Genomic DNA, 57,671 nt, shown 5'->3' on the forward strand with positions numbered 1-57,671 from the left:
TTCACAATAGGCTTCTTTTAATTCATGTGCGCTTTTTAAAAGAGGCGATAATGAGCGATAACGATTTAATTCCCATAATTGTTTTTCATTTAATTGAGCTTCTCTTTTATAAAATACATAACGCATTCTTTTTAATCGTTTGCGATCATAGGCATGCCATTCACCTTGAACAGAACGGCGCACCTTATCCAAAGCCCAATAGATATAACGACAATAATGAAATCGATCCGCAATTATGACAGGTCGATTCAAGGCTTCTTTAACAGCTGCTTTGAAACTTTGATTCATATCCATTACAACGATTTCTACTTGATCACCATGTTTTTGTAGGTATTGTTTAATCGTATCTTTTCTACGATTGGGCAGTATATCGATTGGTTCATGTGTTTCCGCATTGGCAATAACTAATTGGAATTTCCCAGCGTTTGTATCTCCTTTATATTCATCAAGTGCGATTATTTTTGGTAGCTTGACACCTGAAGTTAATTGTTTTTCCGCGACCTTATCAAAACGGCGGATGACAGTAGATATGGATGTCCCCATTTTCTCCGCAACTGATTTGAATGTAGGTGATTTTACCCCTAATATTTGAATAACCTGATTCCATTCTTTCGAAAAGCGTTGGTATCGATCAATGAAAGAGGACTTTTCTGAAAAACGTTTTCCGCAAGAACAAGAATAGCGACGGCGTTTATAGTAAAGCACCGTTAATCTTTCAAACCATTTTAAATGGCTAATTCTTTGGATTCGATAATCATGTACTTTCGAAGTAGTGGAACGGCAAGATGGGCAAGTATGAGGAACTTTAGGCAGCTCAATATAAAGGGCATACTTTCCCTCAATTTCTTCAATTTTTGTGATTAAAACATCTTTTAATCCTGGTATATTCATGATAGACTTCATATAGCACAGCTCACCCTTCTTTCGCTTATTATTCAGCATTTTAAGTATAAAGGAATTGGTGAAACTGTGCTTTTTTTTTTGCCTTTTTCACATAGATCAACATTGAAAGAAATAACGAGGACTCCTGCCGAAAAACAAGTGTGAAGCAATCCTTTCTTTCCACCTAAAGTGGAAAGAAATAGTGCGGCACTTGTCGGCGGAAAGCATTCGTTATTTCTGAAAGTTACAACGTGAATTGTTTTAAGACCCCAACATATATAATAGAACCCAAAAAGTATACTTCGTAAAGAAATGAATGCAAAAAAGGAAGAATCCAATAATCCGGATTCTTCCTTTTCTATTTGGAGATTATACCCAACCACGGAAGCGTGAAGCCTCAGCAGTTTTACGTACACCTACCATGTAAGCAGCTAAACGCATATCAATATTGCGAGAAGTAGCTACATTATATACATTATCAAATGCATCAACCATTTTCTTCAATAGACGTTCGTTCACTTCTTCTTCAGTCCAGTAGTAACCTTGGTTATTTTGAACCCACTCGAAGTAAGAAACTGTAACCCCACCAGCACTCGCTAAAACATCCGGTACTAATAGAATACCGCGATCATTTAAGATCTTCGTTGCTTCAGAAGTTGTCGGGCCATTCGCGGCTTCAACAACAATGCTTGCTTGAATTTTATGTGCATTTTCAGCTGTAATTTGATTTTCAATTGCTGCCGGAACAAGAATATCACATTCAAGTTCTAACAATTCTTTATTCGAAATTGTATTTTCAAATAGTGTAGTTACTGTACCGAAACTATCTCTACGATCTAATAAATAATCGATGTCTAAACCTTCTGGGTCATATAGAGCGCCGTATGCATCAGAGATACCTACTACTTTCGCGCCTAAGTCACTCATAAATTTAGCTAAGAAGCTACCTGCATTACCGAATCCTTGAATTACGATTCTTGCGTCTTTAATTGCGATGTTTCGACGTTTCGCTGCTTCTTCGATAACAATTGTTACACCTTGAGCAGTTGCTTTATCACGTCCTACTGATCCACCTAATACAATCGGTTTACCAGTAATGAATCCTGGTGAGTTGAATTCATCCATACGGCTGTATTCATCCATCATCCAAGCCATGATTTGAGCATTTGTAAATACGTCTGGCGCTGGAATATCTTTCGTAGGTCCAACAATTTGACTTGTTGCACGAACATATCCACGACTTAATCTCTCAAGTTCGCCCATCGACATTTGACGTGGGTCACAAATTACGCCGCCTTTACCGCCACCATATGGTAGGTCTACAATCCCTGCTTTTAAAGTCATCCACATTGATAGAGCTTTCACTTCTTCTTCCGATACATTCGGGTGGAAACGTACGCCACCTTTAGTAGGTCCAACTGCATCATTGTGCTGTGCACGATAACCAGTAAATACTCTTACTTGTCCATTGTCCATTTTGATTGGAATACGTACTTCTAACATACGAAGTGGTTCTTTTAACAACTCATACATACCTTCGTCATAGCCTAGTTTTTGAAGTGCCTTTTGGATAATAGCTTGCGTAGATGTGAACAGGTTTAGATTTTCTGCCATTTGATTTTTTCGCCTCTTTACTATTTTATAGTTTAAAATCCCTTGATAGAAGGTTCTATCATATTGAATCGCATATATTTTAACATAATTTCGTTAAAGAATCTCTTAATTGAAGTCTTATTTTGTAAATACTTGTTTAATACGCTCTAATGCCCAGTCTAGTTCTTCTTTTGAAATTACTAGTGGTGGAGCAAAACGGATTACTGTATCGTGCGTTTCTTTACATAGAAGACCTAATTCCATTAATTCTTCACAGTACGGACGTGCCTCAACATCTAATTCTAAACCGATGAATAATCCACGGCCACGAACTTCTTTAATATGTGGGTTGTTGATTGTACGTAATTCGCCCATGAAGTATTCGCCTAGTTCTTGAGAACGCTCAGCTAATTTTTCGTCTTTTAATACGTTGATTGAAGCTAGAGAAACTGCACATGCAAGTGGGTTACCACCGAAAGTAGAACCGTGTGAACCTGGGTTGAATACACCTAGAACATCGCGATCAGCTACTACACATGAGATTGGGAATACGCCGCCACCAAGTGCTTTACCTAAAATGTACATGTCAGGGTTTACATCTTCCCACTCACAAGCGAACATTTTACCAGTACGAGCTAAACCTGCTTGAATTTCATCAGCAATGAATAGAACGTTGTTTTCGCGACATAATTCACGAGCAGCTTTTAGGAAACCAGCTGGAGGTAATACGATTCCTGCTTCACCTTGGATTGGTTCGATCATGAATGCAGCAGTGTTTGGAGTGATTGCTGCTTTAAGTTGCTCAAGGTTACCGTAGTCTACTAATTTGATTCCTGGAAGTAATGGACCGAAACCTCTGCGGTATTCAGCATCTGATGTAAGAGAAACTGCTAACATCGTACGACCGTGGAAGTTACCATTACAAGCAATTACTTCTGCTTGACCATCAGCAACACCTTTTACATCATAAGCCCAACGACGAGCTGCTTTGAATGCAGTCTCAACTGCTTCTGCACCAGTATTCATTGGAAGAACCATTTCTTTACCTGTTAATTCACTTACTGCTTCATACCAAGGACCTAATTGGTCAGAGTGGAAAGCACGAGAAGTTAAAGTTACGCGGTCTGCTTGATCTTTAAGAGCTTGGATGATTTTCGGGTGACGGTGACCTTGGTTTACTGCAGAATAAGCTGAAAGCATATCCATGTATTTGTTACCTTCTGGATCTTTTACCCATACGCCCTCTGCTTCTGAGATTACGATTGGTAGTGGTAGGTAGTTTTGAGCACCGATTGAGTTTGTTTGTTCGATAATTGTAGTTGATTTAGTCATTGTTGTTGCCTCCTTAAGTTTTATGTAAACGCTTTATTTTCTTTAAAAAGAAATAACTGTCCCCAATGTTAGAGGTATTGAGGACAGTTAGAATGTTTACTTAGAAAGTTTCTGAAACTGTTTTTGGTTGCATGTGTAATGTTAAGAAGTCTGGGCCACCAGCTTTAGAGCAAGTACCTGACATATTGTATCCACCGAATGGTTGGTAACCAACGATTGCACCAGTACAAGTACGGTTGATGTATAAGTTACCTACGAAGAAATCTTCGCGAGCGCGTTCGATGTGTTCACGGTTAGTAGAGATGATTGCACCTGTTAAACCGTATACTGTGTTATTTGCGATTTCTAAAGCTTCGTCGAAATCTTTCGCTTTAGCGATTGCTACGATTGGACCGAAGATTTCTTCTTGCATTAAGCGATCTTTTGGCGCTACGTCTACAACTACTGTTGGGTTAACGAAGTAACCAACTGAATCGTCTGCAGTACCACCAGCTACGATGCGGCCTTCTTCTTTAGCAACTTCGAAGTAAGAAGTAACTTTTTTGAATGCTGCTTCGTCGATCACTGTTGCCATGAAGTTATCTGGATCAGTAGGATCACCGATTGTTAATGCTTTTGTAAGTTCTGTAACACGTTCAACAACTTGATCGTAAACATCTTCTACGATGACAGCGCGTGAACATGCTGAACATTTTTGTCCTGAGAAACCAAATGCTGATTTCACGATTGATTGAGCAGCTAATTCTAAATCTGCTTCTTTATCAACTAGGATTGTATCTTTACCGCCCATTTCAGCGATTACACGTTTGATCCAAATTTGTCCTTCATTTAAAACTGAAGCACGTTCGTTAATACGAAGACCTACATCACGTGAACCTGTGAATGATACGAAGCGAGTACGTGGGTGGTCTACTAAGTAGTCCCCAACCTCTGCACCAGAACCTGGAATGTAGTTAACTACGCCAGCTGGTAATCCTGCTTCTTCAAGAATCTCCATGAATTTGTATGCGATTACAGGAGTTGTTGAAGCTGGTTTTAATAGAACTGTGTTACCCGTTACAACTGCTGCTACTGTAGTACCAGCCATGATTGCGAATGGGAAGTTCCATGGTGAGATTACAACACCTACCCCTAGTGCGCGGTAATCAAATTTATTATATTCGCCTGGACGTGATTCCACTGGCTTGCCATCTTTAAGTGATAACATTTGGCGAGCGTAATACTCGAAGAAGTCAATTGCTTCAGCTGTATCTGCATCTGCCTCAACCCATGGTTTACCAGCTTCGATTGTCATCATTGCTGACATCTCGTGGCGGCGACGTTTTGTAATTTCTGCTACTTTGAATAAAATGTCTGCACGAACTTTTGCATCTACTTTACTCCAAGTTTTGAAAGTTTCATCAGCTACTTGCATCGCTTTCTCAGCTAATTCTTGAGAAGCTTTTGATACAGTACCGACTACTTCAGTTTTTTTCGCTGGATTATAAGAAGTAATTTTTTCTTCTGTGAAGATTTTTTCTCCACCAATTACTAATGGATAGTCTTTACCAAGTTCGCCTTGGACCTTTTTAAGAGCCTCTCTGTATGCTTGACGATTTTCCTCATTTGAAAAATCTGCTAATGGTTCAGTTTTGTACGGAATCATTTCATATCCTCCTTATAATTGCAGAAGTGCAAAAAATATTTGCGTTTCTGTCTCGTTTACACTTATAATAATGCAAGAGAATGTTGCGTTTTTCAAGTAAAAAGTTGCATTTCATACAAATTTTTTTCACGGAGTGAGTACTATGACAAACGAAAACCTTGATTTGACGGTGTTTTACGAGTTTTTAACAGAAAACACTGCAATTGGAATTCATGCGATTAATGCACAAGGAGAGACAATCATCTATAACGAAAAGATGAAAAAAATCGAAGGTCTTAATTTAGATGATGTGTCGGATCGCTCAATTTTAGATATTTTCCGTTTTAACAATGCTGATGAATCAACATTGCTGCAAGTTCTACAATCTGGCCAATCCGTAATTAATGTGAAACAGACTTACTGGAATCAAAATGGTCAAGAAATCACAACAATTAATGATACATACCCCGTCATGAAAGATGGACAGATTTTAGGGGCTATCGAATTTTCGCGTGATATAACTACATTAGAAAAACTTGTTAATCAACCGCTACAACGTTACGGTGAGCCTATTACATTTGAAGTGATTACTGCTGTCTCAAATGAGATGAAAAGAGTTATTCAAATCGCTAAAAAAGCTGCGATTGCTAAATTACCTGTTCTTCTAATAGGAGAATCTGGTACTGGGAAGGATTTAGTTGCGGAAGGAATTCATAATGCAACAGACCCTATTTCTGAACAATTCATTACTGTTTACTGCAACCGTTCTGATGGCAATGTCATCGATAAACTTGCGGAACAATTAATCGACTTACCAGCTAGTACCGTTTTTTGTGAACGAATCGAATATCTTTCATTAGAACAACAAGAAAAACTTTTAGAAATACTCGAACAATATGGTACGGAACATCTATTCATTGCGAGTGTTGGGAATGATCCAATCGATTTAATCGCTGAGAATTTAGTGTTGAAGGATCTTTACTATTACTTTGCCGCAATGTCGATTACAATTCCGCCATTGAAAGAGCGATTGAGCGACCTACTTCCATTTGTACAAGATTACTTAAGTCGCTACCGTAGATTTTTCGGTAGTCAGATTAAAGGGATTACGAATGAAGTAGAACAATTATTCATGCATTATGATTGGCCTGGTAATTTGAAAGAACTAGAAGTGCTTTTAGATGAGATGGGGACGATGATGACGAACGAAGAATATATTACGTATGATATTCTACCGCATCATTTCAAGTTGAAGGTTCAGGAATACCGAGATACAACGCCTTTACATGCTGAAGATTTCGTCATCCAAGCTGAACAAGAGTTAATGCCTCTCGATACGTATTTAAGAGAAGCAGAAACATATTATTTGAATAAAGTACTGGATAAATACGGGCAAAATATTACGAAAGCAGCTGAGGCACTTGGGATGAGTAGACAAAACCTTCAGTATCGAATTCGTAAAATGAAAAGCACAAAAAAGACTACAGTTGATTAAACTGTAGTCTTTTTATTTGAAAATTATTTAATGCCGGACTCTTCAATCCATTGATTTAACTTTTCTTTTAAAGAATTAAAACCTACTGCATCCTGTTCATTCACACGATTTTGAAGTGATTTTCTAGGCGATAATTCTTTTTTGCGCTGTGGTTTTTCGCGAAGTGCGCGAATAGAAAGACTGATTTTTTTGTTTGGGTCTTCTACTTCTAGCACCTGAACAGTTACTGTATCACCAACACTTATGAATTCGGAAATACTCTTTACGAAACCATACGTAATTTCTGATATATGGACTAACCCCTGTGTTTGTTCATCGAGAGAAACAAATGCACCGTATGGTTGAATCCCCGTAACTTTTCCAGTTACCACATCTCCTACTTTGTATTTGTTTGACATCTCGCCATCCCACTTTCTTACTATTCAATTTTATATTTCGTATATTTTCACTTTGAATTATAGCATAGCGACAAATAGTGGGCAAAGAATCACATATTGGAAATCTTACGTAAAACGACTTAAATAATATTACTATTTATAATATTAGCATGATTTTTTCAGAATATTGTTGTAAAATTAAGCAATCGCATTTTTAAAGGAGGATATAAAAAGTGTCAAATAGGGATCAGTTTGCTTCTAAAATTGGATTCATCCTTGCCGCTGCTGGAAGTGCAATCGGTTTAGGCGCAATTTGGAAGTTCCCATATATGGCTGGTACTAACGGTGGTAGTGTATTTATCTTATTATTTATATTATGTACTTTAGTTATCGGATTACCTATATTGGTAGCAGAATTCATGATCGGACGTCGTGGTAAAAGCGATGCCGTTACTTCATTTAAAAAACAAGCTCCAGGTAAGCCCTGGTTTTTAACTGGGTGGATGGGCTTTATCTTCTCCGCAATTATTCTTTCTTTCTATAGTGTTGTCGGTGGATGGATTTTAAGTTATTTAATCCGCTCGGTATCATTTAGACTCTCAAGTAATGAGAAAGACTTTTTCGCAAATCTATTCACAGACTTAACAATGAACACTTGGGAAGTCATCATCGCTCAAGGCGCTTTCCTTTTAATCATTATTTTAATCATTTCAAGCGGGATTCAAAATGGTGTTGAAAAAGCGAGTAAATGGATGATGCCTTTACTATTCATCTTCTTCGTCATTCTAGCGATTCGTTCATTAACATTAGATGGCGCTATGGACGGCGTAAAATTCATGTTTGTACCTGATTGGTCTTACTTAACAGGGAAAACATTCTTGCTGGCACTTGGTCAAGCATTCTTCTCACTGAGTGTTGGTGTAGCAGCAATGTTAACTTATGCCTCTTATTTGAAAAAAGAAGTAAATCTTGGTTCTTCCGCACTGAATGTTGCTTGGATGAATATCGGAATTTCAATCTTAGCTGGTTTGGTCATCTTCCCAGCAGTATTCGCTTTAGGGTTCACACCTAATCAAGGGCCTGGACTAGTGTTCATCATTATCCCAGCAGTGTTCCAACAAATTCCGTTCGGCTCTATTTTCGTCATCTTCTTCTTCATTCTATTGCTGTTTGCTACAATCACTTCAGCAATTGCGATGTTAGAAATTGTTGTTGCTACGGCAATGGGCGATAAATACAACCAACGTAAGAAATTCGCATGGATTTGTGGTATCGGTATTTTCATCATTGGTATTCCAAGTGCATTATCATTCGGTATTCTATCGGATGTTAAAATCTTCGGTCGATCAATTTTCGATTTCGCTGATTTCGTTACAAGTTCAATCGGTATGCCAATCGGTGCGTTACTTGTAGCAATCTTCGCAGGGTATCAATTAAAACGCGCAGAGCAAATGGAGGAACTTCCGGTTAAACCTTGGATTTTCAATATTTGGCGTATATTAGTTCGTTACGTTGCGCCAATCGCAATCATCATCGTCTTTATTCAAGGCTTCCGAAACTAAACTTCGAAAACTGTCACATTTATTGTTTTTTTGATACAAATCCGTATGTTATAATATGGAAAACAATTCAAGTGATGAAGGAGTGATTCGATATGATGCAAGAAAAACTATCCACTCAATTGAAATTTATTCGAGCAGAAAAGGGTTTATCGTTAGAAGAACTTTCCCTTAAAACAAGAATTGGTGCTGAGCGATTAGCACGTTTTGAAAATGGGACTGAGCTTCCAAACGAAGAACAAATGCTGCGACTATCAAATGCATTAGAAATACCTGTTTCCAACTTAGTTGATGGTATTCAGGCATAAAAAAAGAGTCATTCTGAATGAACACTTCTTACTTAGAGAAGTTGCTAACTCAGAGTGGCTCTTTTATGTTGCTATTTGCTACCAAATTCACTCGAAAAATGCTACACTGTATTTAGTTCGACACACGAAAGAAATAAGTTAAATGACACTTTTTGCAGTGAACTTTAATGCGAGCAGCTTGTATGAAATCTCGACGCATTTTTCAAAAGGAACCCACTGATTAAATGATTTTTCATAAATCACTTGGATTTGCTTCCCTAGTTCTGACGGATCATCAATATTCTGTAGAATCGCTTCTACTTCCGCAGATTCTTTTATGTAAGTATGGGCCTTCGATTCCAGTGGATTCCACTGTACTAAAATGTATTGAACTCTTTTTACAAGCTCTGATTGACTCATTAATTGCATATCATTCACCTATTGTTATTCTATTTGATAAAAAACATCATATCATATGCTAGGTGAAAAGCAAAAGTTACGTATCTAAACTCATTTTTTTCTCGAAAGATTATTAATTTTATACATACATTTGAAAAGAGGGATTATTATGAATAACTTTGATCAACAGCTTTCTCGTAAAAACACTGGTTCTATTAAATGGGATTTCATGGAGAAAATCTACAACATTCCAAACGCAGAAAATATCATTCCAATGTGGATTGCTGATATGGATTTTGCTGCACCTCAAATCATTACAGAAGCCATTTCAAAAAGACTCGAAAAACCAATTTTCGGATATTCTTACGAAGTAGATCCTTGTGCAGATTCAATCGTCAACTGGCTTGAACGCCGCCATAACTGGACGATTACAAGTGACCAAATTATTTATCATCAAGGTGTTGTTCCAGCAATCGCTACTGCTGTTGAAGCATTAACTGCTCCGAGCGATTCTATTTTAGTGAACTCACCTGTCTATCCCCCATTCTTCATGATTCCTGCTAAACTTGGTAGAGAAGTCGTTTACTCACCACTTCTTGAAGATCGTGGACGCTATTCATTTGATTTTAATAACTTTGAGGAACAAGTGAAAAAACCTGAAGTGACAATGTTTATCCTTTGTCACCCACATAATCCTGCTGGTGTCGCTTGGGATGAAGATACTTTACGTAAAATAGATGAACTATGCTTCGCCAATAATGTAATCGTTGTTTCAGATGAAATTCATAGCGACTTAATGTTAAATGGCAGCAAACATATTCCTCTTGCCAAAGTTTCAGCTCACCCTGAAAATATCGTTACTTGCTTTGCGCCAACGAAAACATTCAACATTGCAGGAATTCAAGCAGCGATGGTGATTAGTTGTGATTCGCATAAACGTTTAGAAATGCAAAATGCCATTGCAAGCCATGGTCAAATGGGCTTAAATGTCTTTGCAATTGCAGCTGTTGAAGCAGCATTCTCTGAAGAAGCTGAAAAATGGCTCCATGATTTAATTCAATATTTAAATAAAAATATCGACTATACAATCGACACGATTTCGAAAGCAGTACCTTCAGTGAAAATCAACCGCCCAGATGCCACTTATCTATTATGGGTTGATATTCGAGAAACTGGCTTTTCTGAAAAAGAAATCATGCAAAAACTATTAGATGCTGGGGTTGCACTTGACCCAGGGACGAAATATGGACAAGCTTTTGAAGGATTCCTTCGAATGAATATCGCTTGCACATCTGACACTTTAAAAGAAGCTGTATCTCGCTTCATTAAAGCTTTCGCTTAAGCATATGTAGTCATACAAAAAGAGGCATTCGCCTAAGCGACAACACAACTAAATGTGTCGAGCTTTTCGAATGCCTTTTTGTATAGAGTTTGAATTAATGTCTAAGTTGATCTTGCTTGTTCGCTTCTAATATTTGCTTTTCAAGTTCTAACGCTTTTGCTTGTTGGTTTCGAGCAGAGCGACGGAACAGCTTAAATACTAAAGTACACAGTGCAATTGCTATGATTAACTCGATCACAGCTGGAATATATTCTAGCTTGTTCTCGGGAAAATATAAAAATAGATTGAGCACCCACAGATTCACTGACATTCCCTCCCTCTATATTATTTTTCTACTACTGTAATGTTTGTAATTGAAATTTCTTCTAATGGTTTATCTTGACCGTTTTTAGCAACGTCAGCCATAGCATCAATTACGTCCATACCATTAACTACTTGACCGAATACAGTGTGTTTTCCGTCTAACCATGGAGTACCACCTTGTTCAGCGTAAGCATTAACAACTTGCTCTGGGTAATCGTAATCTTTCATTTGTTTTAACATGTTTGCAGGCACGTTTGAAGCTTGAACGATGAAGAATTGAGAACCGTTAGTTCCTGGACCAGCGTTTGCCATTGATAAAGCACCGCGTAAGTTCATTAATTCTGGGTTGAATTCATCTTCGAAAGTAGCACCGTAGATTGATTCGCCGCCCATACCAGTACCAGTTGGATCTCCACCTTGGATCATGAAATCTTTGATGATACGGTGGAAGATGATGCCATCGTAATAACCGTTTTTAGAATGTGTTAAGAAGTTCTCAACAGTTTTTGGAGCTAGTTCTGGGAATAATTTAATAGAGATTGTACCCATAGTAGTGTTCATTTCTACTAATACTTCATTTGCTTGTACTTCTGAATTTAATTGTGGAAACATAATAGTCTCTCCTTCTTTTCTATAAGTTTATGCTTGAATCAACAGGGAATTTTAATAGTAATAATTCCGTATTATACCGTCATAGTTTATCACAAATAGAGCGAAGAAACATTGATAAGCGCTACATTTTAGAAAGAACCTTTACTAACAACAGAAAGAACGTGATTTTATGCAACGGCAAAAACAAAATTTTATCATCATATGGATCTGTAATTTACTAGTCGCTGGTACAATGACGATGATTATGCCCTTCCTCTCATTATATATTGAAACGATGGGCGATTTTTCTGAAAGCTATGTACAAAAATGGGCTGGAATCATTTTTGGTGCAACTTTTATTACGGCATTCCTTATGTCACCAATCTGGGGAAGAATAGCCGATAAATATGGCTATAAGCCGATCCTTGTCATCAACGCAACTGGATTAGCACTTAGTATTTTATTAATGGGCTATGTAGAAAACGTTTGGCAATTCTTCTTTTTACGCCTGTTGATGGGTGTCGTTACTGGATTCATCCCAACTTCACTTGCATTCATTAGCGCGCAAACCGATAAAAAAGAAGCAGGTAAAACACTTGGTACATTGCAAATGGGTAGTGTATCAGGTACTTTATTCGGACCGATTGTCGGTGGTCTTCTTGCCGATTCATTCGGTTTCCAATATACATTCATCATTACAGCTGTCACTGTATTCATCTCCGGTCTGATTATTTTAATCGGCGTGACTGAAGTGAAAACCGTGAAGAAAAAAGCTGCACAAATTTACTCAAGAAAAGATGTCTTAGTCGGCATTATCAAACACCCGCTTCTATTTAATGTCATGCTTATTACTTCCCTTATTCAAATCGGGAACTTCTCCATTCAACCACTACTTTCCTTATATGTATCGGACTTAATTAGTGATCCCATGCAAGTAACATTTTTAGCAGGATTAACATTTAGTGCCGCAGGTCTTGGGAATATTCTATTTTCTAGATTCTGGGGGCGTCTCGGTGACCATATCGGTTATGAAAAAGTACTCTTCATATTACTTGGATTTGCCGTAATCTTTATGATTCCTCAAGCTTGGGTAACATCGCTTTGGCAATTAATTCTTTTAAGATTAATCTACGGAACCGTTCTAGGCGGACTTATCCCAACGACAACTGCACTCATTCGTCGTGAAGCACCTATTTCAATACAAGGTGAAGTGATGGGCTATAATACGAGTTTCCGCTTCTTCGGTAATATTTTCGGTCCATTGCTCGGTGGTTTCGTGAGTGGTCTATTCTCGATTTCAGCTGTTTTCTATTCAACTGCAGCACTCTTCTTAATCGCTTTTATTATTTTATACTTTATAAAAAAGAAACCTTCTGTCGATTTGGACGATATAATAAAAGGTCGTTCGTAATAGACAAATTTATGCTAACATAGTAAAAAAGAAATGATTAGGAGGACAGAAAGTGAGAAAGGCTTTTGGGATATTATTGATCATTAGTAGTCTTCCTCTCCTTGTATTTTTATTTAATAAAATTGGCGTTGAATTGAGTTCGGCACAAACATTTAGTAAACAATTTTCTGAATCAGTCCAATTAACTGAACATCAATCAGTGAATCCTACGATTTTAAAAGATGAAGAAGGGAAAACCTTCTCAGAAGAATATACTGAATGGCGCGAACCACAAAAGTTAGGAAATATTCCTACATTCGTTCAACAAGTATTTATTAACTCCGAGGATGCTGGTTTTTATGACCATATTGGCTTTGACTTGTCTGCAATTGCGCGAGCATTTATGGCAAATAGAGCTGAAGGGAGTTCGGCACAAGGTGGTAGTACAATCACACAGCAATTAGTGCGTATGAGGTATTTATCACAGGAAAAAACCTATGAAAGAAAAATGTTAGAAATCTTCTATTCATATGAACTTGAACAAACAGAAACAAAAGATGAAATATTAAATGATTATTTAAATGAAATGTATTTTGCAAATGGTGTATATGGAATTGGAGGAGCAGCAACGTATTACTTTGATCGCCCTCTTCAAAACCTTTCGAAAGCAGAAATGACCTTCATCGCTGGTATTCCAAATAACCCAAGCCTTTACGATCCGCTTCGTCATTTTGATTCTACAAAAAAAAGACAAGAAAGACTACTTGATAAAATGGTCGAAAAAGGCGATTTGACTGAAGTTGCTGCCTCTAAAATGAAAAAAGAGCCTATTTCTATAAGCATTAAAAAGAAAAAGCAAAGTTTCCCTGCTTATAGCACGTATGTCATGAGTGAACTAAGAAGCTTAATTTCAGAAGTAGATGGCTATCATGCTCAATTTGCACAAGCAAAAACAGGTACTGAATTTGCGAAAGTGAATAAAGCTCTTACAAAACGAGTAAATGAAGTCATTAATAAAGGCGTAATTATTCAAACTGCCTTGGATCGCAGTAAGCAAGATCAAGTAAGGAAAGATGCAAACCGCATTCTAAATGGTCGTGGTAAATTACAAGCAGGTGCGACAGTTATTAATAACCAGTCGCGAGAAATTATCGCTGTATATGCAGGCGAAGATTATCGGAAATTTGATTTTAACCGTTCTTATCAAGCGAAACGTCAACCTGGTTCTGCAATCAAACCATTGCTTGATTATGCTCCTTATTTAGAAATATTCCGTGCAAATCCAGATTCACCAATTGATGCTTCCGAATTTTGTAAAGGTGATTACTGCCCAAGAAACTACGGCAATCAACAAGTTGGTACTGTTACTTTAGAAAATGCATTCAAAAATTCTTACAACACTGCAGCGCTCAGAATGTTTGATCATGTAGGGATGAAGAAAGCTTTCGACTACTTGAAACCATTCACTTTTGACCGAGAAACTATGAAAGATCATTATTATACTGCTGCACTTGGTGGTTTTAAAGATGGTGTTTCAACCGTTCAAATGGCAGATGCTTATACTTCTTTTATTAACGGGAATTATGAACGTTCTCATGCCATTCGTTCTGTCAAAATGCGCAATGGCCAAACATTGTATGAATGGCCAGATGATTCTAAACAAGTTTGGTCTCCTTCAACAGTTTCTGCAATTCGTCAGATGATGGCTGAAACTGTAGATTCAGGCACAGCAAGTGGTGTTACTGCTTCAAGTGAATATGTTGGTGCGAAAACTGGTACGACCAATGACTTTAAAGATTATTGGATGACAGGGCTAACTTCGGAATACACGAGTGCTGTATGGCTCGGTTACGATCGCCCCGTTGCGATGGAATCACTTGAAAAAGAAAAAATCCATCACCGATTATTTAATTTAATGGTAAAAAGGGAATAAGAAAAGGCATCATAGTTTCGTAAGCTATGATGCCTTTCTTCATATTTAATTGAACGGTAAACTTGAAACAATGCCATTATACAATTTAAAGAAAGCGTAGATGATCAATGTGAAGATGATTGCCCACATGACAATTTCGAAAAGCATAACGCCTACTGATGCGCCAAATGATACATGTACACTTATTTTGTAAATTATATAGACAAAATAAATGAAGATCGTCGTGACAAAAACGGCTAGCAGTATATAAATATTTGAAATGCCGATTGCTGAGATTAAAGCACCGAAGAAGAAAATAACATTCCCGCCACGTAATGCTAGCATCCCTTTGCCATCCACATCTTTTGAAAAGAACAGCATCCCCATTTCGTGGATTGTCTCCCCAATCAGTTTTAATGCTGAGAAAATCATAAAGTAAACTGTGGCAATTATGATTAATAGTAGAATTCTCAGTTGGATTTCAGACATAAATTCTCTTACGCCACCATATACACCAATCTTTTTAAAGAGAATGACACATTCCGTTACGGAGTATAATCCGAAAGTTAAACTAAAGAGGATTATTGTGATTAATGGCAAATAACCATATATGTACGGATTTTTCATAAATTTTTTTACCTCGATTTTATGATTTTTTTACTCTGTTTCTTCATATATATAATATCGGAAAAACCTCTACACATTCAAGGCTTTATCTATTTTGTCGACCATGCAAAGATAATCGATTTCATATATACTGACATTATTCAACAAAATTCTTGTTAAGAAAGGGGGATTATTTTGACACAAGTACTACTTATTTTTTTACCAATACTATTCGCATTGCTTCTACCAATGCTCCATAAAAAAATATCTCGAGTACATACAGGCTGGTTCGTCTTATTAGTTCCATTCGCACTAGTCTTATACTACGCTTCATTCGTACCGAAAATTGGCGATGGTCCATTTACTTCTACTTTTTATTGGGTAAAATCATTGGATCTCTCGATTACTTCACATCTTGATGGTTTGAGCTTACTGTTCTCACTTCTTATTACTGGCATCGGTACATTAGTTGTTCTCTACTCAATCTTCTATTTAGATAAGAAAAAAGAACAACTTCATAATTTTTACTTCTATTTATTAATGTTTATGACTGCAATGCTAGGTGTTGTTCAATCCGACCACTTAATCAGTCTTTATTTATTCTGGGAGTTAACGTCAATTTCATCATTCCTTTTAATCGCGTATTGGTATAAGCGTGACAAATCACGTTTCGGCGCATTGAAATCAATGATGATCACCGTATTTGGCGGATTGATGATGCTTGGAGGTTTCCTTCTATTAGCAAACGCAGGTGGCACTTATTCCATCCGTGAATTAATCGCCAATAGTTCAACAATCGCAGAATCTCCTTATTTCGTCTGGATGATTGTCTTAATCCTTCTTGGCGCATTTACTAAATCTGCACAGTTCCCATTCTATATTTGGTTACCAGATGCGATGGAAGCACCTACACCAGTAAGTGCTTACTTACACTCTGCCACTATGGTAAAAGCCGGAATCTATTTAGTCGCTCGATTAACACCTCTATTTGCCATTAGTGAATATTGGATTTGGTTCGTTGTTGCGAGTGGTATTATTACGCTATTCTGGGGTTCTTTCTTTGCGGTCAAACAGACAGACTTGAAAGGCATTCTTGCATTCTCAACAGTTAGTCAACTTGGTATGATCATGGCGATGTTAGGTGCTGCTGGTATTGCGCTACATGTTGATTCACCACAGCAAACGATCTTTGCATTTGCCGCATATGCTGCGATTTTCCACTTAATCAACCACGCGACATTTAAAGGGAGTCTCTTTATGATTGCCGGAATTGTCGATCATGAAACCGGTACGCGAGATATTCGCAAACTTGGTGGATTGATGAGTTTAATGCCGATCAGTTTTACAATCGCTGCAATCGGTAGTTTATCAATGGCGGGCTTACCTCCATTTAACGGTTTCTTAAGTAAGGAGTTATTCCTAACTTCTATGCTATCTCTTAAAGAGTTCGAGTTATTTAATTTCTCAACATGGGGACCAATTATCCCTTGGGTTGCTTGGATTGCGAGTATTTTCACTTTTGTCTACTGCTTATACTTTGCTTATTACACATTTATGGGCAAAGGAAAAGTCGACAAATTACCGAAGAAACCACATGAAGCACCGATTGGCATGTTAATTTCTCCAATTATTTTAGCGACGCTTGTCGTTGTTATTTTCTTCATTCCAAATGTTATTGGAAAATACTTTATTAAACCAGCTGTGCTAGCTATTCAACCGCAGCTATACAATGCTTCAAGTGATGTCGCAATTCATGTTCAAGCTTTCCATGGCTTCACACCTGAATTAAAAATGACAATCGGTGTTGTACTAATAGGATTCATTCTATTCTTAACACTTAAAAAATGGCAACCATTGTATCAACTACAACCCGATAAATTATCTTTAAATAATTTATACGACCGTATGATGCGTCTTGCTGATGTCGATAGTAAGAAAATTTCAGAACTTTATATGACAGGCGCAATTAGACATTACTTAATGTATATGTTCTCGTTCATTGTGGTCATTGTCATCGCTACATTGTTCTGGAAAGATGGATTCAACTTTAGTTTCGAAAACACAGCGAAAATTGGACTATTTGAAATTATTGTCGTCTTCGTCCTTGTCGCAAGTACTGTAACAGTGTTCGCCGCAAGAACTCGACTTACTGCGATCATAGCACTTGGCGCAGTTGGTTATTCAGTTGCATTATTCTTCGTAATTTTCAACGCACCTGATTTAGCCTTAACACAATTAGTAATTGAAACGGTGTCGGTCGCTTTATTCTTATTAGCTTTCTACCATTTACCGAAGCTTTCTCGTCATGAAGAAGCGATGCCATTTAAAATGCGCAATTTCTTAATCGCATTAGGCGTTGGTATTATGGTGACATTGCTAGCATTGTCTGCCCAATCTCAAAAATTAATTCCTTCTATTAGTCAGTATTATAAAGATACTGTGTATACAGAAGCGGGTGGCGGAAATATCGTCAACGTCATTTTAGTCGATTATCGTGGCTTTGATACATTGTTTGAAATTACGGTGTTATCAATCGCTGGTATGGCTATTCTCGGCATGATCAAATTAAGACTTTCAAAAAAGGAGAAGAAATCAAATGAAAATGAATAATGTCATTTTAAAAACGACAGTACAAGTATCATTCTTCATCATCTTTCTCTTCTCCATCCACATCTTTTTAGCGGGGCATTTCGCTCCTGGTGGAGGTTTCGTAGGAGGTCTACTAACAGCAAGTGCGCTTGTACTACTGTTACTAACTTATGATATTAAAACAGTACAAAAATTATTACCTATCAATTATATGATGATGACGGCAGTTGGTTTAGCGCTTGCGCTTGGGACTGCTTCCATCTCCGTATTTTTCGGGGATGCATTTTTCAAACATTATTTTAGTCATTTTGAAATTCCACTACTAGGCAATACAGAATTGCATACAGCGATGTTATTTGATTCTGGTGTTTATCTTGTTGTAGTCGGTGTGACGATGATTATTATTCAATCGATTGGAGGGGATGAATAATGGAAGTCGTGATGGCCTTTGTCATTGGATTCTTATTCATGGCTGCTGTTTATTTAATTCTTTCTAAAAGTATTTTACGTATTATTATCGGAACATCTTTACTAAGTCATGGTGCGCATCTACTTATTTTAACGATGGGTGGATTAGATGGTGAAGCACCTCCTGTACTTGCGGACGGCGTGACGAACATGGCGGATCCATTGCCACAAGCATTAATTTTAACGGCGATCGTTATTAGCTTTGGCGTAACTGCTTTCTTCTTAGTTCTTGCCTACCGTGCTTATCAAGAGTTAGGTACGGATAATATGGATGAGATTAGGGGGAAATTATCAGATGATTAACTTTTTACTATTACCAATTCTGATTCCTTTCGCAACTGCAATCATCTTAATGTTTGCACCGAAAAAAATCACATTCCAAAGAACCGTTAGTATGATTGGATTAATTGCAGCGACCGTCGCTTCATTCACATTAATCCAACGCGTTCATACACTTGGCATTCAAGTTGTCACTTTCGGAAATTGGCCTGAACCATTCGGTATTACAATCGTAGCGGATATGATGGCGACAATACTTGTTACAACGAGTATCGTCATCGCATTATTCACCGTTTGGTATAGCTTCCGTTCAATCGGTATTGAGCGCGAGCAGTTCTTCTACTATCCTGGTGTGTTATTGATGATTACCGGTGTGAACGGCGCATTTTTAACTGGTGATATTTTCAACTTATTCGTATTCTTCGAAGTTCTATTAATGGCTTCATACTTGCTAAGTGTTATTGGTGGCGAGAAGAAACAATTAAAAGAATCGATCAAATATATTCTTGTGAACGTTGTTTCTTCTGCATTATTCGTCATCACTGTCGCACTTCTTTATTCTGTAGTCGGCACGTTGAATATGGCCGATATCTCGGTGAAAATTGCGGAAATCGGTCAGCCAGGGATTATTACGACAATCGGTGTTCTTTTCTTAATCGTATTTGGCTTGAAGGCAGCGATTTTCCCACTGTTCTTCTGGTTACCGAGTTCATACGCCGCTCCACCTATTCCAGTCATCGCATTATTCGGAGCGTTATTAACAAAAGTCGGTGTTTACGCAATTACTCGTACATACACTTTATTCTTTGTACATGACATTGCTTTCACGCATACTTTATTACTCGTACTTAGTTGCTTAACTATTTTAGCTGGTTGTATCGGCGCTCTTTCAACATTCAATGTGAAAAACATCATTATTTATAATGTTGTCATCGCAGTAGGTGTCATTCTATTCGGTGTCGCTCAAATGAATGAAGAAGGTTTAATGGGCGCGATGTTCTACATTACACATGATATGTTAATTAAGGCAGCTCTGTTCTTCCTCGTTGGCATCATTGTTGTCATTACTGGGACTGCGAATCTGAAAAAAATGGGTGGGCTGATCAAAACCTTCCCTGTTCTCGGATGGACTTACTTAATCGCTGCATTTGGTTTAGCAGGTATTCCACCACTTAGTGGATTTATCGGCAAAATGCTCATCGTTAAAGGTGGGCTTGAAGCAGGTAATATTTGGTCAAGTTTATGGATTTTACTGTCGAGTTTAGTCGTACTACTATCAGTCATCCGTATTTTCATCTACGCGTTCTGGGGCGAAGAAAAAACAATCGTTCCTCTTGCGGAGCGAAAATCTTACAAGGCGTTACTCATCCCGTCTGTTCTATTAGTCGCAATCACTGTTTTTTATGGTGTTGGCGCAGAATGGATTACTCCATATATGCAGGATGCTGTAGACGTACTAATTGATCCGTCTGTTTACACAGATGCGGTATTGAAGGAGTGATGAAATAATGGCTGTACAAATATTATTAAACTTCTTCCTCGCGTTTATTTGGATGTTTTTATCCATCAACTTTACGGGCCAAGGATTTGCGATTGGCTACTTACTTGGTTTAGTGATGTTATATATTATGCGAAATATGTTCGAGTCTAAATTTTATCTTCACCGTGTTTGGGCGGTTATCAAATTAACCTTCCTTTTCCTAAAAGAACTTTGGTTAGCAAATATTGCGGTTGTCAAAATCGCACTTGCGCCAAAAAACACTATGGAACCAGCATTTTTCGAATACCCAACTGTTTTAGAGAAAGATTGGGAGATTACTTTACTCTCAAGTTTAATTACATTAACACCCGGTACAATCGTCGTTCACGTATCAGATGATTCTAAAAAGCTATACATTCATGCGATTGATATTGATGATGTTGATGAAACGATTGATTCCATCAAACAATCATTTGAAAAAGCTATTATGGAGGTGAGTCGATCATGATGAACAATTTCATTCTTTTCCTAATCATTTTGATTGCGCTTGCACTCGTCGCTTTAATCTACCGACTTATTAAAGGTCCTACTGTTCCAGACCGCGTCATCGCACTCGATTCAATCGGTGTTTCGATCATCGCGCTCGTCGGGCTGTTCTCAATCTATGTGAAGACAAGTTTTTATATGGAAGTCGCGTTATTATTAGCGATTCTGTCATTCATTGGGACGATCGCCTTTTCTAAATTTATAGAGAAGGGAGAGATCATTGACCGTGGAGATTCTGATTAATGTGTTAATTGCCGTTTGCTTAGCTTTAGGGACGTTTTTCATCATTGTCACTGCAATCGGTCTAATACGGTTCCCGGACGCGTATACGAGAGCGCACGCAGCTTCTAAGAGTGCTACACTCGGCGTGATGTTCATCCTGATCGGTGTGTTCATTCATTTCTGGTATATCGAAGGAAATTATAACCCTAGAATTCTTTTAGGGATTCTCTTCTTATTCATTACAGGTCCAATCGGAGGGCATATCATGGCTAGAGCTGCGTACTTCTCTGGTGTGAAACCTTGGTCAGGAACTGTAAAAGATGATTTAAAACCCGAATACGAACGTAAGAAAAAAGAATTTGAAGAACAACAAAAATAATCTATGACACTTCCGTTTTCTATTGCGGGAGTGTCTTTTTGCATAAGAAAAGGACTGGCTCAATGTCCAGTCCCTTTAAATTAATCTTCTAAATTAGATGCTTTTCGCTCAATATATGTTGCTAAAGAACGCACCATTACACCCGTTCCGCCTTTTGGTCCTAAATCATGTGCTGACATCGCATCTGAAGTGCCTGCAATATCTAAATGAATCCAAGGTGTGTCGCCAACGAATTCACCAACAAATCCGCCGCCGAAAATCATATGGCCGTCGCCACCTGGTGAGTTGTTCAGATCTGCTACATCCGATTTACGAATACGTTTTTTATCATTTTTAGTCAATGGCATTAACCAAGTGAATTCGCCTGTTTCTTCCGTTGCTTTGTGGAATTCATTGTAGAAATCTACATCATTCGTCAATGCGCCAGTTTTGTCGAAACCAAGTGCCGTAATCACGCCGCCTGTTAGTGTTGCAAGGTCAATAATTGAAGTTGCTCCTTGTTGTTTCGCATAGGATACTGCGTCCGCTAATACTAAACGACCTTCAGCATCCGTATTTAAAATTTCTACTGTTTTGCCGCTATACGTTGTGATGACATCATCTGGTTTGAATGCGTCACCTGAAATCATATTGTCAGTAGAGCCGATCACAGCCATAACGTTTTGATCTGGGCGTAATTCACCGATGATTTGCATCGCGCCTAAAACTGCTGCTGCACCACCCATATCGCCTTTCATACCAACGATGCCTGTTTTCGTTTTGATTGAATAACCACCCGTATCGAATGTTACCCCTTTCCCAACGAATGCTACGACATCTTCCCAGTTTTCTTTTGGATTGTATTTCATTGTAATTAAGCGTGGTTCTTCTTTCGAGCCTTTATTTACCGCTAGAATTGCACCCATGCCTAGTTCTTCGAGTTGAGATTTACCTAGAATTTCAATTTCAAAACCATATTGATCCGCTAACTTCTGCGCATATTCACCAATTGCAGTAGCTGTTAACACATTGCCTGGCTCATTGATTAAGTTTCTTGCTGCATTTACAGCATTCGCATAAATTTCGCCCACTTCAAGTGCAGCGATCATTTCTGCTTCTTCAACTTCAGAAATGAACGTTAGTTTTTCAAGTGATACATCTGGTAAATTATTTGTTGTTTTATAATTCGCTACTTGGAAAGTCCCCATGCCCATTCCTTCAGTAGCAATGATTGCTGCATCTGTCGCTTGAATATCTTCCGTCGCAAATGAATCAAGCCAGATTGTTGCGGATTGCACACGATCTTTCGCAAGTTGTTTTCCAACTAAACCGAATGTTTCACGCAATTCATCTGGTGATAATTCTTTACGATTTCCAAGGCCTACATACAGAATTCTTTTGACTGAAGTGGATGTAGTCGGAACTTTTGTTAAGCCTTTTAATTTCACTTGGATATCTTCGTCTTTCATCCATTGATTCACTTGATCTCCGTATACAGCCGTAAAATTAGACCAATCTGTTACGTTCTCTTGATGTTGTGAAACACCTACGATTAGTAACTCTGTTGAAACGGATTGTAAGTTCTCTTCTTTAATAAAATGCATTTTTTCTCCCCCAATGTTGTTAAATGAATTCTTGCCCATACTGTGATATATTGGCACAAAGACTAATGAATCAAGGAGTTGACAACCAGTTGGCGATTTTTCAAAATACCCCACTTATGTTGGCAATATTCGCAATATTTTTTGCGCAGCTAATTAAAATCCCCATACATTTAATCATCGAAAGGAAATTTAAGCCTGAGCTTTTTCTTTCGACTGGTGGGATGCCGAGTTCTCACTCTGCAGCGGTCACAGCCTTGACGACTGCCATCGCATTTGAATCTGGTTTAAGTTCGCCGTTATTTGCGGTTTCTGCCGTTTTCGCAATGATTGTCATGTTTGATTCAACTGGTATTCGTTACCAAGCAGGACAGCATGCTTTAATTATCAACGAATTGCGCCGAGATTTCCAATATTTCATTCGAGAAGCGAAAGATTGGCCCGAAAAAGATAGCCAAGAAAAAGTAAAAGAACTCAAAACATTACTTGGTCATAAGAAAAGTGAGATGTTTTGTGGAGCAGTTTTAGGTATTTTAATCAGTATAATCGCTTATCAATTCTAATAAAAAAAGCCGTCCGAATCAGTGATTCGAACGGTTTTTTCGTTATTAAAACATTTGGTAGCCATTTCTACGCAAACCTTTAATAACTACCCCTGAGATAATCGCACCTACAAGACCGCTCGTTAAAATAATTAAATCCGCCGTTTGTAAGTTAATTAATCTTTCCCCTAATTGTGAAAATGAGTTCGATGGATCAAAAATATAATCCATGAATTTAATCTTGTCGATAATCAATATGACGATGATTGGATAAATAATCGCCATAAACCACGTCACTCGGAGCAGCATATTTAGTAAAAACCCTATTCCGAAAAACATGACGATAAATATTAATACGGATAATACAAGTTGAATAATACTAATATCTCCACCCATAGATTGCTACCTCCAATATGTATTGACATTAGTTTACATCATTGGAAGTAACCTTTCAATTGAATGGCTTATTTTAGAAAAATAATTTATACGCCGTATAGCCGAAAATATTGTCAGCATCTAATTCTTCAAGTCTTGCAGGCTTTGCTTCAATTGGTATGTCGAGTAATTCCATAATCATAATAGAAGTTCTGTCATCATGACGAAGTAATTCTGGTGACATCCATCTTGCTTCGTATAACTCATCTAATTGAGGCACAATTGTTTGTTCTTGCGAATTGGCTGTCATTAAAAATACGGCTAAATTATCACTTATATCGTATTTAATGACCCCTGTGCGAAAACCGAGAAACCCTTGTAATGAAGGCTTCACATTTGTTTCTTCAGCTAATTCTCTAAAACAAGCTTGATCGACAGTTTCACCAGGTTGGACAAATCCAGCAGGCAATGACCATTTGCCATCTAATCCGCCATATCGCTTCATTACAACTAACCATTCACCATTTTCATTTACGACAAGGCCCGCAACCCCTAGCCATACGCGCGTTCTTTCTTCACTTTTCAAACCAATCGCCTCCTCTACTTCAAATATACCCGAATAAAAAAGGAATGTCGTGATTCACACAACATTCCTTCAGAAAATTATTTTACGGTAATGACTTTTTTTGTTCTTACAGTTTTATCACTATTCAACTGCTTCGTATACATTGTTAATGTATAGTCACCTTTTACTTTAGGTGCTTTAAATGTAGCTTGTTTTGTTTTTGAGAAATCGCTCACAGTCGTTTCCTTTGTAGTAGATTTCACTTTATACGTAAATTTATAACGTAAGTATTCACCTTTAGCACTACCACTCATGACGACTTTTTCGTTAGGTTTATATACTTTTTTCGGAACGCTTACTTTTAATGATTGAGGTGTTGCTTTTTGGAAAATTACAAAACGCTTCATATCATAATGCGTAGCATCTGTTTCATCTCGTTCATGAGTTCGAATATAGTAAATTCCTGGTCGATTTTGTTTGAATTCAAATCTAGCGCGTTCTTTCTTATTAGTAGGATCTACTACAGGTAAATAATACGGGTACATCGATGAGTAGCTATGATCTCCTGGACCACTTAAACTATTTTGACTTTGATATCTATGGGCCGTGGTAACGATCGTTGAAATACCAGTAGGGAAATATTCACCTAGAGAACTATGTAATTTATGTTTGACTCTTGTTCCCATCGCTCCTCCAGTAATCATTGATGATAAAGTAATCCCTTCTTTTGGAATGCCTTTAACTGCTTTAATCTCGAATGTATAACTTTCAATCGGCATTCTCGCAACTACATAATTATCACGAATTTTAGCGTCATATTCAAAGTTTACTTTTTGAATGACTTTGCCTTTTGAGTTTTTGACAGTGACAAGAAATACTGGTTTAAAAGATTCATCTGCTTCGAATCCTTTTGGCAATTTTAAAAATGAAGTCATACGTCCGAAGATTTTCGCATGCTTTACTTCCGTGCGATACGTTACGACCGTTCCTTTTTTAAATGTTTGATCGTCATATTTTACATAAGGCAGATTTTGAATTTTACCTGCTGCCGATACTGAATAGTTCGAATCGGGCTTTTCTTGTCCAATGACTGGTGCAGCGAAAATGGATAGACCCATTATTGCTGATGCAGTCCAAAGCATCTGTTTTTTCATTTGATCTCCTCCAATAAAAAGCGGGCTATTTTTTCTAGAAAAATTCCACTTAATGAAGATTATAACAAAAAACAAAGCTCATTATAATACTTTTCACCCATTTAGATAGAAGTAGAACTAGTTGTATATAACGAAAAAACCTCCCCAATCGACATTGAGGAGGTTCGAATTCATAAAGTTATTAACAACTTTCAGGTGTACCAGCTTTTTTAGCTGTTCTGAATGAAGTACCGCAACCACATGATGCAATCGCATTCGGGTTTTCGATTGTAAAACCGCCGCCCATTAATGATTGTTTGTAGTCAATGACAGTGCCTTGAAGGATTGGTGCATCTTCTTTAGAAACGATAATGTTTAAGCCAAATTCTTGGAACTCAAAATCATTTTCTGACTTCTCTTGATCGAAGCCCATACCATATGTTAATCCGCTACAACCGCCACCTTTTACAGAAACGCGTAGGAATGATCCTTCTTCACCATTGTTCTTCATCATTTCATTAATATGGAAAATTGCAGATTCAGTAATATCAACTATTTGTGTCATCCGCTTCACCTTCTTTCTTTGCTTTATCATATCAATTATTAGGGTAAGAATACAACAACAACGACTTTATTCAACTCTCGCTATTTTTCGACAAAACATGATATAATAGTCATAGATTAAGAATGAGAAATGAGGACTGTTAATATGGAAATAACTCCTTATTATGACAAACAAATTACCTGCATTCATTGTAAAAGCAATTTCAATACGACTAAAATTAGAAAGAGCACTGTGAAAATAGTCACAAGTGATACTGACTTCAAATCAAATTATTATAGCGTCAATCCAACCTTATATAATGTATTTGTTTGTGAGCATTGCGGCCTAGCTTTTACAGAGGATTTCTCTAATTACTTCCCTCCAGGTACACAGGAATCATTGCAAAGAAGAATTTGTGATCACTGGACAAAACATTCATTTAACGGCGAGCGCAGTTTAAATCAAGCAATTCAAGCCTATCAACTTGCGATTATTTGTGGCGAAATCAAAAAAGAAAAGCATGTCGTTCTTGCTGGTTTAGCATTACGAACTGCTTGGCTATACCGTGAACAAGAAAAATTTGATTGGGAGATGCGTTTTTTAGAAAGCGCACGTGATGAATATATCGAATGTTACTTGCATGGCGACTATCGAGGTACGCCTATGACTGAAATACGTGTTTTATATTTAATCGGGGAATTATCAAGAAGAATTAATGATGAGGAAACTGCCATAAAACATTTCTCAAAAGTAATTGAAAAACAAAGAACAACAAATGAAACACGTATTATTCAAATGACAAAAGATATTTGGCAAGAAATGCGTGGCTCTAACAACAAAGAAATTAGTTAATAAAAGGCTCTGTGTTAACAATTTTGGTATATGAAATTAATTTTCCATTGCTTTAAAGTCACAACCTATTTAATAGAACCAAATAAAAAAGTCTAATCCGCAAACGATGCAGATTAGACTTTTTCGCTTATTGAGATCGCTAGAATTTAACGATTAGAATACTTGTTCAACTTCAATTACGCCTGGTACTTCTTCAAGTAACGCACGTTCAATACCTGCTTTTAGCGTGATTGTAGAACTTGGGCAACTACCGCATGCGCCTAGTAAACGTAATTTTACGATACCGTCCTCCACATCTACTAATTCACAGTCACCGCCGTCACGTAAAAGGAACGGACGTAATTTATCTAAAACTTCTTGTACTTGTTCTGTCATTTATATCGACTCCTTTCCCTAAAATCATTATAATGTTTATAGACACAAAAATCTATTAAAGAAATCGCGAGGGGAAGAAAAATGTCAGAAAAAATTCCTACCATTGAAATCTTGGGAGCTAGCGTGCAATGTGCTAGTTGTGTAAATGCGCCAACTTCAATCGATACATATGAATGGTTGGAGGCAGCAATCGGCCGTAAATATCCAAAGCATCCTTTCACTATCACTTACATCGATATTGAAGCACCAATTGAGAATGAACGCCATGCACAATGGGCAGAAAAAATTAACAATGATGAATTATTCTATCCTTTAGTTTTAATTGATGATGAAGTAATCGGCGATGGTTATATTCAATTAAAACCTGTCTTCAACGCATTAGAAAAAATCGGCTTTACAGCTGAATAAATTAAAAAAGAGAGGCCACTATGATTTTTACTTCATAGTGGCCTCATTTTATTTAACCGTTTTGGTTTTTATACATCCAAAGTAAACCGGATTTCATTAATCGAGCAATTCGACCTGTGACAGTACGATCTGCTAAGTATACGAATCCTTGTTTTTTACCTAATGCACCCATGAAGCCTTTTAATTTAATATCAGGCATTTTTTCTGGAAGTGCTTCTTTCGCCCATACTTTTTTCAGTACAGTGACGATTTGTTCACCTTGTTCTTCAGCTAACTGTGCAGATGGGCCAAATTGAGATGCGGCACAATCCCCTACAATATAAACTGAATCATCCGTTGGCACTTGGTGATATTGATTTACTAATACTCGTCCATGATGCATTTCAAGCTCTAAATCACGTACGACTTTTACAGGTTGAATCCCTGCTGTCCAAACAACTAAATCTACATCAATTTTATCTTCATGATTGTATAAAGCTTTTGGCGCGACTTCCGTAATATTTGAGTTTGCGATGACATCTACGTCATGTTTATCGAACCACTTTTTCACATATTTAGAAAGACGTTCAGGGAATGTTTTCAAAATACGAGGACCGCGGTCAAATAATTTAATTTTTAAATCTGCGCGACTTTCACGTAATTCTGAAGCTAATTCGATTCCTGATAATCCCGCTCCGACAACACTTACTGTTGCGCCAGCTGGTAATGCAGAAATTGCGTCATATGCTTTTCTTGATTTAGCCATTGTTTGAATGCTCAAAGAATTTTCTTCTGCACCCGGGACGTTGTGATAATTATCTTCACAACCTAGACCAATCACTAATTCATCATAAGCGATTTCTTTGCCATCTTCTAAAACTACTGTTTTGTTATTGCGGTCAATATTTGTTACTTCACCATATACAATTGAAAGTCGATCATTTTCCGGGAATGTAACACGCATATGTGTTTCAGGAGTAGTTCCTGCTGCTAATGCATAAAACTCGGTTTTTAAACTATGATATGGCGCTCGATCTACTAAAGTGATTTGCACATCTTGTGGTAAATTGTTTGGTAATAAGCGTAATAAAATACGCATATTTCCGTATCCTCCACCCAATAAGACTAGATTTCTCATGAAAACTCTCCTTTTTGATCTTCATATTTAACAAATTCGTAACATTTTCATTATCCATAAATGAGTATAAACGATTGTGATAAGTTTCACAATATCTTTGTGATAAATTTCACAAATAAAATCTGATTGACGAAAACGTGCAAAAATAGTACTATCCTCTTTAGAGGTGACGCGTCATGAATCCATTAGTTGAATTTTGCGTTAGTAACCTGGCGAATGGTGCTCAAGATGCTTTTGAAGCACTAGAAAACGATCCAAATATTGATGTCCTTGAGTATGGTTGCTTAAGCTACTGTACCCGTTGCTCTGACACTTTATATGCCCTTGTTAATGGGGAAATGGTAGAAGCCGAAACGCCAGAAGAACTGACAAAGAAAATTTATCAATTTATCGAAGACAATCCATTATTTTAAATACAAAAACCATGCATTTTTCCATATGCATGGTTTTATTTTTTTGTTCTATTATAGTGCTTCTTCACACAATTCACATTTTTAACTTTCAGAAATTACCTCTAAGCTAAATGAAATAACGTGGATGAATTTGATATTTCACCAAAAGATTACGCATTTGAGATTACGAGTAACTCACATTTTTCGGTAGAGTCATTTCGCCAATAATGTCCTTTTGATGCATCATAAAATAAAGTTTGCCCTTCTTTCAAATAATGGACTTCTCCTTCTAATGTAATAATTACTTCACCTTTTAATACATAAATAAACTCATGCCCAAGATGTTGAATTTCATTGCCACGATCTTCATGCGGCTTCAAAGTAATATGTAGCGGTTTAAAGTTTGCGCCCATTACCCCATCAGACAAATCTTTATAAATAAATGGAAATTCATCTTCAGCATGATCAGCATCTTCTTGGAAAAATGCACTTGGGTGAATTGCTAGCGCATCAGCGATCTTACGCAATGTTTCCAATGTCGTGCTACATTTATCCAGCTCGACTTGAGATAGAAAACTGATCGAAACGCCTGTCTTTTCTGCCAATTCCTTCAAAGTCATTTTTAATTCTTTTCTTTTCATTCGTATTTGCGGTCCTATAGCCATTTCTGGTGTCACCTCATTATTTATTTTCATCTTTTATCATAATTTAATTGACATCGTTTTACCAACTAATTTACACTGAAATTGAAGTAACACTTCAAAACTAGTAATTAGGGGTGACACAAATGGATAAAAAACAAGAAAGAAAAATCTGGATGGCAAGTTTAGTAGGTAGCTCGATTGAATGGTTTGATTACTTCCTCTACGCCACTGTCGCTGGATTAGTCTTTAACCAAGTATTCTTTGTTTCAGAAGATCCAACTGTTGGTTTATTACTATCTTATGCTTCACTTGCTTTAGCATTCTTCATTCGTCCTTTTGGTGGAATTATATTTAGTCATATCGGGGATAAGATCGGACGTAAGAAAACGCTAATCATGACATTAACGCTAATGGGGGCGGCTACATTTTTAATGGGTGTACTACCTACATATCAAGCAATCGGCGTAGCAGCACCAATTCTACTTGTAACACTTCGCTTAATCCAAGGCTTAGGTATTGGTGGCGAATGGGGCGGCGCATTGCTTCTTGCATTTGAATATGCTCCACCTGAAAAAAGAGGTCTATACGGTTCAATCCCACAAATGGGTGTAACAATCGGTATGTTCTTAGGTACTGGTGCATTAACTTTAATCACATCATTAATCTCAATGGAAGCTTTCGTGGCATGGGGATGGCGCGTTCCATTTATTCTTAGTGCTTTACTAGTCGTATTCGGTTTTTGGATTCGTAAAGGCATCGATGAAACACCTGATTTCCAAGAACTTAAAGATTCTGGTGACGTTGTAAAAGTGCCACTATTCGAAACGTTAAAAACGCATTGGCGTGAAGTTTTGATTTCAATTGGCGCAAAAGTTGTTGAAACTGCTCCATTCTATATTTTCGGAACATTCGTAATTTCTTACGCAACGAATCAATTAAGCTTCACATATGTTCAAGCTTTAATCGCTGTCATGATCTCAACAATCGTAACGACGATTCTAATCCCGATCATGGGTAGCCTTTCTGATAAAATCGGTCGTAAAAAAATGTATGTTTACGGGACAATCGCTATGATGCTTTACGCATTCCCTTACTTCTTACTTTTACACCAAGATACTTTTGCTACACTATTAATTTCAACTGTCATTGGACTTGGCGTTATTTGGGCTCCAATTACTGCCGTTCTTGGGACAATGTTCTCTGAAATTTTTGATGCACGCGTTCGCTACACAGGCGTAACACTGGGTTATCAAATCGGTGCGGCATTAGCAGGTGGTACTGCACCACTTGTTGCAACCGCTTTATTATTGAAATTTAATGATTCATGGATTCCAATTGCAATATACATTGTTTTAACAGCTGTAATTTCTCTGTTATCTGTATGGGCAATTCGAGATAAATCGAAGGATGTACAAACTATTCAAACGAAGGAGATTTAATAAAAATGTTATTATTTGATGCAGCACTAATCGAACAACATTATAAAATGGCGGATGCGATCAAGGATGTCAAGAAAACACTTGTAGCAAAAGCTAACGGGAAAATCCAAAGTCCAGAACGTACTGTATTAGATGTTGAAGAACGTTCTGCATCTTCTCTATACATGCCTTGTGCCAATATGGAATCAGAAATAGCTTCGATAAAAATCGTTTCTATTTTCCCTGATAATCCTCAAATCGGCTTGCCGACAACACAAGGAATCATCTTATTGACTAGCTTCAGTGATGGACAGCATTTAGCAGCATTGAATGCTTCTTATTTAACAAGACTGCGCACTGGCGCTATTTCAGCAGTTGCGACTGAACGCTATGCATTGCCGAACGCTTCAACATTAGCTGTCATCGGCACTGGCGCTATGGCTTTTGAACAAGTACTAGGCGTTGCCGAAGTTAGAGATTTAACGGATATTTATTTATACAATCGTTCGATCGAAAAAACAGCAAACTTCAAAGAAAAGCTTGAGCAAGAAGGCATCACTGCGACAATTCATATTTGTGAAAGCGCAGATGAAGCAACTTCACAATCATTGATCATCAACTGTGCTACACGTTCTCAAACAGCTGTTATTCGTAAAGAAGCTATTCAAAAAGGCGCTCATATCAATGGTGTAGGCTCATACTTACCAGAGATGCGTGAAATCGATATCGACCTTATTACGAAAGAACATCAAGTAATTGTCGATGATTTCTCTGGCGTTCAACATGAAGCTGGCGAATTTATGGCTGCTGTTGCAGAAGGTAAATGGAGCTGGGACGATGTTTATGCCACTTTGGAAGATACGGTTGTTAATCCTTTCTTAACACGTCAAAGTGATATTACATTATTCAAATGTGTTGGAGCCGCTTACTATGACCTAGCAGTCGCAGAAGGCGTCTACAATAAATTGAAATCAAAAGCACAAAACATTTCACTAACATAAGAAACAAAAAATCACTAGCTGCCTTTGAACAAGGTAGCTAGTGATTTTTATTTATAATTCCAACATTGATTGAATTGTATAGGTTGGGCGTTGATCTTTTTGAAGAACTTCTTCAGTTGGTGTGACACCTGTATTCACGTGACAAGTATCTATGTCAAAATGAATTCCGGCTAGTATGTCCGTATCGTAATTATCACCAATCATCAGTAAGTCCGATTTTTGCAGATTGAATTTTTCTTGGATTGTGCGCAACATATGCGGCTCTGGCTTCCCAATAAACAATGGCTCTACAGAAGATACTTCAGCTAGTAACTTCACTAGACTGCCATTCCCCGGTACAAAACCACGCTCTTTTGGAATTTTCAAATCACTATTTGTCGCAATTAATTTCGCGCCATTTTGCAATTGATAGCCTGCTTGTTCCAATTTGTCATACGTTACCGCAAAATCAATACCTTGTACAACGAAATCAGCATCATCTTCTACGATCTCAATGCCTACAGATTGAAGTGCTTCACGTAAACCATCTTCACCGATCACATACACTTTACTCGCCGGATAGTTGTCCGCGATATAATGTGCCGTCGCAAGTGCAGATGACATAATATGATCCAATTCTAGTTCAATTCCCATTTTTGAAAGCTTATCGTAAATCTGCTGCTGTGTCATCTTTGCATTGTTCGTTACGAAGAATGGTTTAATGCCCTCTGCACGCAGTTTAGCGATTGCTTCCCGTGCTTCTGGGATGATAGTATTCCCACGGTAAACTGTGCCGTCTAGATCGAAACAGTACGCTTTATAACGCTTCATATTATTCACCTTCAGGGATAAATGCTGTTACGACAATTCCTGCTTCTTTTTCAACAAACGCTTCTACAGTCGGTTTAAATTGTTTTAAAGTTGGAAGGATATTATTCATCGTATGAATAAGTGCATCAATATCAACTTCTAAAATATCTCTTACTAATACACGACGGTGAGAGATTAACTCTTTCAAAGGTGCATCCATCTCTGGAGTAATCGCTTTTTCGTCTACTAAAATGTCGATAATATCTTCATAGCTTCCTGGATCGCGCATAATAAATCCGTCAATTAACGTGTTCCCCACATCAATTACCGCTTCAATTAAAACATTCGCAATACGAGCTACTGCTAATTCATGTATTGTGTCTTGCTTCCAATTAGTTTGAGCTTCATAAGTTTCTAATAGAGAATCCATAAAAACTAAATTTTTTGTGATTTTTTTGCCGTCGATGAAATACAATGTACTTCCTCCATTCAAAGAAATAAGTTTGTTGAATCTTCTCTTATATAGTACCATATCTTTATGTACGGAAGGGGTAATGTTAATGGAACGTTTTTTCTTATATGATGACCAAGAAGACACAAATACTCGATTTGTGAGCTTCATGGGTGAAAATCAGCGCTACGATTTAGCGATTATGCAAAGTGCGCGTTTTTACGGTAAAATCATCGTCATGGATATGCAATATAGTCGCTTTGCTATTATTGGCTCAGATGACTTAGATGAACCAGGTTACTTAGAACATGTTTTTAATCGCCCAGCTGATGAAGCGCAGGAATTACGCGAGTATTTACATGAGTTAGTAAACTAATTCGAATAAAAAAATGCCTACTAAGTAAAGTGTACTTAGTAGGCTTATTTTTATGCTTCTGAAGGTTCTTCGGTTGTTGGCTCAGAAGTAACGACTTCTTCTTCCACAACTTCTGTCACTTGCTCTTCAGCTGGCTTCACTTCTTTTTGTTCATCGCCTCTTTTTAAAATAAAGTAGGCTGCACCGAAATTACAATATTCATAAAGATAGTCTTCTAACGTACCAATCTTCGTATCGAATGTTGCTTTCGTATTTTGATCATCATAAAAACCTTTTAATCTAAGTTGACCATAACCCCAATCACCAACAATATAGTCATACTTCGTTAATATATCGCTGAATCGATTGTTAAAATCCTCAACTTTAAATGCTTCTCTATAATCTTCAATAATGTGATATTCATAAGAGCCTGCAATAATCATATAATCGTCCTCCGATTGTGGAAGATTTTCCGGCTTACTGATTAAGCATTTGGCGTTGTTTTGTCGCTGCACTAACTTGTTCATCAGCATGATAACTACTACGCACTAATGGGCCTGCTTCACAGTGGCTGAAACCTTTGCTCATTGCGATCTTACGTAGTTTGCCGAATTCCAATGGTGAGTAATACTTCTTAACAGCTAAATGCTTTTTCGTAGGTTGTAAATATTGACCGATTGTCATAATATCTACTCCATTTGCACGTAAATCATCCATTACTTCATAGATTTCTTCTTCCGTCTCTCCCAATCCTATCATAAGTGACGACTTAGTAGGAATATCTGGCTGCATTTCTTTTGAACGACGTAAGAATTCTAATGAACGGTCGTATGTTGCACGAGCGCGTACACGTTTTGTAAGGCTACGTACAGTCTCAATATTATGGTTCAAAATATCAGGTTTTGCATCCATTAAAATGCGTAAGTTTTCTTCAACTCCACCCATATCTGAAGGTAATACCTCAACTGAAGTTTGTGGACTTTTACGACGAATCGCACGAACTGTCTCTGCAAGTACGCTTGATCCACCATCTTTTAAGTCATCACGCGCAACTACTGTAATAACAACATGTTTTAAATTCATTAACTGTACTGAATCTGCTACGCGTTCCGGTTCTGCTAAATCAAGTTCATTTGGAAGACCAGTTTTTACTGCACAGAAGCGACAAGCTCTCGTACAAACATCTCCTAAAATCATAAATGTTGCAGTACGGCGCTCGCCCCAACATTCATGAATATTCGGACATCTCGCTTCCTCACATACTGTATGTAAATTTTTCTCGCGCATTAATTTTTTTAATCCACGGTACTCGTCGTTCGTATTTAACTTTATTTTTAGCCAATCCGGCTTGCGAATATGTTCTTGTTTCGTATTAGTTGGTTTACATGATGACACAAATATCCAGCTCCCGTCACAATTTTATGTAGTCTCTTTCTTGTGTCAATGTACCATAAACCCCAGTTTGTGACAACCACATTTCACTTAATTTACGTCCTGTTTTTTCAAAGTAATACAGGTAGATTGTTTTAATGAAAAAGAATACCGTCCCACTCTAATTGATCGTCGAGTTGAACGGCATTGTTTCATATTAATTAATTTTTTTACTCTGTTATAACATAATCAAGTTCTACTTTAATGATTTCTACATTTTCCAATGCTAGATTCAATTCGTATGTAGCTTTCAAAATTTGATCATCTTCTTCAAAAATACGTAAACTAGGTAAACTTGGATTTTCAGAGTTTTGTTTTGCGACTACGCCCCTTCTGCCATCGGACAGTAAAACAATCGTTCCGTTCGTATAAGTTGCAATCGTTTTTTGAAACGCCTCTACTACTTTTTTGTCATACAGTGTACCGCTGCCTTCAAGGATTATATTCATTCCTTGTGAAGGCAGCATCTTCCCTCTGTATATACGGTTGGATGTTACTGCATCAAAAACATCTGCTACTGCGATGATTTTGGCATATGGGTGAATTTCATAATCAACTAAACCTCTAGGATAACCACTACCGTCCAAGCGTTCATGATGTTGGAATGCACAATGGGCTGATAATAGAGAAATCGTATGTAAATTTCGCAATAAATCAAAACCATACTTTGCATGTAATTTCATTTCATCGAATTCTTCGCTTGTAAGTTTTCCTGGTTTATTTAGAATTTCAAAAGGTACGAGCATTTTGCCAACATCATGTAACATAGCTCCGATTCCAATTTGACGAATTTCCTCAGCATTGTAGCCGAGTTTACGCGCGATTGAAATAGAATAAATCGTTACTTGTAGTGAATGTTGGTAAATATACTCATCGTAAATAAAAGCATCACTTAATACCGTTACAATCTCTTTACTTCCAAGTATGAAATTCATCAAATCATCAATGATTGATACGAACTGTTTGGATTTTTCATCTAAACAATATGTAGCGCCTGGCTTACCATTTGGTTGCTTGATTTCTTTAAATGAATTTTCTATTTTTTTTATGGCATGATGTCTTACTTGTGGTGGTATTGTCTCAACGAGTTCAATACCTTGAGAAATTCGATCTTCAATATAGACATAATGTATATTAAGCATTTGCAGACGATTAATGATTCGTTCTGAAACTTTCACACCATCTTGTAGTAAAGGTGTTCCAGAGTCATTCCAAATCGTTCTGCCAATTATCATGCCTTCTCTGAGCGATTTCGTTGAAATTAGCCTCATCCTAAATCCCCATTTTCTGTTTATTCTATTAATGATTATATACTATAAACGCAGAAAAAAATAACAAATTTATAGTTATTTTCCGAAATATTTATACCCATAAATCGCTAAAATATCTCTTAGAAAATGCGGTAATAAATACTTTTTCTTCATGTCTTTTAATTCTGGGAAAAACCATCCAAATGTAAACATATCAAAGGTAACTACTTGTATAGAATCAGTTAGTTCTTTTTTGATTCCTTTAACAAAAAGTTGACCATCAACCAATTGACAATCATATTGCAAGATTTTACCAAGCACACGCCCTCTGAATCCTAAACCCTTCACTTCAATATCCGGCCATTCAGAATGTGTTTGAATTTCTTGTAAACATTGAATCAATTGCTCACTTGTCATCTCGATTAGACAAGCATTAATTGGATGGGGCAACATTTGATGGAGATCATATGCTGTTACAGAGCCTTTTTCTAAAGGAGTCATAAAAACACCCGCATTGAAAAAAGCACAGTCTGCTTGTGCGTAATCTAATAAAGCTTTTGAAAACAACCGCGCCAAATGACTATCGTGCTTCCATTCCTTATTATAATAGCGGCCAGCTTTGAACACTTCGACATCAAGATGTTCCTTCCCCCAAAGTTGAAGTGCTTCAACTTCTCTCGTTTCACCCTCTATATGTGGGAGTTGATCTAATTTGATCAGCTCAGTATCTATTTTTTTATTCGCAGAACTTAAACTTTCAACTTCAATTGTAGAATGCCCGATATATGTACCGAACTTCCCGCCTCCCGTTAAAAGTGCTTGTTCAACTCTTTTGCCATTTTCGAATACATGATGTGTATGTGCGCCAATAATTAGGTCTACCGAATCAATTGTATTCGCTAATTGTTCATCAGCCGTAATACCTAAATGTGACAGACACACTAAAATATCGGTCTTTTTTTCTATTTCTTTAGCAATTTTTTGCATATTTTCAATAGGCTCTATTATTTTCCACCCAAGCGGTTCGTAATATTCATAAAATGGCGCTGTTGCACCGAGAACCCCTATTTTTAGGCCATTTTCAGTTGTGTATATTTTATATGGGTTTGCCCAATATGGTTGTGACCCATCACTATTTTTTAGGTTAGATAAAATGACATCGAAATTCACATCTTTATACAATGCTTCAAGTGCCTCTTTGGAAAGTGTAATTCCTTCATTATTACCAATCGTTACCGCGTCATACCCTGCAGCTTCTAATAAATGCATATTCTCGCGACCTAGAGAAGCTTCTGTATACAAATCAGCACGGTCGATAAAATCACCTAAATCGAAAATGAAGCATGCTTCTCCTCGATCCAAGTGTTCTTGTTTTCTTTGTTGTAAAAAAGTTCTCGCACGAGGCCAACTTTTTAAATGACTATGCACATCATTCGTATGATAAATATGAATTTTTTCCATTTGCCTCACTCCTTCTGATCCAAAGCAATTCAAAAAATCAATCTTCATCAAATAAATCTAATTGCTTTGGTGCCAAGCCTTCATACTCTAATTCTAACATCTCCATCATCTCTTTCGCATTCGGAAAGGCATCATGTTCTGAATTATTATTAAAAACGACGTATAGTTCTGAAACCTGCTTATTTAAAGTCTGAATTGCATCGGCTAACTCCTGCAATTCTTCTTGATTATAATGATATAAAAAACGGACTTTTCTCCATTGATCTGCATTGCCTGGATTGCGCCAGCCATGAATATTTCGTCCATGAAATCGCATGAAACCAATCCGATTTGTTGCTTGTGGAAGCAATGGAATACAGCCTTCCCCTACTTGTGGTTCATCACAAACCGAATGTGTAAAATCCAAATCTCTTAACAATGAAAGTGTACCTTCTACGAATCGCTCGTCATACCAAGTGCGATTTCGAAATTCAATCGCAATAGGATAGTTCGGGAGCTGTTCCTTCACATAGCGTAAATATTGTACATTTTTAACTTGGCAATCAAACCATGGTGGAAACTGTACGAGAACGAGCGCTAATCGATCTGCTTGGAGAAGTACATCTGCTGCTACTCTAAAAGCTTCAAACATCTCGCCCTTTGTCTCATACGGTAAGTTGTCCCTCATATGCCCTGTCATGCCCTGATAAGCTTTAAAAACGAATTTAAAGGTATCTGGAGTGTCTTCAATCCAACGTTTAATAGATTTCACAGCTGGAATCGCATAAAACGATGAGTCGACTTCTACAAGTGGAAAATGACCGCTATAATCAAATAATTTATCCGAGGATTTCGTCGTTTTGCTATATGCTGCAGGATGATCGCCCCAACCCGTCAAACCAATTCGTATCATAGTCATTCTCCTTCCTTAATTCCTTCTTTAATAATAAGCTAAATCCAATAAAAAAAACATCCACTAAAATGCAAGTGGATGATCAAATAGTATTTGGTCTTTCATAATTGACTTTGTTCGAAATGCTATAATATAGCCATCTAAATCACGAATGGCGAATTCCTTCGCTCTCGTGCCATCGTCATATGTATCACGGGGGTTAAATGCAAACAAAGCTCCATTCTCTCTAAAATTCAAATACAGTGTATATAAATCTTCCACCGTATCAACAACTCCATAAACCTCTGGCATTAGTTTTTTAGGATGAATTTTCGTAAGGTCCTCGGCTTGTTTTAAGCTTAATGAAAATCCGAAATCTTCATCGACTATCTTTAAATTTTGCTCTTTTATTCCAAAAATCGTAGAGTAATAGTCCATTGAAAGTTCTAAGTCAGAAACTAGTAGTTCCTTTTCAGATTGGTGAGTTTGAAACATTTAATACAATCCTTCCTCCCATAATTAACATATTTGTATCTATTCTATCAGAATTGAATGAAATTTTAATTTTTTTCACTTTTATTTCACATTTCTTACACAGAATAGATGAGACAATATTAATTTCCCTGTTCCAATAAATATAAACCTACTTTTAAGAAATTATTTTATATTTATTAAATGTTTTACACCATTTGGATCTTCAAAGAACAATACATTCAATTTGAATACTTTATGGATAAATTCAGGCGTCATGACTTCAAATGGCTCGCCTTGCGCAATAATCCTTCCACCATCCATTACAATAATCTCATCACTATATTGTAAAGCTTGATTCAGATCATGTAACACCATGACAATCGTTTGATTTTGCGTTTTATTTTTTTCTTCAACTCTTGCTAATAAATCTAATTGATGGTGAAGGTCAAGATACGTAGTCGGCTCATCTAATAATAGATAATCACTTTGCTGTGCAAACGCCAGCGCCAACCAAGCTCTCTGTCTTTGACCACCAGATAATTGATAAACGAATCGTTCTTCTTCTGCAGTTAGCGAAGCCGCTTCAATCGCTTCATCAATAATTTGTTCATCAACTTCTTCATTTTGGCCAAATTTATTCCGATACGGATAACGACCGATTTTCACAAGTTGTCGCACAGTATAATGTTCAGGTGCTTCATTTTGCTGATGAACAACGGCGATTTTCTTCGCTCGCTCTTTTGCTGAAATTTGATGAATATTCACATCATCTAGTAACACTTCTCCGCTATGCGCTTTTAAATGACCCGCGATCAAACCAAGTAGTGTCGACTTCCCACTACCATTCGGTCCAATAATCGTTGTGATTTTACTATCTTTTATCGTCAATTGATTCAACTCAATAAATGGTTTCTTTTTATCATATGAAAAAGTTAGATTTTTAATGTCCATAAATTTTACCAAACTTTCTAATTAGAATAATTAAGAATGGCCCACCAATTAACGACATAATGATGGAAGCAGTAATTTCAAATGGTGGCACAATCATTCGTCCGATTGTGTCGGCTGCTAATAACATTGTCGCACCTAATAATACGGTGAATGGTAAGAGTACTTTATAATTTGAGCCAACAAGCATTCTTGCAATATGGGGTACTAATAATCCGATGAATGCGATTGAACCAACAATTGCTGTAGATACACTCGCTAAATAAACGGAAATAATAATGACCACCCAACGCGCTTTTCCAACTGGGAATCCAACACTACGAATCGTTTTCTCGCTCAAACCAAGCATATTGCAGACTGGCCCTAATATTAACGCGGCGATAATCCCGAATATGCTGAAGCCCATTAACAGATTGGCATCTTCCCAAGTTTTCATACTTAAGCCTGTGCTTTCAGTAAAATGAATAGCTGTTACGCCTGATACTTTAATAATGGCTGTAAATACAGCATTCAAAGCAATCCCGACTAGTAAGACAAAAACGGGTGACATATCGTATTTCTTCGTAACCGCATATAAAATAACAAATGCGATGACACCACCTGCAAATGCAAAAATTGGTGAATAGAAAAATAAATGTGGTAGGAAGTTAATAACAACTACATTCCCTAACATCGCTGCTGAAGTAATCCCGATAATTCCTGGATCAGCAAGTGGATTTTTAATCGCAGCTTGTAGTAAAGCACCCGCAAGCGCAAGAGATGCACCCGCAAAAATTGCGATTAATACACGCGGAAATCTTAAATCGAATACTACCGCAGTTGCACCCGAGCGATCCCCGAATACCCCTTTAATAATTTCGCCAAAGTTTAATTGTAAACTTCCGAGTACGACTGATTCATAAAGTACTACGAGAAATACAACGACCATGACACTATAGGCAATCAAAATTTTCTTCATTTTATTTCTCCTCATACAATAATTCATACATTTTTTCTAACGATTGATCGGCATTAATATTGGCTGTAATTCCAAAAAGTGTTTCATCTAAATCAAATACACGATTGTTTTTCGTCGCTTTAAAATTTCGCCAAATCGTATTCGTTTTGAATTCTTCATCAAACATCGCCTTCACTTGATTCGGGAAACCATGTGATGCACGTAAAATAATATCCGGTTGTAGCTTAAACAAATGTTCCGTATTCGAAGCGATGAATTCCTCATCCGAATGCTTCGCTTTTACTACATTTTCACCACCAGCAAGTTCTACAAGATTTCCAAAGAATGAATGTTCCGTTGAAATCATATAACTACCTGGCACACCTAAAAGCACAAGAACTTTCGGCTTTTTCTTACCCTTTATTTTTTTGTTGATTTTCGCAATTTCCGCATCATAGCGTGCATTCAATTTCTTCGCTTCTTCTTTACGGTCGAAATCTTCACCCATTTGCGTAATCGAATTTTGCATCTTTTCAATGGAATTATAATTGTAGTAAGTCGCCTTCACTTTACTTCCGTTCAGCGCCTTCTCCATTTCTGGTTTAATCGACGTAACACTTAAAATATTGGTCGGTTGTAATGATTGTACGATTTCCATATTCGGCTTTTTCACTTGGCCAATTTGTGTCACATTTTTATATTTTGCTGGAATTTCTTTTGAAGTTGAAGGAATACCGGCAAGGTCAATATTTAATTGATCTGCAGTATCTACTAAAGCCATTGTTGTAGCGACAATTTTCGGTTCACCACTTTGTTTTTGTTCTTCACCTTTTGCACCACAGCCTGACAGTAGTAGAGCCGCTGCCGCGAATGTGAATAGAATCTTTTTCATATTCAATCCTCCTATGTATAAAGAGGACTCCCTTCACCATATGTGATAGGAAAGCCCTCTGTGGTCTTACTTAAAGACGATTTTAGTCGTGTACTTATGGTTGTACTTCATGCTTGGAATTACTACGTGAACTTTTGCATAAGAAGCTTTTTTCAAACTAGATACTGGGAACATCACCGTTCTCGTATTTTTTGTTTTGCTGACAACTTTTGCATTTACATATTTGCTTCCTTGTTTCACTTGGAAGCTCTTCCACCAGCTTGAATTTTTCAAAGTCATTTTAACATATGTTTTGTTTCCGACTTTAGAAATTGTTGCTGGTTTTTTCACGTATTGATCCATCATAGATTTTTTAGAGCTTTTGTTTTTATAAACTGTGAAAGACTTTTTTGATGTTTTCGCTTTGTTAGAAACTGTTGCGATTTTCTTCGTTGATACTTCTTTACCGAATTGAATGTAGTTCGTGTACTTCCCTTCATATTTAGGTGAAGTCGCTTTAATATGAACTGTTGATTTCACTAACTTCTTCGGTGAAGCGATTTGGAATTTTACAACGCGTGTGTTTTTTGCTTTGTTCGTAGAAACTGTTTTCACATCTGCTAATTTACCATTCACATCTGTTTTAAATGATTTCCACCAAGTTGCATTTTTGATTGTTACTGTCGCGTAGTATTTACCATCGCTCATTTTTACAACTGATGCTGGTTTTACCATGTAAGCATCTGTTGCTGAAGTACTTTTTTTATTTGTTTTTAAAACTTTGTAGTTATATTTTTTAGTAGAAACAACTGTTGGCGCTTTAACATATTTCGACGTTGGGTTGAAATAGTTCGTATGCTTACCAGCTAGTTTTTTGTTTTTCGTGTTTAAAGTGAAAGTAGTTTTCGTCATAGCTTTCGGTGACTTCACTTGGAATTTCACTGTTTTTGTGTTTTTCTTTTTGTCAGTCGCAACAGTTTTTGGTGTAACCATTTTACCGTTTACATCTGTTTTGAAAGATTTCCACATTGTCGCATTTTTAAGTTTTACAGTTGTGTAATACTTACCTGCTTTAGTTTTTTGAACCGTTAATGGTTTAACGATATAACCACTTGCTACAGAAGTAGATTTTTTGTTTTTAGCTTTTAATGCGTAATTGTATTTAGTCGTGCTGATGACTTTATTTGGATCAACAGGTTTTACAACTGGTGGTACAACTACAGGTGGTTTCGTTGTATCAACGATTTTATCGAAATCTAAGTACGTTACATACTTCCCTTCATATCCAGCCATTTTAATGTGGATATTTGCAGTAATTAACGCTTTTTCTTTCGGAAGTTCGAAGCGCACAACTTTCGTATCTGCAGCTTGATCTTCAGAAACTGTTTCAACATCTACTGACTTACCTTCAACAGTTGTTTTAAATGATTGCCAAATCGATGCTTGTTTAATTATTACTTCAGCATATTTTTTGCCATCTTTTTCAACGATTTTCGCTGGTGTCGTCATGAAATTCGCCATGTTTGAAATTTTGTTTTTCTCATCATTCCACACTTGGAAAGCTTGTTCTCCAACAACAGTATATGGTTTACCTTCTAATACTTTATTGAAATCAAAGTATGTTTTATAAGTAGATTCATATGCTCCAAATTTAATATGCGAAGCTGTTTCAATTAACTCATCTTTATTTGGCACTTCGATTTTCACAAGTCGCGTATTCGCTTCAGGATCTTCTGAAAGAACAGTCGCTTCAACCATCTCACCGTCTACCATCGATTTGAAACCTTGCCAAGCATTTGCTGATTTTAATGTAAGTAACGCATATGTTTTACCGTCCACTGTCATGAAATGAGCTGGCGTTTCAACTGAACGAGTAACACCTGTTGAAATAGCCGTTTTCTCATCATTCCACACTTGGAAAGCTTGCTCCGCTACAGCTTCAGTATTGAATTTCAAGTAAACTGTATGTTTCATAATTGCTGGCCCAGCTTGGATCGCAATATCTACTTTAATTGGTTTCGTAATATCATCTACGTCGAATTTTGCTACACGCGTATTTGCTTTTTCATCAACTGAAACAGTTTTTGTATCAACCATTTTACCGTCTACTTCAGTTTTGAATTCAGCCCATAACTTTTCATTCTTAATCATAACTGTCGCTTCAAATTTACCATCTTCTTTTTTAGCTAAGTTACCTACTAACGTCATATTACGTTCAGTACCTGAAAGACTTGTATACGTATCATCTTTATACACATTGTATGGTACCGGTGTTGTAATTACTTTAGCCGCTTCAGGTTGCGTTACTGTCGTATTCGCCTCCGCAGCCTTTACTGGTGTTGCTGTTGTTGAAAAAATAGATGTTGCCATCAGCGCTGCCGCTGTAGCTGACATGAAATATCCTTTAAGATTCATTATGAATTTCTTCCCTTCATTTGTTTTCTAATAGTCAAAACGATTACGAATAAAATAAGTGCTGAAATAATATAATAATAAATGTTCGTCGATTCTTTCTTAGGTTGTTCAATTTTCTCTCCTGCTACCTTTACTTCAGCAGGATCAGAAGAAGTTTTCTCCAATTTCTTTTCATTAAATTCAAATTGGATTTCATAACTATTATCGTAGAGGAAATCTTCTCCATCTACTTTTTCATTTATGTACACATCAACTGTGCCGGGTTGTTTATCTGACGTGGATTTAAGAGGGAATTGCACGACTCTCTCATCTTTTTTTTCATTAGATGAGATCGCCGTTTCTTTCTCCCCAGCAATTGTTAACTTCTTCGTCCAATTACTTTTGCCAATTGTCAGTTCTACGTATTGTTTATTGTCTTTTACAATGAGTTTTGCAGGTTTGTGAAAATAGTCATTCGCAATTGAAACACTCGTTTCACCAGCTTTTAACACTGTATAGTCAATCGTATACGTACCGTCATCAAGTTGCTTCGCTTGTACTGTCATAGATAGTCCAAAGACGATTGCAATCGAACAGAATAAGGCAATTGCTTTTTTAGCCAACATAACCCACTGCTTTAGTTGCATCACTTTCAACGATAATTTCGTAGTGATCGATTGAGTTACCTGTTACCATTTTTTGACCGTCTGGTGTCATTGCAGGTTTGCGGTGTGCTACGTGGAACTCACGAGATGCGAACCAGTTTTCGAAAGCTGCTTTATCTTCCCAGATTGTGTGAACTAATACTTCTTCATGACCTTTGATTTCTAATCTCTTCATAACTTTTAATGCAACAAATCCAGGCATATCTTCAATACCTTGACGAATTTTGAAACGCTCTAAAATATCGTCCCCGTAACCTTCTAAAACTGTGATTGTATTTGAAACCATATACATAATTAATTTCCTCCTTTTATTAAGTCTTCATCATTTTATTGATAATGATTATCAATGTCAATTTTGTTTTTTTGTGTTTTTCTACACTTTTTACGCAATAATCTATGGCGGTTATTAAATTTTGCTGACATAATACGGAAGGGCTCTATATTTAATCATGTTTTTTCGTAATATACTTACGAACCATGTACTATTGCCACCTACATTTTTTAAGAGCAAGTGACAATAATCCATGAAAATATATTTTTTATTATTTCGCGAACTTTTTTATTTGCTAAATCGTTTTATCATTACGGAATTATTATTGGTTTTATTTTTGCGAGAGCGAGTGACCACAATGGATGAAGATGGGACATTTTTTTCAATAAATGACATATTACATTATTTATTTTTAAATCATGATCTTGAGTTTGCCTATGAAAACTATATTTTTTATATCGCAAACGGCCTAAATGGCTTTGTATTATTGGACGTGCAGCACGATGGGGATTGCGTGGAAGTATCTGATTATTACAAACACCCGATTAAATTTATTCAATTTGCTAAAATTAATAACAAATCGATTAAAGATTTATTTATTGAAGAAAGTGACAAAATTACTATTTTAGGTATTTATTAAACAGCAAAACACTTCTAGTTTCTCAACTAGAAGTGTTTTTTTAAATTCAATCGCAAAAATCTAGTTTGCATAGCATAGCGATCTAATGATTATGGAATACTATCATGCATGAACTTCAATGATATTTGAAAAATGTTACAATATCCTTAATAGAGGCAAAAAGAATTAAATTTCCAATTAATAATAAGAAGCCGAGCAAACCCCAAAAACCGAGTACACCAAAGCCACCTAAAAAAGGATTTAAAAATGGTGCTGAAGGCGAAAAATTCCTGAATAAACTAGTAAAAGGTGATGGACATAAAACATATAAGACAACTAAAACTCTTGGTAAAAGAGTTGTCGATGTTTATATAAAAAAACGAACTCTATTCACGAATCTAAAGTTGGATATGCCTCAAAAACAAAATTTATCAAAAAACAAGTTGATAAAGATGCTTGACTAAAGAAAAATAAAATTGTAAAGGGAGTAAAATGGCATTTCTTTAAAAGCGCAAAAACCGGGAAAGTTGGAGCAAGTAAACCTCTACTTGATTACTTAAGAAAAAATAAAATCCCCTATACAATTTACAAATAAAATCATATTGAAGAAGGGAATTTACAATGAGTTATCCATATATGTTTCCACCATTTGAAATGAAAGATTTTGAAGATATGAATAAGAAAGAAGCGAAACAACATTTTGAATGGTATGTTTCCGAGATCCCGAATCGTATAGAAGTTTTGTCTGAATTAACAGATGGACAAGTGAACTTAGATTATTCTCCAGATTCTCTTATTCAACTTTTCACGTGGTTCCTATCAACCATTACCATTTACCAACTTTCTGACGAAGAGATTGAAGCTGAATTGGATGATTTACGTCAATATCCTGACTTTGTCTTTGAAGATGAAAAAGAGAAGTTACTTGCAAATCCAGTAGAATTAAAGACTGAAAACTATGCATTAGCGATGGACATTGCAATTTATTACGGTGAAACACTTATTAGAAATTATCCGCAAGTACATTGGACTTATTTTACTAAACCTAAGTCATATGCATTCTTAAATGAACCTATCATTCAGAGCATCGATAAAGAAAATTGGTTTGAAAGAAATCCTCGAAGACTACTCCAGGTTCTTATCCAAGATATAAAAACTAATGAAATAAACAATAAAACACTTCATGAAATGTTTTTAATGGATGTTTCCGAGATCTTGGAAGATTATGATGACTAATCTATAAAACATATATAAATTTAGTAATCCCCTTTAGCTTTTTGTCTAAAGGGGATTTATTTTATTTTATCAAGTACGTTGAATGAACATACACATACGTATTATTACTTTTAATCTTTGCCCAGCCATTTTTATCAATAGAAACTACTTGAACTGTATCCTTTTTCTTTAGTTGACCAAGTATCTTTCCACTATTCGATGCGGCCTTTCGAATGTTTAATTGATCTGCTGTAACTGTATAACGTATAGTTTTTTGTGATGTTGGTTTTGTCGGATTTTTAGAATCACTACCAATAAACCACTTTAAAGCTTTCGAGCCTGTAAGGATATTAAGATCTACACCACCATTGATTCCGGCAATTTTACCACGATCTGTATATTGGTGTAAATCACATTCGAATCTTGGTTTGATAACTGATTTCCCATCAGATGCATATCGTGGAATCCATTTAAAATCTGCTTTTGAGTAATCAAGATTAAAACTATCATGTAAGTGATGCGCAACGTAAATTCCTACTTTTTCAGATCCAAGTCTGCGCAATTCTGCGATAAATGCATTTGTGCCTGCACGCATATTATTCATTGTTTTTACTTCTACATCGGCAACGAAAAACAAAGGTTTATGACCATTTACCATTGATCGCTTATAAAAATCACGTGCTTCTACTTTCGCATCTTCTACTGACGTAAAACGACAAAATGCATATACACCGTACGGAATATCATTCTTCTCACAGCCTGTCGCATGCTTTGTATAAATTTGGTCAATTTCCCTTATTATCCCCTCATGTTTTAAGGCATACACGCTGCACAATGTCTCGAAGTTGGCTATGATCTAAAAACACTTTCTGCAAGACTAGATCATAGATCAATCCAGACGACTGCGGACACGTATTTACATGTAACAAAAAAAGTAGAAATCACCTCAATTCATAAGTTCGAAACTTACTTAAAAGAGATGAAATCTACTTAAAATTAAAACAACTTTTCGTTTTTCGTGGGGATTTTGTGGGGGAATTGAAAACCCTACACTTTTTAACCCCTTGTAACCATTGGTATCAACGGATTAACCGATTGAACCTTCCATTTCAAACTTGATTAGGCGGTTCATTTCTACAGCGTATTCCATTGGTAGTTCTTTTGTGAATGGTTCAATGAAGCCCATTACGATCATTTCTGTAGCTTCTTGCTCAGAAATACCACGGCTCATAAGGTAGAATAATTGTTCTTCAGATACTTTAGAAACTTTCGCTTCATGCTCTAAAGAGATTTGATCATTCATTACTTCATTGTATGGAATTGTATCAGAAGTTGATTCATTATCCATAATTAAAGTATCACATTCGATATTTGCACGAGCATTTGTCGCTTTTTTACCGAATTTAACGATTCCGCGGTAAGTTACGTTACCACCATGTTTAGAAATCGATTTAGATACGATTGTTGAAGATGTATTTGGTGCTAAATGAATCATTTTTGCACCAGTATCTTGGTTTTGGCCACGGCCAGCAATTGCGATTGATAAAGTCATACCACGAGCGCCTTCACCTTTAAGGATACAAGCTGGGTATTTCATTGTTAATTTAGAACCGATGTTACCATCAACCCACTCCATCGTACCGTTCTCTTCAACAACTGTACGTTTTGTAACTAAGTTATAAACGTTGTTCGCCCAGTTTTGAATTGTAGTGTAACGACATGAAGCGTTTTTCTTAACGATGATTTCTACTACTGCTGAGTGAAGTGAGCTTGTTGTATAAACAGGCGCTGTACAACCTTCAACATAGTGTACTGATGCATCGTCATCAACGATAATTAACGTACGTTCGAATTGACCCATGTTTTCAGAGTTAATACGGAAGTAAGCTTGTAATGGTGTATCCAGTTTTACGCCTTTTGGTACATAAATGAATGAACCACCCGACCATACTGCTGAGTTTAATGCTGAGAATTTGTTATCAGCTGGAGGAATTACTTTCGCGAAGTATTCACGGAATAAATCTTCGTTTTCTTTAAGTGCTGAGTCAGTATCTTTGAATACGACACCTAAATCTTCAAGTTCTTCCTTCATGTTGTGATATACAACTTCTGATTCGTATTGTGCAGAAACACCTGCAAGGTATTTTTGTTCTGCTTCTGGAATACCTAATTTATCAAAAGTAGCTTTGATTTCTTCAGGTACTTCATCCCAAGATTTTTGAGTTGCTTCAGAAGGTTTTACATAGTAAGTGATTTCATCAAAATCTAAACCAGATAAATCTCCACCCCATTGAGGCATTGGTTTTGAATAGAAAATATCTAAAGATTTCAGACGGAAGTCTAACATCCATTGTGGTTCTTGTTTCATTTGAGAAATTTCTTTTACGATTGCTGGTGTTAGTCCACGTTCAGTACGGAAAATTGATACGTCTTTATCATGGAAGCCAAATTCGTAATCGCCGATTTCAGGCATATTTTTAGCCATCATTTCTCCTCCATTCTACAGTTTGTATTCATTTACTCTTTCAAGTAAATTAGTTTTCTTTAATCCCTTTTTCCATTGCTTTCCAAGAAAGGGTTGCACATTTGATACGAGCTGGGAATTGAGCTACACCAGTTAGTGCAGCTACATCTCCTAAATCAAGATCTTCGTCAATTTCATGACCTAACATCATTTCAGAAAATACGTGAGCAAGCTCTACAGCTTCTTCCGTTGTTTTCCCTTTGATCATTTGAGTCATCATTGATGCTGAAGACATTGAGATTGAACATCCTTCACCCTCAAATTTTGCATCCGTTACAATGTTATCATCTACTTGTAAAGTAAGGTGAATACGGTCACCACAAGTAGGGTTATTCATATCGATTGCGACGTTTGAGTCTTCGATTTTACCTTTATTACGTGGTTTTTTATAGTGATCCATAATTACGGAACGATATAGTTGATCTAAGTTATTAGACATTTGCAAAATACTCCTTCGCGAAACGCACGCCTTCCGCTAGTTTGTCGATATCAGCTTCGTCGTTATAAACGTAGAAGCTAGCACGCGCAGTTGCAACACATTCTAACCATTTCATTAATGGTTGAGCACAGTGATGACCTGCACGAACAGCGATTCCACGACTATCTAATGCAGTCGCTAAATCATGTGGATGTACGTCATCAATGTTAAATGTAGCAAGACCTGTGCGAATTTCAGGATTCTGTGGTCCGTAGATTGTTAATCCTTCAATAGTAGAAAGATTTTCAAACGTGTATTTAGAAAGCTTATGCTCATGCGCAATAATTTCGTCCATACCGATTTCATTTAAGAAATCAATCGCAGCACCAAGACCGATTGCCCCTGCAATTACAGGAGTACCCGCTTCAAATTTAGCTGGTAGGTCAGCCCATGTAGAATCTTGAAGACCAACAAAGTTAATCATTTCCCCGCCGAATTCGACTGGTTCCATGTTTAGAAGATGCGCTTTTTTACCATATAATACACCAATGCCAGTTGGACCGCACATCTTATGTCCTGAGAACGCTAAGAAGTCGACATCCAAATCTTGTACATCTGTTTTCATATGGGGTACACTCTGTGCGCCATCGACTACCATTACTGCACCATGTTGGTGAGCAATTTCAGTGATTTCTTTCACAGGGTTAATTGTACCAAGAACATTGGAAGCCATCGTTACAGATACAATTTTCGTGCGATCTGTAATTGCTTTACGGACTTCATCTAATGATAAAGTGCCGTCAGCTTCCATTTCGATATATTTCAAAGTGGCATTAGTTGCTTTCGCCAGTTGTTGCCATGGAATCAAGTTAGAGTGATGTTCCATATATGTGATGACAATTTCATCACCTTCTGAAACATTTGCACGACCATAGCTTGATGCAACCATGTTTAAACCTGCTGTTGTACCACGAGTGAAAATAATTTCTTCCGTAGACTTGGCGTTAATGAATTGACGGACCTTTTCGCGAGCGCCTTCATATTCGTCAGTCGCACGATTCCCTAGTGTGTGAACACCACGGTGTACGTTTGAGTTTTCGAATTCATAATATTTCTTTAAAGATTCAATGACTTGAATAGGCTTTTGAGAAGTCGCCGCACTGTCTAAATAAACAAGTGGGTTGCCATTAATCTCTTGGTTTAAAATTGGAAAATAGCTACGAATGTCGTCTTTGATCATTATTTAACTTTCCTTTCGATTACCTCAACAAGTTGTTTGCGTACTCCTTCGATTGGAAGTTGGCTAACTACAGGCTCAAGGAATCCGTGGATTACTAAGCGTTCTGCGTTTGCACGAGAAATACCACGGCTCATTAGGTAGTAAATTTGTAATGGATCTACGCGACCTACTGATGCTGCGTGTCCTGCAGTTACATCATCTTCTTCAATAAGAAGAATTGGGTTCGCATCGCCACGAGCGTCTGGAGAAAGCATAAGAACGCGTGATTCTTGCTCAGCGTTTGCTTTAGTAGCGCCATGTTCGATTTTACCGATACCATTAAAGATTGCACGTGCAGAGTCTTTCATTACTGCATGTGTAAGGATTTGTCCGTCTGAAGATTTACCCCAGTTGCGAACTTCAGTAGTAAAGTTTTGGTTTTGTTTACCGCGACCGATTACAACTGTTTTAGCGTCAGCTGTTGAGCCATCGCCACGTAAGTGTGTTACGTTTTCAGAAACTGTATCGCCATCGTTCATTAAGCCAAGAGCCCAATCAAGAGAAGCGTCACGTTTTGTTTCACCACGACGGTTAATGTAAGAAGTGAAACCTTCTGCTAAAGTATCAACTGCGCCAAATGTTACTTTCGCGCCATCGTTTACGATTACTTCTTCAATGATGTTTACTTGACCTTTTGCAGCACCGATTGATAAGTAGTTTTCAACGTAAGTTACTTCTGAGAATTGATCTGCAACAAGTAATACGTGGTTGAATAATGAAGTATTTTCATCATCTGTATAGAATACAGCTTGGATTGGTTGCTCAACTTTTACTTCTTTAGGAACGTAAATGAAAAGTCCACCGTTTACTAATGCTGTGTGTAAAGCTGTTAATTTATGTTCATCAACTTCAACTGCTTCAGTCATGAAGTATTTTTGTACAAGGTCACTGTGTTCTTGAACAGCAGTGAAAAGATCCGTTACGATTACACCTTGTGCTTTTAATTCTTCAGAAACTTGTAAGTATGCAGCTGTGTTGTTGTGTTGTATGAATAAGTTTTGTTGATTTTCATCAACGATTGCTTGAACCTCTTGTGGAAGTTCAGTTAAAGAAGAAATTGCTTTACCTTCAACTTTGTGTTCTGGGAATTCAAAGAAGTTCCAAGAATCCACATTTGTTTTGTCAGGCTTAACCATTTCTAATGTTTCTACTTTTGCAAGAGCACGTTCACGAAGCTCAGTCAACCATTGTGGTTCATTGTGTGCTTCAGAGAAAGAGCGTACGTCTTGAGCGCTTACCGCTAATTTTGTTTCAACAGTCATGGCTTGCTCGTCCTCCTTCTTATGCTTCTTCAGTAATAGCGTCTGTGTCTTCGATACCTAATTCTTTTTTAATCCAGTCATAACCTTCTGCTTCTAGACGTTGCGCTAGTTCAGAACCACCAGATTTAACTACTTTACCTTGCATCATTACGTGTACGTGATCAGGTGTGATGTAGTTTAAAAGACGTTGGTAGTGAGTGATCATTAGGCAACCGAAACCTTCGCCGCGCATTTCGTTGATTCCTTTAGAAACAACTTTAAGAGCATCGATATCAAGACCAGAGTCAATCTCATCAAGAACTGCGAATTTAGGTTGGATCATCATTAATTGTAAAATTTCGTTACGTTTTTTCTCGCCACCTGAGAATCCTTCGTTTAAGTAACGTTGGCTCATTTCTTCAGGCATTTCTAGGAAGTCCATTTTCTTATCAAGTTCACGGATGAATTTCATAATTGAAATTTCATCGCCCTCTTCACGACGAGAGTTAATAGCAGAACGTAAGAAATCGGCATTTGTAACACCAGCAATTTCAGATGGGTATTGCATAGCAAGGAATAGACCAGCTTGAGCGCGTTCGTCTACTTCCATTTCAAGTACATCTTCACCGTCTAAAGTGATTGTACCAGAAGTTACTACATATTTAGGGTGACCCATAATAGCTGAAGCTAATGTAGATTTACCAGTACCGTTTGGCCCCATAATTGCATGGATTTCGTTTGTATTTAGTGTTAAGTTAACACCTTTTAAAATCTCCTTGTCTTCGATTGAGACATGTAGATCTTTAATTACTAAAGTTGACATTCAATTACCTCCGTTTAGTTGTAGGAAAGATTTTCTCTCCTAAATTATTATCATTCTAATCTTAACCCAAATAATAGTCATAAGCAACTCATTTGATACTCATTATCAATAGAGTATTTTTTCCTTATAAACAGGTTGTTTCTCTTAATACTCAAGGATTTCTCGCAATTCCATTCTCATTTTCAATAAACTTTTCTAATTGAGAATCGTTTTCACAACTTGAATAGTGATAACCACGCTATTTTGACCATTACATGAACTTTTACCTTAACATCATAACAATTATTAAGGAAAATAAAAACCTAGTCAAAGTGGATTATTTCAGAAAATCTTCATAAGTAGAAATGAATATTCTCTATTCAATATTTTAAATTCACAAATCCATACAAACACTATATAATTTAATTATAATTAATCGATATTTTAGATGAATAGGAGATGGATTCCAATGGAACTTAGACAATTGCGTTATTTCGTAGCTGTAGCAGAACGAGAACATATTTCCGAAGCTGCCGAGTCATTGCACGTTGCTCAATCTGCTGTTAGTCGACAAATTGCCAATTTAGAAACTGAACTAGGAACAGAGTTATTCGAACGAATTGGCAGGAATGTCAAATTAACGCCGATTGGCAAAGTTTTTTTAGAACATTCTTTAATCGCATTAGAAGCAATTGATTTCGCAAAAAAACAAATTGATGAATATCTAGACCCCGAACAAGGTACGATTAAGATTGGTTTTCCAACAAGTTTGGCCAGCTTCTTATTACCGACCGTTATTTCCGCTTTCAAAAAAGAACATCCGAATGTTTCTTTCCACCTACGACAAGGTTCATACCGCTACTTAATTAATGCCGTAAAAACACGCGAACTAAATTTAGCTTTCTTAGGTCCTGTCCCTAAAAAAGATGAAACGATCGACACTAAAATCCTTTTCACTGAAAAGATTTCGGCATTATTACCCGCCAATCATAAATTCGCACAGAAGGCGGAGATCCAACTTGCTGATTTAAGAGAAGAACCATTCGTTCTCTTCCCACAAGGTTACATATTAAATAAAGTAGTCGTCGATGCGTGTAAATCTGCCGGTTTCGCACCTAATGTGACTTCTGAAGGTGAAGACATGGATGCTTTGAAAGGTTTAGTGGCTGCTGGCATTGGCATTACGTTGTTACCTGAAAGCGCCTTTTACGATTCAACGCCTAGAAGAACTGTTCGAATCAACATTTCAGAGCCAAACTTCACGCGAAATGTCGGGGTTGTCTTCCCTGTCAGCCGTGATTTAGCGCCGTCTGAACAGATTTTCTTAGATTTTGTCACAGATTTCTTCTCTCGACTAACTCAATTTGGTTAACTCAACAGAAAAAGGACTTCAGCGATCATTCGCCGAAGTCCTTTTCATTTGAATTATTCTTTTACAGGTACTACAGAACCTTCCCACTCTTCATTAATATAATCTTGAATTTCTTTAGAGTGTAGAGCTTTCATTAGTTCTTTAATTTCTTTTTTATCTTCGTCGCCTTTACGAACTGCGATTACGTTTACATATGGTGATTCGCTATCTTCAATTGAGATTGAATCTTTCGTAGGTGTTAAACCTGCATCAATTGCGTAGTTAGAGTTGATGATTACTGCATCGCCTTCTTCATTTTTGTACATTTGTACTAACATTTCAGGAGCAGTTTTCGCATCAATTTTTAAATCTTTCGGGTTTTTGTCGATATCTTTAATTTGAGCAGCATCTTTATTTACGCCCTCTTTAAGCGTGATTAAACCTTTTGTTTCAAGAAGCGTTAAAATACGACCTTGGTCAGCTACAGAGTTAGAAATTAGAATTGTAGCGCCTTTTGGAAGATCTTCTAATGTTTTATGTTTTTTAGAGTAAATTCCGATTGGCTCGATGTGAACGCCACCAGCGCTTACGAAATCATAGCCATTATCTTTAATTTGTTGCTCTAAATATGGTTTGTGTTGGAAGAAGTTTGCATCTAAATCTTTTGATTCTAAATCTTTGTTCGGTAAAACGTAATCTTGATACGTTTCGATATCTAATTTAATGCCTTCTTTTTCTAAAATCGGTTCAGCTTTTTCTAGAATTTTTGCATGTGGCACGTTAGAAGCACCAATTGTTAATGTTGTTTCTTTACCATCACCAGAATCTTTATCTGAACCACAAGCAGCAAGACTTAGCGCTAATGCTCCTGTTAAAATACCAGCAAGTAATTTTTTCGAGTTTTTCATGTGTCATTTCCCCTTTGTGTTTGTTATATTTTTCGCTTTCGCGTTATTGCTATCGTTTGTCGATCTTCGCTGTAATGAAATCGCCAATCCATTGAATAATGAAGACGATGACTAATACAAATACTGTTGCTACAAAAGTGACATCATTTTGTGAACGTTGGAATCCATCCATAAATGCTAAGTAACCTAAACCACCAGCTCCGATAATACCTGCCATAGCTGTGTAACCAATTAAAGCGACAGCTGTTACAGTAATACCAGAAATTAATGCTGGAAGTGATTCCGGAATTAACACTTTCCAAATAATCGTTGGTGTAGTTGCACCCATTGATCGTGCCGCTTCAATAACTCCTTTATCAATCTCTTTCAATGCAATTAATACCATACGAGCGTAAAATGGCGCTGCACCAATGATTAATGCTGGTAATGCGGCATTTGCTCCACGAATAGAACCCATTAGGAATGCTGTGAATGGAATTAATAAGATAACTAATATAATGAAAGGAATCGAACGGAAAATATTTACGACTGCTCCAGTTAAGAAATTCACGACTTTATTCGCCCATAATTGATGTGGCGCAGTTAGAAATAGTAGAATCCCTAGTGCTAAACCAATAATGAATGTCGCAATTGTTGAAATAGCCGTCATATACAATGTGTCTAAGATTGCTTCCCACATATTCTCCCAATCAACATTTGGGAATAATTTTTCAATACTATTCATGTGTTAGCACCTCCGACTTAATACCTTCAGCAGCAAGGTAAATTACCGCTTTCTCCACTTCTTCATCCGAACCTGCGATTTGGACAATTAGCGTGCCGTATGGGCCACTCTTAGTTGGTGAGATGTTACCGTGCACGATATTTACTTCTACTTCAAATTGACGAATTAGCTTCGTAATAATCGGTTGTTCTGTCGTTGAACCAACGAAGAATAACTTGATTAATTTACCTTTTGAATATTGTTCTTTCATTTGTTGAATCGATTCTTTATGACCTGCAGTATCCGTCACTTGTTGTACGAATTTCTGTGTCACTAAAGCTTTTGGTGATTCAAACACTTGAAGAACATCCCCTTGCTCCACTACTTTACCCGCTTCCATAACCGCTACTCGATTACAGATTTTGCGGATGACATGCATCTCATGTGTAATTAAGATAATCGTAATATTAAGTTTTTCATTTACACTTCTTAGTAAATCTAAAATCGCATCCGTCGTTTCCGGGTCTAACGCGGAAGTTGCTTCATCACATAGAAGAACTTCTGGATCATTCGCTAACGCTCTCGCAATACCGACACGTTGTTTTTGACCACCTGATAATTGGGATGGGTATGCTTTTTCTCTTCCCGTTAATCCGACTAGCTCGATTAATTCTGCTACTTTCTTTTTGCGCGCTTCTTTCTTAACACCTGCTACCTCTAAAGAGAAAGCAATATTATCTTCAACTGTACGAGACCATAGTAAGTTGAAATGTTGGAATACCATACTAATTTTATGGCGAGCATTTCTTAGTTTCGCACCTTTAATTTTTGAAATATCTTCA

General features: G+C 37.0%; 63 protein-coding genes (1 of these 63 running past the window's edge). 23 read left to right on the forward strand and 40 right to left on the reverse strand.

What is annotated here, in order from left to right; genetic code table 11:
* The 4 genes from DF281_RS01695 to pruA form a co-directional block, all read right to left on the reverse strand.
* The coding region (locus tag DF281_RS01695) for an ISL3 family transposase (RefSeq protein WP_109348508.1) at positions 1-903 on the reverse strand (903 nt) is incomplete at its 3' end.
* A gap of 348 nt (positions 904-1,251) precedes the next feature.
* Positions 1,252-2,496 (reverse strand): Glu/Leu/Phe/Val family dehydrogenase, encoded by a 1,245-nt coding sequence (locus DF281_RS01700; protein WP_109348509.1) that lies wholly within the window; start codon positions 2,494-2,496, stop codon positions 1,252-1,254.
* 117 nt (positions 2,497-2,613) lie between these two features.
* The gene (locus tag DF281_RS01705) at positions 2,614-3,807 is read right to left on the reverse strand and encodes an ornithine--oxo-acid transaminase (RefSeq protein ID WP_109348510.1); all 1,194 of its coding nucleotides are present in this window, start codon (positions 3,805-3,807) and stop codon (positions 2,614-2,616) included.
* Between the two features lie 100 nt (positions 3,808-3,907).
* Positions 3,908-5,452, reverse strand: coding sequence for an L-glutamate gamma-semialdehyde dehydrogenase (gene pruA, locus DF281_RS01710; RefSeq protein WP_109348511.1), 1,545 nt, complete (start codon positions 5,450-5,452; stop codon positions 3,908-3,910).
* A gap of 142 nt (positions 5,453-5,594) precedes the next feature.
* Between pruA and DF281_RS01715 the strand changes: the two genes are divergently transcribed.
* Complete coding sequence (locus tag DF281_RS01715) at positions 5,595-6,926, forward strand: sigma 54-interacting transcriptional regulator (protein WP_109348512.1); 1,332 nt, start codon at positions 5,595-5,597, stop codon at positions 6,924-6,926.
* Positions 6,927-6,949: 23 nt separating this feature from the next.
* On the opposite strand, the gene yugI is transcribed toward DF281_RS01715, so the two are convergent.
* Complete coding sequence (yugI, locus tag DF281_RS01720) at positions 6,950-7,324, reverse strand: S1 domain-containing post-transcriptional regulator GSP13 (RefSeq protein ID WP_109348513.1); 375 nt, start codon at positions 7,322-7,324, stop codon at positions 6,950-6,952.
* Positions 7,325-7,536: 212 nt separating this feature from the next.
* Between yugI and DF281_RS01725 the strand changes: the two genes are divergently transcribed.
* Positions 7,537-8,865 (forward strand): sodium-dependent transporter, encoded by a 1,329-nt coding sequence (locus DF281_RS01725; RefSeq protein ID WP_109348514.1) that lies wholly within the window; start codon positions 7,537-7,539, stop codon positions 8,863-8,865.
* Positions 8,866-8,957: 92 nt separating this feature from the next.
* Complete coding sequence (locus DF281_RS01730) at positions 8,958-9,170, forward strand: helix-turn-helix domain-containing protein (protein WP_307725162.1); 213 nt, start codon at positions 8,958-8,960, stop codon at positions 9,168-9,170.
* A 138-nt stretch (positions 9,171-9,308) separates the two neighbouring features.
* On the opposite strand, the gene DF281_RS01735 is transcribed toward DF281_RS01730, so the two are convergent.
* The gene (locus DF281_RS01735) at positions 9,309-9,578 is read right to left on the reverse strand and encodes a DUF1871 family protein (RefSeq protein ID WP_232025912.1); all 270 of its coding nucleotides are present in this window, start codon (positions 9,576-9,578) and stop codon (positions 9,309-9,311) included.
* Between the two features lie 139 nt (positions 9,579-9,717).
* Here DF281_RS01735 and DF281_RS01740 point away from each other — a divergent pair, with 139 nt between their 5' ends.
* Positions 9,718-10,890, forward strand: a complete 1,173-nt coding sequence (locus DF281_RS01740; protein ID WP_109348515.1) for a MalY/PatB family protein — start codon at positions 9,718-9,720, stop codon at positions 10,888-10,890.
* Positions 10,891-10,984: 94 nt separating this feature from the next.
* On the opposite strand, the gene DF281_RS01745 is transcribed toward DF281_RS01740, so the two are convergent.
* On the reverse strand, positions 10,985-11,200 hold the full coding sequence (locus DF281_RS01745; protein WP_109348516.1) for a hypothetical protein: 216 nt from the start codon (positions 11,198-11,200) through the stop codon (positions 10,985-10,987).
* A gap of 14 nt (positions 11,201-11,214) precedes the next feature.
* Positions 11,215-11,805 (reverse strand): peptidylprolyl isomerase, encoded by a 591-nt coding sequence (locus DF281_RS01750; protein ID WP_109348517.1) that lies wholly within the window; start codon positions 11,803-11,805, stop codon positions 11,215-11,217.
* A gap of 169 nt (positions 11,806-11,974) precedes the next feature.
* Here DF281_RS01750 and DF281_RS01755 point away from each other — a divergent pair, with 169 nt between their 5' ends.
* Together DF281_RS01755 and DF281_RS01760 are read left to right on the forward strand one after the other, a co-directional pair.
* Positions 11,975-13,195 (forward strand): MFS transporter, encoded by a 1,221-nt coding sequence (locus DF281_RS01755; protein ID WP_109348518.1) that lies wholly within the window; start codon positions 11,975-11,977, stop codon positions 13,193-13,195.
* Positions 13,196-13,247: 52 nt separating this feature from the next.
* Positions 13,248-15,107, forward strand: a complete 1,860-nt coding sequence (locus DF281_RS01760; protein ID WP_109348519.1) for a transglycosylase domain-containing protein — start codon at positions 13,248-13,250, stop codon at positions 15,105-15,107.
* A 45-nt stretch (positions 15,108-15,152) separates the two neighbouring features.
* On the opposite strand, the gene DF281_RS01765 is transcribed toward DF281_RS01760, so the two are convergent.
* Positions 15,153-15,713 (reverse strand): DUF5366 family protein, encoded by a 561-nt coding sequence (locus DF281_RS01765; protein WP_109348520.1) that lies wholly within the window; start codon positions 15,711-15,713, stop codon positions 15,153-15,155.
* 174 nt (positions 15,714-15,887) lie between these two features.
* Here DF281_RS01765 and DF281_RS01770 point away from each other — a divergent pair, with 174 nt between their 5' ends.
* From DF281_RS01770 to mnhG, 7 genes are read left to right on the forward strand one after another with little or no spacing between them, the layout of a single operon-like run.
* Entirely contained in the window at positions 15,888-18,302 is a 2,415-nt protein-coding gene (locus DF281_RS01770; protein ID WP_109348521.1) for a Na+/H+ antiporter subunit A, read from the forward strand.
* On the forward strand, positions 18,289-18,711 hold the full coding sequence (locus tag DF281_RS01775; RefSeq protein WP_109348522.1) for a Na(+)/H(+) antiporter subunit B: 423 nt from the start codon (positions 18,289-18,291) through the stop codon (positions 18,709-18,711). The genes DF281_RS01770 and DF281_RS01775 overlap by 14 nt, the downstream gene beginning before the upstream one ends.
* Positions 18,711-19,052 carry a Na(+)/H(+) antiporter subunit C gene (locus tag DF281_RS01780; RefSeq protein ID WP_109348523.1) on the forward strand — a complete coding sequence of 114 codons (342 nt, stop codon included), beginning with the start codon at positions 18,711-18,713 and terminating at the stop codon, positions 19,050-19,052. The genes DF281_RS01775 and DF281_RS01780 overlap by 1 nt, the downstream gene beginning before the upstream one ends.
* Positions 19,045-20,529 (forward strand): Na+/H+ antiporter subunit D, encoded by a 1,485-nt coding sequence (locus DF281_RS01785; RefSeq protein ID WP_109348524.1) that lies wholly within the window; start codon positions 19,045-19,047, stop codon positions 20,527-20,529. Before DF281_RS01780 ends, DF281_RS01785 begins: the two co-directional genes overlap by 8 nt.
* Positions 20,530-20,536: 7 nt before the next feature.
* On the forward strand, positions 20,537-21,016 hold the full coding sequence (locus DF281_RS01790) for a Na+/H+ antiporter subunit E (protein WP_109348525.1): 480 nt from the start codon (positions 20,537-20,539) through the stop codon (positions 21,014-21,016).
* Positions 21,016-21,297 (forward strand): Na(+)/H(+) antiporter subunit F1, encoded by a 282-nt coding sequence (locus DF281_RS01795; RefSeq protein WP_109348624.1) that lies wholly within the window; start codon positions 21,016-21,018, stop codon positions 21,295-21,297. The genes DF281_RS01790 and DF281_RS01795 overlap by 1 nt, the downstream gene beginning before the upstream one ends.
* Positions 21,281-21,655, forward strand: coding sequence for a monovalent cation/H(+) antiporter subunit G (gene mnhG, locus DF281_RS01800; protein WP_109348526.1), 375 nt, complete (start codon positions 21,281-21,283; stop codon positions 21,653-21,655). The genes DF281_RS01795 and mnhG overlap by 17 nt, the downstream gene beginning before the upstream one ends.
* 80 nt (positions 21,656-21,735) lie before the next feature.
* Here the strand turns inward: mnhG and DF281_RS01805 are convergent, their stop codons facing one another.
* Positions 21,736-23,238 (reverse strand): leucyl aminopeptidase, encoded by a 1,503-nt coding sequence (locus DF281_RS01805; protein WP_109348527.1) that lies wholly within the window; start codon positions 23,236-23,238, stop codon positions 21,736-21,738.
* A gap of 65 nt (positions 23,239-23,303) precedes the next feature.
* On the opposite strand from DF281_RS01805, the gene DF281_RS01810 reads away from it, so the two are divergent.
* Positions 23,304-23,798: a divergent PAP2 family protein gene (locus DF281_RS01810; protein ID WP_109348528.1), complete on the forward strand. Its 495-nt coding sequence runs from the start codon at positions 23,304-23,306 to the stop codon at positions 23,796-23,798.
* Between the two features lie 45 nt (positions 23,799-23,843).
* Here DF281_RS01810 and DF281_RS01815 read toward each other — a convergent pair whose 3' ends face one another.
* From DF281_RS01815 to DF281_RS01830, 4 genes are all read right to left on the reverse strand, one after another.
* A complete protein-coding gene (locus DF281_RS01815) occupies positions 23,844-24,173 on the reverse strand; it encodes a YuiB family protein (RefSeq protein ID WP_109348529.1) in 330 nt (109 codons plus the stop codon).
* A gap of 73 nt (positions 24,174-24,246) precedes the next feature.
* A complete protein-coding gene (locus DF281_RS01820) occupies positions 24,247-24,738 on the reverse strand; it encodes an NUDIX domain-containing protein (RefSeq protein WP_109348530.1) in 492 nt (163 codons plus the stop codon).
* 77 nt (positions 24,739-24,815) lie between these two features.
* Positions 24,816-25,871 (reverse strand): hypothetical protein, encoded by a 1,056-nt coding sequence (locus DF281_RS01825; protein ID WP_109348531.1) that lies wholly within the window; start codon positions 25,869-25,871, stop codon positions 24,816-24,818.
* A gap of 181 nt (positions 25,872-26,052) precedes the next feature.
* Complete coding sequence (locus DF281_RS01830) at positions 26,053-26,415, reverse strand: HesB/IscA family protein (protein ID WP_109348532.1); 363 nt, start codon at positions 26,413-26,415, stop codon at positions 26,053-26,055.
* A gap of 144 nt (positions 26,416-26,559) precedes the next feature.
* Between DF281_RS01830 and DF281_RS01835 the strand changes: the two genes are divergently transcribed.
* Positions 26,560-27,246, forward strand: a complete 687-nt coding sequence (locus DF281_RS01835; protein WP_109348533.1) for a DUF2225 domain-containing protein — start codon at positions 26,560-26,562, stop codon at positions 27,244-27,246.
* 153 nt (positions 27,247-27,399) lie between these two features.
* Here the strand turns inward: DF281_RS01835 and DF281_RS01840 are convergent, their stop codons facing one another.
* On the reverse strand, positions 27,400-27,621 hold the full coding sequence (locus DF281_RS01840) for a NifU family protein (protein WP_109348534.1): 222 nt from the start codon (positions 27,619-27,621) through the stop codon (positions 27,400-27,402).
* A gap of 81 nt (positions 27,622-27,702) precedes the next feature.
* On the opposite strand from DF281_RS01840, the gene DF281_RS01845 reads away from it, so the two are divergent.
* Positions 27,703-28,029: a YuzD family protein gene (locus tag DF281_RS01845; RefSeq protein WP_109348535.1), complete on the forward strand. Its 327-nt coding sequence runs from the start codon at positions 27,703-27,705 to the stop codon at positions 28,027-28,029.
* Positions 28,030-28,081: 52 nt separating this feature from the next.
* Here the strand turns inward: DF281_RS01845 and DF281_RS01850 are convergent, their stop codons facing one another.
* Positions 28,082-29,146, reverse strand: coding sequence for an NAD(P)/FAD-dependent oxidoreductase (locus DF281_RS01850; RefSeq protein WP_109348536.1), 1,065 nt, complete (start codon positions 29,144-29,146; stop codon positions 28,082-28,084).
* Between the two features lie 176 nt (positions 29,147-29,322).
* On the opposite strand from DF281_RS01850, the gene DF281_RS01855 reads away from it, so the two are divergent.
* Positions 29,323-29,559: a YuzB family protein gene (locus tag DF281_RS01855; protein WP_109348537.1), complete on the forward strand. Its 237-nt coding sequence runs from the start codon at positions 29,323-29,325 to the stop codon at positions 29,557-29,559.
* Between the two features lie 149 nt (positions 29,560-29,708).
* Here the strand turns inward: DF281_RS01855 and DF281_RS01860 are convergent, their stop codons facing one another.
* Positions 29,709-30,203, reverse strand: a complete 495-nt coding sequence (locus DF281_RS01860; RefSeq protein WP_109348538.1) for a helix-turn-helix domain-containing protein — start codon at positions 30,201-30,203, stop codon at positions 29,709-29,711.
* 122 nt (positions 30,204-30,325) lie between these two features.
* Here DF281_RS01860 and DF281_RS01865 point away from each other — a divergent pair, with 122 nt between their 5' ends.
* Both DF281_RS01865 and DF281_RS01870 read left to right on the forward strand, forming a co-directional pair.
* A complete protein-coding gene (locus tag DF281_RS01865) occupies positions 30,326-31,621 on the forward strand; it encodes an MFS transporter (protein ID WP_109348539.1) in 1,296 nt (431 codons plus the stop codon).
* Between the two features lie 5 nt (positions 31,622-31,626).
* Positions 31,627-32,601, forward strand: coding sequence for an ornithine cyclodeaminase family protein (locus DF281_RS01870; protein WP_109348540.1), 975 nt, complete (start codon positions 31,627-31,629; stop codon positions 32,599-32,601).
* Positions 32,602-32,652: 51 nt separating this feature from the next.
* On the opposite strand, the gene DF281_RS01875 is transcribed toward DF281_RS01870, so the two are convergent.
* Both DF281_RS01875 and DF281_RS01880 read right to left on the reverse strand, forming a co-directional pair.
* Entirely contained in the window at positions 32,653-33,411 is a 759-nt protein-coding gene (locus DF281_RS01875; RefSeq protein WP_109348541.1) for a TIGR01457 family HAD-type hydrolase, read from the reverse strand.
* Between the two features lies 1 nt (position 33,412).
* Positions 33,413-33,865, reverse strand: a complete 453-nt coding sequence (locus DF281_RS01880; protein ID WP_109348542.1) for a DUF86 domain-containing protein — start codon at positions 33,863-33,865, stop codon at positions 33,413-33,415.
* Positions 33,866-33,950: 85 nt separating this feature from the next.
* Here DF281_RS01880 and DF281_RS01885 point away from each other — a divergent pair, with 85 nt between their 5' ends.
* On the forward strand, positions 33,951-34,217 hold the full coding sequence (locus tag DF281_RS01885; RefSeq protein WP_109348543.1) for a DUF3055 domain-containing protein: 267 nt from the start codon (positions 33,951-33,953) through the stop codon (positions 34,215-34,217).
* Between the two features lie 50 nt (positions 34,218-34,267).
* Here DF281_RS01885 and DF281_RS01890 read toward each other — a convergent pair whose 3' ends face one another.
* From DF281_RS01890 to DF281_RS01945, 12 genes are all read right to left on the reverse strand, one after another.
* Complete coding sequence (locus DF281_RS01890) at positions 34,268-34,639, reverse strand: YutD family protein (protein ID WP_109348544.1); 372 nt, start codon at positions 34,637-34,639, stop codon at positions 34,268-34,270.
* 34 nt (positions 34,640-34,673) lie between these two features.
* On the reverse strand, positions 34,674-35,591 hold the full coding sequence (gene lipA, locus DF281_RS01895) for a lipoyl synthase (protein WP_109348545.1): 918 nt from the start codon (positions 35,589-35,591) through the stop codon (positions 34,674-34,676).
* 206 nt (positions 35,592-35,797) lie between these two features.
* A complete protein-coding gene (locus DF281_RS01900; RefSeq protein ID WP_109348546.1) occupies positions 35,798-36,898 on the reverse strand; it encodes an HD-GYP domain-containing protein in 1,101 nt (366 codons plus the stop codon).
* Between the two features lie 75 nt (positions 36,899-36,973).
* Positions 36,974-38,338 (reverse strand): bifunctional metallophosphatase/5'-nucleotidase, encoded by a 1,365-nt coding sequence (locus tag DF281_RS01905; RefSeq protein WP_109348547.1) that lies wholly within the window; start codon positions 38,336-38,338, stop codon positions 36,974-36,976.
* A gap of 37 nt (positions 38,339-38,375) precedes the next feature.
* On the reverse strand, positions 38,376-39,230 hold the full coding sequence (locus tag DF281_RS01910) for a DUF72 domain-containing protein (protein WP_109348548.1): 855 nt from the start codon (positions 39,228-39,230) through the stop codon (positions 38,376-38,378).
* A 63-nt stretch (positions 39,231-39,293) separates the two neighbouring features.
* Positions 39,294-39,704: a VOC family protein gene (locus tag DF281_RS01915; RefSeq protein ID WP_109348549.1), complete on the reverse strand. Its 411-nt coding sequence runs from the start codon at positions 39,702-39,704 to the stop codon at positions 39,294-39,296.
* 162 nt (positions 39,705-39,866) lie between these two features.
* Positions 39,867-40,634: an ABC transporter ATP-binding protein gene (locus DF281_RS01920; RefSeq protein WP_133538357.1), complete on the reverse strand. Its 768-nt coding sequence runs from the start codon at positions 40,632-40,634 to the stop codon at positions 39,867-39,869.
* The gene (locus DF281_RS01925; protein WP_109348551.1) at positions 40,624-41,589 is read right to left on the reverse strand and encodes a FecCD family ABC transporter permease; all 966 of its coding nucleotides are present in this window, start codon (positions 41,587-41,589) and stop codon (positions 40,624-40,626) included. Before DF281_RS01925 ends, DF281_RS01920 begins: the two co-directional genes overlap by 11 nt.
* A gap of 1 nt (position 41,590) precedes the next feature.
* Positions 41,591-42,460, reverse strand: coding sequence for a heme ABC transporter substrate-binding protein IsdE (gene isdE, locus DF281_RS01930; protein WP_109348552.1), 870 nt, complete (start codon positions 42,458-42,460; stop codon positions 41,591-41,593).
* A gap of 66 nt (positions 42,461-42,526) precedes the next feature.
* Positions 42,527-44,854, reverse strand: coding sequence for an NEAT domain-containing protein (locus DF281_RS01935; RefSeq protein WP_109348553.1), 2,328 nt, complete (start codon positions 44,852-44,854; stop codon positions 42,527-42,529).
* Complete coding sequence (locus tag DF281_RS01940) at positions 44,854-45,459, reverse strand: NEAT domain-containing protein (RefSeq protein WP_166636049.1); 606 nt, start codon at positions 45,457-45,459, stop codon at positions 44,854-44,856. Before DF281_RS01940 ends, DF281_RS01935 begins: the two co-directional genes overlap by 1 nt.
* A complete protein-coding gene (locus tag DF281_RS01945; protein ID WP_109348555.1) occupies positions 45,449-45,790 on the reverse strand; it encodes an antibiotic biosynthesis monooxygenase family protein in 342 nt (113 codons plus the stop codon). Before DF281_RS01945 ends, DF281_RS01940 begins: the two co-directional genes overlap by 11 nt.
* Positions 45,791-46,127: 337 nt before the next feature.
* Here DF281_RS01945 and DF281_RS01950 point away from each other — a divergent pair, with 337 nt between their 5' ends.
* Together DF281_RS01950 and DF281_RS01960 are read left to right on the forward strand one after the other, a co-directional pair.
* The gene (locus DF281_RS01950) at positions 46,128-46,409 is read left to right on the forward strand and encodes a hypothetical protein (RefSeq protein ID WP_133538353.1); all 282 of its coding nucleotides are present in this window, start codon (positions 46,128-46,130) and stop codon (positions 46,407-46,409) included.
* Positions 46,410-47,009: 600 nt separating this feature from the next.
* Positions 47,010-47,624 (forward strand): hypothetical protein, encoded by a 615-nt coding sequence (locus DF281_RS01960; RefSeq protein WP_109348558.1) that lies wholly within the window; start codon positions 47,010-47,012, stop codon positions 47,622-47,624.
* Positions 47,625-47,685: 61 nt separating this feature from the next.
* On the opposite strand, the gene DF281_RS01965 is transcribed toward DF281_RS01960, so the two are convergent.
* The 6 genes from DF281_RS01965 to sufC all read right to left on the reverse strand — a co-directional run bounded on the left by DF281_RS01965 (position 47,686) and on the right by sufC (position 53,888).
* Positions 47,686-48,429 (reverse strand): GH25 family lysozyme, encoded by a 744-nt coding sequence (locus DF281_RS01965; protein ID WP_146191507.1) that lies wholly within the window; start codon positions 48,427-48,429, stop codon positions 47,686-47,688.
* 261 nt (positions 48,430-48,690) lie between these two features.
* Positions 48,691-50,088 carry a Fe-S cluster assembly protein SufB gene (gene sufB / locus DF281_RS01970; RefSeq protein ID WP_109348560.1) on the reverse strand — a complete coding sequence of 466 codons (1,398 nt, stop codon included), beginning with the start codon at positions 50,086-50,088 and terminating at the stop codon, positions 48,691-48,693.
* Between the two features lie 49 nt (positions 50,089-50,137).
* Complete coding sequence (gene sufU, locus DF281_RS01975) at positions 50,138-50,566, reverse strand: Fe-S cluster assembly sulfur transfer protein SufU (protein WP_109348561.1); 429 nt, start codon at positions 50,564-50,566, stop codon at positions 50,138-50,140.
* Positions 50,559-51,785, reverse strand: a complete 1,227-nt coding sequence (locus DF281_RS01980) for a cysteine desulfurase (protein WP_109348562.1) — start codon at positions 51,783-51,785, stop codon at positions 50,559-50,561. The genes sufU and DF281_RS01980 overlap by 8 nt, the downstream gene beginning before the upstream one ends.
* The gene (gene sufD, locus DF281_RS01985) at positions 51,785-53,086 is read right to left on the reverse strand and encodes a Fe-S cluster assembly protein SufD (protein WP_109348563.1); all 1,302 of its coding nucleotides are present in this window, start codon (positions 53,084-53,086) and stop codon (positions 51,785-51,787) included. Before sufD ends, DF281_RS01980 begins: the two co-directional genes overlap by 1 nt.
* Before the next feature lie 19 nt (positions 53,087-53,105).
* Positions 53,106-53,888 (reverse strand): Fe-S cluster assembly ATPase SufC, encoded by a 783-nt coding sequence (gene sufC / locus DF281_RS01990; RefSeq protein ID WP_109348564.1) that lies wholly within the window; start codon positions 53,886-53,888, stop codon positions 53,106-53,108.
* Between the two features lie 448 nt (positions 53,889-54,336).
* Between sufC and gltC the strand changes: the two genes are divergently transcribed.
* Positions 54,337-55,239 carry a glutamate biosynthesis transcriptional regulator GltC gene (gltC, locus tag DF281_RS01995; RefSeq protein WP_109348565.1) on the forward strand — a complete coding sequence of 301 codons (903 nt, stop codon included), beginning with the start codon at positions 54,337-54,339 and terminating at the stop codon, positions 55,237-55,239.
* A gap of 53 nt (positions 55,240-55,292) precedes the next feature.
* Here the strand turns inward: gltC and DF281_RS02000 are convergent, their stop codons facing one another.
* The 3 genes in view from DF281_RS02000 to DF281_RS02010 are tightly spaced (at most 49 nt apart) and all read right to left on the reverse strand, a layout consistent with a single transcriptional unit that may run on beyond the window.
* A complete protein-coding gene (locus DF281_RS02000) occupies positions 55,293-56,126 on the reverse strand; it encodes a MetQ/NlpA family ABC transporter substrate-binding protein (RefSeq protein ID WP_109348566.1) in 834 nt (277 codons plus the stop codon).
* A gap of 49 nt (positions 56,127-56,175) precedes the next feature.
* Positions 56,176-56,850, reverse strand: coding sequence for a methionine ABC transporter permease (locus DF281_RS02005; protein ID WP_109348567.1), 675 nt, complete (start codon positions 56,848-56,850; stop codon positions 56,176-56,178).
* Positions 56,843-57,671, reverse strand: partial view of a methionine ABC transporter ATP-binding protein gene (locus DF281_RS02010; protein WP_109348568.1) — the 3' portion only. Its footprint extends 197 nt past the window's final position; 829 of the gene's 1,026 nt are visible here — the last part of the coding sequence; its start codon lies off the right edge, out of view — the gene reads right to left on this strand; its stop codon occupies positions 56,843-56,845. Before DF281_RS02010 ends, DF281_RS02005 begins: the two co-directional genes overlap by 8 nt.

Source organism: Kurthia zopfii (genome assembly GCF_003143955.1).
GTDB lineage: Bacteria > Bacillota > Bacilli > Bacillales_A > Planococcaceae > Kurthia > Kurthia zopfii.

Coding starts and splice junctions, on each gene's coding strand:
- DF281_RS01700 (WP_109348509.1), bottom strand. CDS start 2,496: ATGGCAGAAAATCTAAACCTGTTCACATCTACGCAAGCTATTATCCAA.
- DF281_RS01705 (WP_109348510.1), bottom strand. CDS start 3,807: ATGACTAAATCAACTACAATTATCGAACAAACAAACTCAATCGGTGCT.
- pruA (WP_109348511.1), bottom strand. CDS start 5,452: ATGATTCCGTACAAAACTGAACCATTAGCAGATTTTTCAAATGAGGAA.
- DF281_RS01715 (WP_109348512.1), top strand. CDS start 5,595: ATGACAAACGAAAACCTTGATTTGACGGTGTTTTACGAGTTTTTAACA.
- yugI (WP_109348513.1), bottom strand. CDS start 7,324: ATGTCAAACAAATACAAAGTAGGAGATGTGGTAACTGGAAAAGTTACG.
- DF281_RS01730 (WP_307725162.1), top strand. CDS start 8,958: ATGATGCAAGAAAAACTATCCACTCAATTGAAATTTATTCGAGCAGAA.
- DF281_RS01735 (WP_232025912.1), bottom strand. CDS start 9,578: ATGCAATTAATGAGTCAATCAGAGCTTGTAAAAAGAGTTCAATACATT.
- DF281_RS01740 (WP_109348515.1), top strand. CDS start 9,718: ATGAATAACTTTGATCAACAGCTTTCTCGTAAAAACACTGGTTCTATT.
- DF281_RS01745 (WP_109348516.1), bottom strand. CDS start 11,200: ATGTCAGTGAATCTGTGGGTGCTCAATCTATTTTTATATTTTCCCGAG.
- DF281_RS01750 (WP_109348517.1), bottom strand. CDS start 11,805: ATGTTTCCACAATTAAATTCAGAAGTACAAGCAAATGAAGTATTAGTA.
- DF281_RS01755 (WP_109348518.1), top strand. CDS start 11,975: ATGCAACGGCAAAAACAAAATTTTATCATCATATGGATCTGTAATTTA.
- DF281_RS01765 (WP_109348520.1), bottom strand. CDS start 15,713: ATGAAAAATCCGTACATATATGGTTATTTGCCATTAATCACAATAATC.
- DF281_RS01775 (WP_109348522.1), top strand. CDS start 18,289: ATGAAAATGAATAATGTCATTTTAAAAACGACAGTACAAGTATCATTC.
- DF281_RS01780 (WP_109348523.1), top strand. CDS start 18,711: ATGGAAGTCGTGATGGCCTTTGTCATTGGATTCTTATTCATGGCTGCT.
- DF281_RS01785 (WP_109348524.1), top strand. CDS start 19,045: ATGATTAACTTTTTACTATTACCAATTCTGATTCCTTTCGCAACTGCA.
- DF281_RS01790 (WP_109348525.1), top strand. CDS start 20,537: ATGGCTGTACAAATATTATTAAACTTCTTCCTCGCGTTTATTTGGATG.
- DF281_RS01795 (WP_109348624.1), top strand. CDS start 21,016: ATGAACAATTTCATTCTTTTCCTAATCATTTTGATTGCGCTTGCACTC.
- DF281_RS01805 (WP_109348527.1), bottom strand. CDS start 23,238: ATGCATTTTATTAAAGAAGAGAACTTACAATCCGTTTCAACAGAGTTA.
- DF281_RS01810 (WP_109348528.1), top strand. CDS start 23,304: ATGAATCAAGGAGTTGACAACCAGTTGGCGATTTTTCAAAATACCCCA.
- DF281_RS01815 (WP_109348529.1), bottom strand. CDS start 24,173: ATGGGTGGAGATATTAGTATTATTCAACTTGTATTATCCGTATTAATA.
- DF281_RS01825 (WP_109348531.1), bottom strand. CDS start 25,871: ATGAAAAAACAGATGCTTTGGACTGCATCAGCAATAATGGGTCTATCC.
- DF281_RS01830 (WP_109348532.1), bottom strand. CDS start 26,415: ATGACACAAATAGTTGATATTACTGAATCTGCAATTTTCCATATTAAT.
- DF281_RS01835 (WP_109348533.1), top strand. CDS start 26,560: ATGGAAATAACTCCTTATTATGACAAACAAATTACCTGCATTCATTGT.
- DF281_RS01840 (WP_109348534.1), bottom strand. CDS start 27,621: ATGACAGAACAAGTACAAGAAGTTTTAGATAAATTACGTCCGTTCCTT.
- DF281_RS01845 (WP_109348535.1), top strand. CDS start 27,703: ATGTCAGAAAAAATTCCTACCATTGAAATCTTGGGAGCTAGCGTGCAA.
- DF281_RS01850 (WP_109348536.1), bottom strand. CDS start 29,146: ATGAGAAATCTAGTCTTATTGGGTGGAGGATACGGAAATATGCGTATT.
- DF281_RS01855 (WP_109348537.1), top strand. CDS start 29,323: ATGAATCCATTAGTTGAATTTTGCGTTAGTAACCTGGCGAATGGTGCT.
- DF281_RS01860 (WP_109348538.1), bottom strand. CDS start 30,203: ATGGCTATAGGACCGCAAATACGAATGAAAAGAAAAGAATTAAAAATG.
- DF281_RS01865 (WP_109348539.1), top strand. CDS start 30,326: ATGGATAAAAAACAAGAAAGAAAAATCTGGATGGCAAGTTTAGTAGGT.
- DF281_RS01870 (WP_109348540.1), top strand. CDS start 31,627: ATGTTATTATTTGATGCAGCACTAATCGAACAACATTATAAAATGGCG.
- DF281_RS01875 (WP_109348541.1), bottom strand. CDS start 33,411: ATGAAGCGTTATAAAGCGTACTGTTTCGATCTAGACGGCACAGTTTAC.
- DF281_RS01885 (WP_109348543.1), top strand. CDS start 33,951: ATGGAACGTTTTTTCTTATATGATGACCAAGAAGACACAAATACTCGA.
- DF281_RS01890 (WP_109348544.1), bottom strand. CDS start 34,639: ATGATTATTGCAGGCTCTTATGAATATCACATTATTGAAGATTATAGA.
- DF281_RS01900 (WP_109348546.1), bottom strand. CDS start 36,898: ATGAGGCTAATTTCAACGAAATCGCTCAGAGAAGGCATGATAATTGGC.
- DF281_RS01905 (WP_109348547.1), bottom strand. CDS start 38,338: ATGGAAAAAATTCATATTTATCATACGAATGATGTGCATAGTCATTTA.
- DF281_RS01910 (WP_109348548.1), bottom strand. CDS start 39,230: ATGATACGAATTGGTTTGACGGGTTGGGGCGATCATCCTGCAGCATAT.
- DF281_RS01915 (WP_109348549.1), bottom strand. CDS start 39,704: ATGTTTCAAACTCACCAATCTGAAAAGGAACTACTAGTTTCTGACTTA.
- DF281_RS01920 (WP_133538357.1), bottom strand. CDS start 40,634: ATGGACATTAAAAATCTAACTTTTTCATATGATAAAAAGAAACCATTT.
- DF281_RS01925 (WP_109348551.1), bottom strand. CDS start 41,589: ATGAAGAAAATTTTGATTGCCTATAGTGTCATGGTCGTTGTATTTCTC.
- isdE (WP_109348552.1), bottom strand. CDS start 42,460: ATGAAAAAGATTCTATTCACATTCGCGGCAGCGGCTCTACTACTGTCA.
- DF281_RS01935 (WP_109348553.1), bottom strand. CDS start 44,854: ATGAATCTTAAAGGATATTTCATGTCAGCTACAGCGGCAGCGCTGATG.
- DF281_RS01940 (WP_166636049.1), bottom strand. CDS start 45,459: ATGTTGGCTAAAAAAGCAATTGCCTTATTCTGTTCGATTGCAATCGTC.
- DF281_RS01945 (WP_109348555.1), bottom strand. CDS start 45,790: ATGTATATGGTTTCAAATACAATCACAGTTTTAGAAGGTTACGGGGAC.
- DF281_RS01950 (WP_133538353.1), top strand. CDS start 46,128: ATGGATGAAGATGGGACATTTTTTTCAATAAATGACATATTACATTAT.
- DF281_RS01960 (WP_109348558.1), top strand. CDS start 47,010: ATGAGTTATCCATATATGTTTCCACCATTTGAAATGAAAGATTTTGAA.
- sufB (WP_109348560.1), bottom strand. CDS start 50,088: ATGGCTAAAAATATGCCTGAAATCGGCGATTACGAATTTGGCTTCCAT.
- sufU (WP_109348561.1), bottom strand. CDS start 50,566: ATGTCTAATAACTTAGATCAACTATATCGTTCCGTAATTATGGATCAC.
- DF281_RS01980 (WP_109348562.1), bottom strand. CDS start 51,785: ATGATCAAAGACGACATTCGTAGCTATTTTCCAATTTTAAACCAAGAG.
- sufD (WP_109348563.1), bottom strand. CDS start 53,086: ATGACTGTTGAAACAAAATTAGCGGTAAGCGCTCAAGACGTACGCTCT.
- sufC (WP_109348564.1), bottom strand. CDS start 53,888: ATGTCAACTTTAGTAATTAAAGATCTACATGTCTCAATCGAAGACAAG.
- gltC (WP_109348565.1), top strand. CDS start 54,337: ATGGAACTTAGACAATTGCGTTATTTCGTAGCTGTAGCAGAACGAGAA.
- DF281_RS02000 (WP_109348566.1), bottom strand. CDS start 56,126: ATGAAAAACTCGAAAAAATTACTTGCTGGTATTTTAACAGGAGCATTA.
- DF281_RS02005 (WP_109348567.1), bottom strand. CDS start 56,850: ATGAATAGTATTGAAAAATTATTCCCAAATGTTGATTGGGAGAATATG.